A 55,359-nucleotide genomic window follows, 5' to 3' on the forward strand; every position below is an offset into this window, starting at 1 on the left:
CACTCGTCGCGTGTGCGGGAGGCGAACCTGTCCGCGAACCGGGACCGCAGCACCGGCCACCCGTCACGGTCGCCCTGCGCGGGCAGCTCGGCGGGGACCAGCCCGAGCCCGTCGAGCAGGGCTGAGAAGAACTGCGGTTCGAGTGCGGCCACGGCCAGGTACTTGCCGTCGCCGCACGCGTAGGTGTCGTAGAAGGGCGCGGCCCCGTCGAGAAGGTTCGAGCTCCGTTCGTCCGACCACTCCCCCATGCCGCGCAGCGCGTACGCCATCTGGCCCAGCAGTGCGGTCCCGTCGACCATGGCGGCGTCGACGACCTGCCCGGCGCCCGATCGGGTGCGCTCCCAGAGCGCGGCCAGGACGCCCACGACCAGCAGCATGGATCCGCCGCCGAAGTCCCCCACGAGGTTCAGCGGCGGGGCCGGCGGCCCGTCGCCCCGGCCCATCGCGTGCAGGACGCCGGTGAGCCCGATGTAGTTCAGGTCGTGCCCGGGATCCCGGGCGAGGGGGCCGTCCTGACCCCAGCCGGTGATCCGGGCGTAGACGAGCCGCGGGTTCGCTTCGCGGCAGTCGTCCGGGCCGATCCCGAGCCGCTCGGCGACACCCGGCCGCAGGCCCTCGATGAGCACGTCGGCCCGCGCCGCCAGACCTCGCACCAGCGCCCGTCCCGCGGGATCCTTGAGATCGGCGAAGACCGACCGGCGGCCACGCTGCACGGCGTCGGTCGCGCCGGCGGGGCCCAGGCTGAGCGCCCGGCCGGACGGCCGCTCGACCCGCACCACGTCGGCGCCCAGGTCGGCCAGCACCATGGCCGCGTGCGGAGCCGGCCCGAGTCCCGCGAGTTCCAGGACGCGCAGGCCCGCGAGCGGGCCGGCGGATCCATCTCTGGACTGCATGGCCATACGGTACCAAAAACGATACTGTTGTATCGATCGCCGTATCATTAATTCCCGAGCGACCGAGGAATCACCATGCCAGCCACCCGAACGCTGCCCGCCCAGGAAGCCGTCGATCTGATCGGCCTGACCCGCGAGCTCGCCGAGAAGGAGCTCGCCCCTCGCGTCGCCGAAGCCGAAGCCGAGGAGAAGTTCCCCCGCGAGGTCTTCCGCACCCTCGGCCGGGCCGGCCTGCTGAGCCTGCCGTACGCCGAGGAGTACGGCGGTGGCGGCCAGCCGTACGAGGTCTACCTCCAGGTCGTCGAGGAGATCGCCGCCGTGTGGGCCAGCGTCGCGGTCGGCGTCTCGGTGCACGCGCTGTCCTGCTTCGCCCTGGCCGCGTTCGGCACCGAGGAGCAGAAGCACAAGTGGCTGCCCGGCATGCTCGGCGGGGAACTGCTCGGCGCGTACTGCCTGTCCGAGGCCCATGCCGGATCCGACCCCGCGGCGATGCGCACGCGGGCCGTCAGGGACGGCGACCACTACGTGCTCGACGGTGCCAAGGCGTGGACCACGCACGGCGGGCACGCGGACTTCTACACGGTCATGGCGCGGACGTCCGACGCGGGCTCGCGGGCCATTTCCTGCTTCCTCGTCCCCGCCGACACCCCCGGCGTCATCGCCGATCCGCCCGAGCACAAGATGGGCCTGACCGGGTCGGCCACCGCCACCGTGCGCCTGGAGAACGCCCGCGTTCCCGTGGAGTACCGGATCGGCGAGGAGGGACAGGGCCTCGCGATCGCGTTCGCCGGGCTGGACTGCGGCCGGCTGGGCATCGCGGCGGTGGCCACGGGTCTGGCCCAGGGAGCGCTGGACCACGCGCTGCGCTACTCCCGCGAGCGGGAGACCTTCGGCCGCCCCATCATCGAACACCAGGGGCTGGCCTTCGTCCTCGCGGACATGGCCGCGGCCGTGCAGGCCTCCCGCGCCACCACGCTCGCCGCCGCGCGGCTCAAGGACCAGGGACTCCCGTTCAGCTGTGAGGCGTCCATCGCCAAGCTGATCGCCACCGACAACGCCATGAAGGTCACCACCGACGCCGTCCAGGTACTGGGTGGCGCCGGCTACACCCGCGACTTCCCGGTCGAGCGCTACATGCGCGAGGCCAAGGTCATGCAGATCTTCGAGGGCACCAACCAGATCCAGCGTCTGATCATCGGCCGGGCGCTGCGGGAGAGCGACCGGGGCACCCTCCGGGTCCACGACCAGGAGACGCACCGGCCCTGACACCACGCCCCGCGGGTCAGCGCACGGGGAAACCGAAGGAGTACCCCTGCTGCTCCAGCCACGGCAGGATCTCGCGCAGGCCGTCGACGGTCTGGGAGCGGTCACCGCCCGCGTCGTGGAAGAGGACGGTCGGGCCGTTGGGGATCTCCTGCTTGACAGTGGCGACCAGGACGTCGGTGCCGGGCCGCTCGAAGTCCTTGGAGTCGACGTTCCAGCCGAGCGGGCGCATCCCGCGCGAGGCGGCCAGCTTGCGGCTGTACGGCGTGAAGGCGCCGCCCGGGGCCCGGTAGTACTGCGGCCGCACGCCTCCTGACGCCTTGGTGATCATGCGTTCGGCGTCCAGGATCTGCCGCGACTGGTACGACTCGGACTTCTTGTCCATGGCGGTGTCGTGCGACACCGTGTGGTCGCACAGCCGGTGCCCGGCCGCCACCACCGCCCTGACGAGGTCCGGGTGCGCCCGGGCCTGGGTGCCCACCATGCAGAACGTGGCCTTCACGCCGTACTCCCGCAGCACCTCCAGCACCCGCGGTGTCCAGACCGGGTCCGGGCCGTCGTCGACGGTGATGTTGACGCCCCGGGCACCGCGGTCCGAGGCATGGGCGATGTCCACCGACACCGGCGCCCTCGCGGGCCCCTGGGCGCGCGGCCCGGCAGGGCGGGCCGGGGCCACCGCTCGCCCGGGCCTGCTCTCGACGGGGCCGGCCTGCGCGCTCCAGACGGAGGTGGTGACGGCTATCGCCGTCATGCCGACCGCCGCCGCGAGTACCCGGCCGTACCGTGCCCACCCGCCACGCCACACCATGTCCGTCCCGCCCCTTGCCGTCTCCGTCGTTCCCGTGCACCCGTCACGACGAGCGAAATCAACCGCGGATCCATCAGTTACCGCTCATGGACCGATCCGCGGGGGTTCGCCGACCCGACGGCGCCGCCCGCCGGCCGGTACACGACCCGAACCGACCCGAGCGTGTCGGTACACGTGACCATCGCCCTTCCAAGACCGATACTTCGCAGTGACGAGCCCTCAGCAGCGACGACCGCCGGAACCGAACGCCCTCCATGCCCAACGAACAGGCGCGAACGCAGGTCACGGGCTCCACTCTTACGCTCACCAGGAGGTACCCATGAAGATGCTGATCAACGTGGCGGAGACGGTGGTCGCGGACGCGCTGCGGGGAATGGCGGCCGCGCACCCGGACCTCACGGTGGATGTCGAGAACCGCGTGATCGTACGACGTGACGCCCCGGTGGCCGGAAAGGTGGGCCTGGTCTCCGGCGGCGGATCGGGCCACGAGCCCCTGCACGGCGGTTTCGTCGGTCCCGGCATGCTGTCGGCGGCCTGTCCGGGCGAGGTCTTCACCTCTCCTGTACCGGACCAGATGCTGCGGGCCGCCGCCGCCGTGAACAGCGGCGCGGGTGTGCTGTTCATCGTGAAGAACTACACCGGTGACGTGCTGAACTTCGACATGGCGGCCGAACTCGCCGAGGACGAGGGCATCCAGATCGCCAAGGTGCTGGTCAACGACGACGTCGCCGTCACCGACAGTCTCTTCACGGCCGGCCGGCGCGGCACGGGCGCGACGCTGTTCGTGGAGAAGATCGCGGGCGCCGCGGCCGAGGAGGGCGCCCCGCTGGAGCGGGTGGAGTCGCTCGCCCGGCAGGTCAACGAGAACTCCCGGAGTTTCGGTGTCGCGCTCAGCGCCTGCACCACTCCGGCCAAGGGCAGCCCCACCTTCGACCTGCCGCCCGGGGAACTGGAGTTGGGCGTCGGCATCCACGGCGAGCCCGGCCGCGAGCGGCGCGCGATGATGACCTCGCGCGAGATCGCCGACTTCTCGGTGCACGCGATCCTGGAGGACATGAACCCGCGCAATCCCGTTCTCGTCCTGGTCAACGGCATGGGCGCGACCCCGCTCCTGGAGCTGTACGGGTTCAACGCGGAGGTGCAGCGGGTGCTCGGCGAGCGCGGGATCCCCGTCGCGCGCACACTGGTCGGTAACTACGTCACCTCGCTGGACATGGCCGGTGCCTCGGTGACGCTGTGCCAGGTCGACGAGGAGCTGCTGCGCCTGTGGGACGCGCCGGTGAAGACACCGGGCCTGCGCTGGGGTGTGTGAAACGGCCCGCCGCCCGGCAGGCCACGATCACTGCCACAGCCACAGCCACAGCCACAGCCACAGCCACAGCCACGGTCGCCACCGCGACCCCGGTCAGGACCACGACTCATCTCATCGGCCCAACGTAGGTACCACGCAAGGAGATTCTGTGCTCGACGCCGATTTCTTCCGCCGTTGGATGACGGCGACCGCCGCGTCGGTGGACCGTGAGGCGCAGCGGCTCACGGCTCTGGACTCGCCGATCGGTGACGCCGACCACGGCAGCAATCTGCAGCGCGGGTTCACCGCCGTGGTGAACGTGCTGGAGAAGGACGCGCCGGACACCCCCGGCGCCGTCCTCACGCTCGCCGGACGCCAGCTGATCTCCACGGTCGGCGGCGCGTCGGGGCCCTTGTACGGCACCCTGCTGCGCCGTACGGGAAAGGCCCTCGGGGACGCCGCCGAGGTTTCCGAGGAACAGTTCACCGACGCGCTGCGGGCGGGCGTCGACGCGGTCATGGCCCTGGGCGGGGCCGCACCCGGCGACAAGACGATGATCGACGCGCTGGTCCCCGCGGTGGACGCGCTCTCCGACTCCTTCGCGGCCGCCGCCACGGCCGCTGAGGAGGGCGCCGTCGCCACGATCCCGTTGCAGGCCCGCAAGGGCAGGGCGAGTTATCTGGGCGAGCGCAGCATCGGGCACCAGGATCCCGGCGCCACCTCGTCGTCCTTGCTGATCGCGGCACTGGTGGAGGCGTCCGGTGAGTAGCTTGGACAACACCGCGGACAGGCTCGTCGGCATCGTGCTCGTCTCGCACAGCGCAGCCGTCGCCGCCTCGGTCGCCGAACTGGCGACGGGGCTCGCGGGCGGCGGCACGATCGCGCCCGTCGCCCCGGCCGGCGGCACGGCGGACGGCGGTCTGGGCACCAGCGCCGAACTGATCTCGGCGGCGGCCGCCTCCGTCGACCGTGGCGCCGGGGTGGCCGTCCTCATGGATCTCGGCAGCGCGGTGCTCACGGTGAAGGCCCTCCTCGCGGAGGGCGACGAACTGCCCGGCAACACCCGCCTGGTGGACGCGCCCTTCGTCGAAGGCGCGGTGGCCGCGGTCGTCACGGCCTCGGCGGGAGCCGACCTCGCGGCCGTCGAGGCGGCGGCCGCGGAGGCGTACACGTACCGGAAAGCGTGATCCGGACGACGCGTGAGGCGGACGCGGGCGAGGGGCCTACCGGCGGAGGGCCGAAGCCCGGCGTTCCGTGACCGGAGTCGGGGCATGGGCGGAGGCAGGGGTCGAGGTCCCTGGTCCGGAGCCCCCGGGTTCGCGCCCGGGGGCTCCCCGCCCGGCGCCCGCTCCGGGGGACCGGCCCGCACCCGCCGCGACGGCGACGGCGCCTTCGGGCAGCCCAAGTGGGCCGAGGAGAAGGCCGCCGCTCATCCGTCCTGCAGGAACAGCCTGGCCAGCCGCTCACCCTCCGCCAGGGCGGCCGCGTGGTCCTCGATGGGATTCACCCGGGAGTTCCTGAAGGCGATGTAGGTGACCCCCGAGTCCGCCCCGCCGTACCGCGGGTCGCCGCCGATGCCGAGCGCCTTGGCGGTGGCGTACGAGGCCTCGCCGATGATGCGGCGCGGGCCGATGTCTCCGACGACCGCGTACTGGACCCGGTCCCGGTAGATCACGGCGACCACCGACCCGCCACGGATCCCGTGGTCGCCGTGATTCCAGAGGGGGCTGGGGGCGGGCACGACGACGTACGGAAGGGTCTCGGCGCTCAGGTAACGCCCGTCCGTCTGCCGGTAGGCGGTGGCCGCGGAGAAGAGCGGGTCGGTCCGACGGTTGCACACGGCGCCGGGGCGCCCGTCGCAGTCGATGTCCATGTCGGCCTTCCAGAAGACGACGCCCCGCGCCCCGCAGACGGGGATCTCGGCGCGGGTGCCTTCGTCGGTGCGATAGCGCCCCTTCGACACGGGAACGCAGTCACGCACCTTCGCGAGGAGGTCGGCGGCCAGTACGGTCCCCTCCCCCGTCGCGGGCGCGGTGGGGTCCGGGTCGGCCGCGGCGCACATCGCGGGCACGAGCACGGTGGCGCCGACCGCGACCAGCGTGAGCGACCGAACACGTAAGGCACGCAGGGCACATAGGGCACGCACGATGAAGACCCTCTCCTGGGACAAACGTCGACGGGCTTTCACCCAATCTGGTGCGCGTCCGACGGAGCGGCCACCTGAGAGGGCCGGAAGGTGCACGGCGGGCCGGGCGGGCGCGGGCCGCGGCCGAGGGCCCGAGCCTCGGTCGGCTCGGGCCGCTCGACCGCCCTCACCGGCGCGGGAACAGCGACGACAGCGGTCCGCGCCGTGGGCGCGAACTCCCGTGAACGGTGGGTGAGTTCGCACCGCGTCAGGGATCAGCATACGGAGCCGACGGCGGTCCGACGAACGCCCGTCCGTCCTCTTGATGTGGCCGCGCCGGCCGTGTCTTATAGGTACAGACCAATCCCGTCGAGGGGAGGAAGGCCCGTGCGACGCGTATTCCCCGCGTTGGTGTGCGGCTCACTGCTCGTCATGACCTCGTGCGCCGGGGGTGCGGACAGCCCCGGCCGGCCACTGCCTCCGGCACCGATGGGGGTCACCGCGGCGGCGGGCAGTTCGTCCAGCGTGCACGTGATGTGGAACCGGGTCTCCGGAAAGCCGGAGGTCACCGCCTACGAGGTGTATCGCGGCACTACCAAGGTCGATCGGGTGCCCGGCGCGGAGCACATGGTGGACGTCACCAGGCTCGCTCCGTCCACGACCTACGTCTTCACCGTCCGGGCCCTGGACTCCGACGGGAACCCCGGACCGCCGAGCACCGAGGTCCGCGCCACCACACCGGCCGCGGTCGCCGCCGACCGCACTGCGCCGAGCCGCCCCGGGCAGCCGCGCGGCAGGACGGTCGGAAGCCGGGCGGCACAGTTGGAGTGGTCGCCGTCCACGGACGCCCGGGGCGTGGCCTCGTACGACATCTACCAGGGCGGTTCGAAGATCCACAGCGTCGGCGGCGCACAGACCGCGACGGTGGTCACCGGGCTGCGCCCCGGCACCGACTACTCCTTCACCGTCAGGGCACGCGACGCGGCCGACAACGTCTCCCCCGCGAGCGCCGCCGTTCGGCTGGCCACCGAACCGGGCGCGGGCGACGGCCGGGGCACCGCGCCGACCGACTTCCGCGTCGGCGCCCACCGGACGGACGGCGCCTACTACCTGGACCTGTCCTGGATCCCGCCCCGCACGGACGGCGTGATCACGGAGTACCGGATCGACCTGGACGGCCACCAGGCGACCTCGCTCGTCTGGGGCGGCACGCCTCCCCGCGGCAGGTCCACGTACAGCTTCTATGTCGGCCGGGACGCCGGGGTCGCGTACCGGGTGCGGCTGCGGGCGAAGCTGCCGGACGGGACCTGGGGCGGGTTCTCGACGGAACGGTCCGTGACGACGGGCGGGGGATGACGGGCGTCACCCCGTCGTACCGTAGGCCGGCCCGCGGGCGAGACGTCCGTCCGCCGGACGAAGGAATTCGTCACCTGCCCGGTCCCGTCCGCATGCGGGCCCGACCGGGGGCACGTTGGCTCGTCCCGAGGCCGCACGGGCCTTTCCGATCCTCGGCGGCGCACCGGACGTCCCGCCGACCGTGCCGCTGGAGGACAGTCCAATGCGCACTAATCGGGATTTCCGCCGCTCGGGCCCGGCCATGGCCTTCGCCGCGCTTCCGCTGACCCTGGTCACGGTGACCGCCGCCGCGGCCGCTTCGGGCATCTCCGTGAGCGCCAGTGGTTCCAGGGTCACGGTCACCACCAGTGCCTGCCGGAACGTGGACGGCGGTTTCGGCAGCGCCTCCCTGCTCTCCGGTGGACAGTCCAACTTCTCCCAGGGGCGACAGGTGTCGCTGTCCGGGACGAGCGCGGGTCAGTCGGCCGTGTGGTCGAACGTCGGCGCCGGCACGTACACGGTCATCGTGCTCTGCCAGGACGGGCGGACGGCGGGCACCCAGGCCGTGAAGGTCTCCGCGCCGTCGGCGCCGTCCGCCTCCTCGGCCTCCTCGGCGCCCTCGGAACCCTCGGCAACTTCGACGTTCTCGGCGTCCTCCGTGTCCTCCGCGCCCTCCGCGCCCTCGGAACCCGCCGTCTCGGCGACGGCCGCCGCGCCGACGCGCGGGGTGCTGGGCGGTCTCGGCGGGGCGGCCACGGACCGCGGCACGGCCACCACCATGGTCGGCGGGGCCCTGGTGACCACGGGTGTCGTGGCGACGGCCTGGTTCCTGCGCCGCAGGTCCAAGCCCCAACGGCTCTGACCCGCCGGCCCGTCGCTCCGACGGCCGCCCGTCCGACACGGACCGGTCCTCCGCACGTCAGCCCGGCAAGGACCGGTCCCCCGCACGTCAGCCCGACGCGGACCGGTCCTCCTCGGGGGCGTCCGATGCGGGCCCGGAGCTCGTACCCTCCCGCTCGGGCGGCCGGTCCCCCAGGTGCTCGAACTCCTCCAGCGCATGGCTCAGCCACTGGGTCCAGAAGGTCTCCAGGTCGATACCGGCCCGCAGCACGAGGTGCCGCAGTCGGTCCTGGGGGGCGTTCCTGACGGGTGGGAAGTCACGCTCCTCGATCTCCTCGTACTCCGCCAACTGGCGCTGGTGAAGGGCGAGATGACGCCGCAGATCGGTCTCGATGCCCGCGGTGCCGACGACGGCCGAGGCCCGCAGCCGCAGCAGCATCGTGTCGCGCAGGGGCTTGGGGTCCTGGCTCACGGCGGTCCAGCGGGCCAGTTCGTCGCGGCCCGCCGGCAGCACTTCGTAGCTCTTCTTCTGTCCCCGGGCCGGCTGCGCGGACCGCAGGGCGCGGATGTATCCCTCGGACTCCAGCCTTCCCAGCTCGCGATAGATCTGCTGATGCGTCGCCGACCAGAAGTAGCCGATCGACTTGTCGAACCGCCTGGTGAGTTCGAGTCCCGACGAGGGCCTTTCGAGCAGAGCGGTGAGGATCGCGTGCGGGAGTGACATGGGTTCATCCTAGGGAGGGCCGCCCCCGGGACGGCCCTCGCTGTCGTGTGTGCCCGGCGGCCTACAACGCCGCCGCGAGCTCCGTGCCCTGCTTGACGGCCCGCTTGGCGTCCAGCTCGGCGGCCACGTCGGCACCACCGATCAGGTGCACGCTGTGCCCCGCGGCGGACAGCTCGTCGTACAGGTCACGACGGGGCTCCTGCCCGGTGCACAGCACGATGGTGTCGACCTCCAGCACCTGGCCCGCGCCGTCGACGGTGACGTGCAGTCCGGCGTCGTCGATACGGTCGTACTGGACGCCCGGAACCATGGTGACGCCGCGGTGCTTGAGCTCGGTGCGGTGGATCCAGCCCGTGGTCTTGCCGAGTCCGGCGCCGACCTTTGAGGCCTTGCGCTGCAGGAGGTGGACGGTGCGCGGCGGTGCGGACCGCTCGGGCGTGCCGAGGCCGCCGGGGGCGCGGTAGTCCATGTCGACGCCCCAGTTGCGGAAGTACGTCGCCGGGTCCTCGCTCGCCTTGTCGCCGCCGTCGGTGAGGTACTCGGCGACGTCGAAGCCGATGCCGCCGGCGCCGAGGATCGCGACCCGGTCGCCGACAGGGGCCTCGTCCCGCAGGACGTCGAGGTAGCCGACGACACTGGGGTGGTCGACACCGGGTATCTCGGGGGTCCGCGGAAGCACGCCGGTGGCGATCACGACCTCGTCGTAGCCGGACACGTCACCGGCGGCGACTCGGGTGTTCAACCGCACGTCCACGCCGTGCCGTTCGAGCTGGGTCCGGAAGTACCGGATCGTCTCGTCGAACTCCTGCTTGCCGGGGACCTTGCGGGCCACGTTCAGCTGGCCGCCGATCTCGCCCGCGGCGTCGTAGAGCGTGACGTCGTGGCCGCGCTCGGCCGCGGAGACCGCGCAGGCCAGTCCGGCGGGGCCCGCGCCCACCACGGCCACGCGCTTGCGCAGCCGGGTCGGGGCGAGGACCAGCTCGGTCTCGTGGCAGGCCCGCGGGTTGACCAGGCACGAGGTGATCCGGCCGCTGAAGGTGTGGTCGAGGCAGGCCTGGTTGCAGCCGATGCAGGTGTTGATGGCCTCCGGCTGCCCGGCCGCCGCCTTGGCGACGAAGTCGGGGTCGGCGAGCATCGGCCGGGCGAGCGACACCATGTCGGCGTGGCCGTCCGCCAGCAACCGCTCCGCGATTTCGGGGGTGTTGATGCGGTTGGTGGTCACGAGGGGGACGGAGACGGCGCCCATCACCTTCTTGGTCACCCAGGCGTACGCGCCGCGCGGGACGGAGGTGGCGATGGTGGGGATACGGGCCTCGTGCCAGCCGATGCCGGTGTTGATGATCGTGGCTCCGGCGGCCTCCACGGCCCGGGCGAGTGTGATCACCTCGTCCAGCGAGGAGCCGCCGGGCACCAGGTCCAGCATTGAAAGGCGGTAGATGATGATGAAGTTCTCGCCGACGGCCTCGCGCACCCGGCGGACGATCTCGACGGGGAAGCGCATCCGGTTCTCGTAGGAGCCGCCCCAGCGGTCCTCGCGCCGGTTGGTCTGGAGGGCGATGAACTCGTTGATCAGGTAGCCCTCGGAGCCCATGATCTCGACGCCGTCGTAGCCGGCCCGCTGCGCGAGCCGGGCGGCACGCGCGTAGTCGTCGATCGTCTGCTCGACCTCGGCATCGGTGAGCGCGTGCGGGGTGAACGGGCTGATCGGTGCCTGCAGGGCGCTGGGCGCGACCAGGTCCTGGTGGTAGGCGTACCGCCCGAAGTGCAGGATCTGCATCGCGATCTTCCCGCCCTCGCGGTGCACCGCGGCGGTGATCTCGGCGTGCTGCTCGGCCTCGGCGTCGGTGGTCAGCTTCGCGCCACCCTCGTAGGGCCGTCCCGCCTCGTTGGGCGCGATGCCACCGGTGACCATGAGGCCGACACCGCCGCGGGCCCGGGTGGCGTAGAACTCCGCCATCCGCTCGAAGCCTCGCTCGGCCTCCTCCAGACCCACGTGCATGGAGCCCATGAGCACGCGGTTGGGGAGCGTGGTGAATCCCAGGTCGAGCGGGTTCAGCAGGTGCGGGTAACGGCTCATCGGGCCCTCCGTGCGCGGTGACGTACGTCTGTTGTAGACGACGGGACACGCCTTGTGCAACTAGTTGCACAATGAGGAGGGTCACTCCGGGCCGCTCCGGGCCGCTCAGCCGAGGGCCATCCCGGCGACGAGTTCGGCCACCGGGCGGACTGGCCGACCACGACCAGGTGCCCGGCGTCGGGGACGATGACGATCGCGACGTTCGGGCCGGTCTCGAACCCGGCCCGCTCCTCGGCGGTCAGCCCGATCTCGTCCCGGTCGCCGCGTACGACCCCGGCCGGGCCGCCCGACGCGCGGAGCCGCGCCACCAGGGAGCCATGGCGGTCGCGGTGGGCGACGCAGTGCCGGATCTCCCGGCGACAGAACGCCGGGGCGTTCTTCCCGAACTCCGCGACCAGCGCCGCGCGGCGCCCGGGGCAGGCCGCCCGCCATGGCGCGCGACGCCATCCGCACCAGGGCCCACCAGGTCAGAGCCCCGATGACCGGGAGCCTCCCGAGCCGGTCGGCGACGGCCGGCGACCTGGGTTCGTCCGGGCGCGAGAAGGCCGGGGACAACAGCACCACCGGGCCGGAGAAGTGGCCGCCCGCCACCATCACCGGCGCGCGCAGGAGCGCCGGCGCGCAGACCCTGTCGTCGTAGAACGCCCTGCTGCACATGCCTCCCGACAGGAGCAGCACACTCCTCGGCGCGTCGGCGGGAACGGACGCCTCGACGTCCCGCACGTGGAGCTCCTGGGCGCTGCTCACGGTCTGGCCTCCGTCTCCTGCGTCCGGTCAGCCACAGTGTGGCGGCGTGACCGGGGCGGGGTGACGATCCAGGGCCGGACGCGGCATGCCGGGCGGCCGGGCCCGGCCACCCACGGTCCGGACGCTCGGGGCCCGGTCACGCAGGGCCCGGCCGTTCAGGGTCTGGTGCCGATCACGACGTTGGCGTACAACTCGTCGGAGACGGCCAGGCCGGCGATCAGGCCGCTGCGCGCGAAGGCCTCCACGGCCAGGGGCGCCTGGGGTTCGCTCGTCTCGACCAGGAGGCTGCCGCCGGGGGCCAGCCAGCGGGGGGCCTCCGCGGCCACCCGGCGCAGGACGTCGAGGCCGTCCGCGCCACCGTCGAGGGCGGTGAGCGGCTCGTGGTCGCGGGCCTCCGGCGGCAGCAGACCGACCTCGTCCGTGGGGACGTACGGCACGTTGGCGGCGAGGACGTCCACGCGACCGCGCAGGGTGTCGGGCAGAGCCGCGTACAGGTCGCCCTGGTGGACCTGGCCCCCGAAGGGCGCGACGTTGCGGCGGGCACAGCGGACCGCCGCCGGGTCGATGTCGGCGGCGTGCAGTTCGGGTCCGTCGAGGGACGCCGCCAGCGCGGCGCCGACCGCGCCCGAGCCACAGCACAGATCCACGACGAGGGAGACGTTCCGGGCCAGGGCTACGGCCTGGTCGACGAGGAACTCGGTACGGCGGCGCGGCACGAACACACCCGGTTCCACGGAGATACGCAGACCGTGGAACCGGGCCCAGCCGACGACGTGTTCGAGGGGCAGGCCCGAGACGCGCCGGTCCACCATGGCGGTGACCTCGTCCGGGGTGCGGGCGGTGGTGAGTATCAACTCCGCCTCGTCCTCGGCGAAGACACAGCCTGCGGCACGGAGAGCGGCGACAACGGAATCGGATGGGGAAGGCATGGAAGCCGAGAGCCTTTCGGTGAACCGAAGGGCGCTCTCGCGGTCGCCTACCGGCGGTGAGCCACGTCGACCCGAGATGAGAGCACCCGACCTGAACTGGCGGTAATGGGTCCCACCTCCTCGGCAACTCCCGGGCTGGGACGTTCCGCAGCCGGAACGGTCACCTTACAGGAACGGTCAGACGACGACCGACTCCTCCAGTTCCTCCGCCGCCTCACGCTCCTGTGCCGCCGCCCGCTCCTGCGACCTGCCGCGCTGCCGCGACTCCGCCGGCGGCACGATCGTCGGATCCTCCCGTACGGCTCCCCGCGCACGCCCACGCTCGACGGCACCGGCGAGGGCCGTGACCAGCAGACCGACGACCAGCCAGACGACCAACGTCCCCACATCGCCCGTCAGTCCGTCGCGGTCGAAGTACAGGAGGCTGCGGATGCCCTCGACGAAGCCGGCGCCGTTCCAGAAGGAGTGCAGCGCACCGAAGAAGCCGTTCTGCAGTTCGGGCCGGAACAGACCTCCGGAACTGGTGAAGTTGAGCATCACGAAGAGCACCATCATGGCGAGCGTGGTCCACCGCTTGAGGAAGGTGTGGAGGCCGACGCCGACGAAGAGGATGCCCGCCGAGTAGAGCCAGGCCATGCCCCACACGCTCGCGAGGTCGTGGTGCGCGAGGTGGAACACGGGGCCGGCGAGCAGCGCGCCTATGGCGCTCACCACCGCCGAGACCCCGACGGCCAGCAGGCCCCGTATCCGTAGCGGCAGCTCGGCGCCGGCGGCGCCGAGCGCGGCGACGGACGCGTAGGAGCCGATGCTCAACGCGATCAGCAGGAAGAACAGCCCCTGGCCCGTGGGGTCGTCGGCGACCGGCGGGGCGACGTCGGTGACCTTCAGCACCGCGCCCTGCCGGGCGGCGACCGGCGTGAAGACCTTCTCGACAGCCGTGGCGCCCATGTCGGACGCGGCGGTGGCGACGACGAGTTCGGGTGACCGGCCACCCGGTACGTAGGCGCCCGTGATGTCCCGGGACCTGAGCAGGCCGACCGCCTCGGTGCGGGTCGCCACGGTCCGTACGTCGAGCTTGTTCCCCGCCGCGTCCTTGACGGTCTGGGCGAACACCTTCGTCTCGGCGCCGGAGCCCACGACGGCCACCGGGAGATGGTGCGGCTCGGGCGTGACGAACGCACCCATATAGGCCAGCCCCATACCGAGACACATCAGCAGCGGGGTGACCAGGTGCGTGAACACATGGCGCAGGGCCGGTGAGCGCAGTCCGGTGACCACGGAACCTCCTTTTGATTGGCATATACAACCATCGATCAAGTTGTACTATACAACCAGGAGAGTGAGGGGAGGCCCCATGAAGGCAGGCGAAGGGCCCGATGAGACCGTCGTCACCACCGGCGGGTCGGCCGGGGCGGCCGTGGAGACCATCCAGCGCGAGATGACGGCCTTCGCCCGGCGCGCCAGGGCCTCGGCGGGGCGCATGCACCCGGAGCTGTCGCTCGTCTCGTACACGCTGCTCGGCCACCTGGAGGAGAGCGGCGGCTGCCGTGCCACCGACCTGGCCGCGCACTACGCGCTGGACAAGTCCACGGTGAGCCGTCAGGTGGCGGTGCTGGAGCGGGCCGGGCTCATCGAGCGCCGGCTCGACCCGGACGACCACCGGGTACAGGTGCTGCATCTGACCGAGGCGGGCACCCGGATCCTGGCCCAGGTCACGGAGAGCCGCCGGATCGCCTTCCGCGAGCGGCTCGCGGACTGGCCGCCGGAGGATCTGGAGCGGTTCGCCACGTATCTGGTGCGGTACAACACGGCTTCCGGGGCGTCCAGGGCGTCCGACCGGAAGGTGCCGGAGAGCTGACGGATCCTCCTGCGTGAGCTCCCCGCACGGGGCACCTCACGCAGCCAGTCCCGGACGCCGGGCGACCCCCGAGCGCGCCGCCCGACACCCACGACCCCGGCCGTCAGCGGGCTCCCACGGTCTGCCCGTCCGCCAGGTGTTCGGGTACCCGCGCGGCCAGGAAGCGGGTCGTGCGGCGCAGCTCGAAGCCCAGGGACTCGTAGAGCCGGATCGCGCCGGTGTTCCCCGCGGCGGTGTGCAGGAACGGCGTCTCGCCCCGCTCCCGGATCCCGTGCGCGACAGCGAGGATCAGCCGGGACGCCAAGCCCTGGCCGCGGAAGTCCGGGTCGGTGCAGACCGCGCTGATCTCGGTCCAGCCCGGCGGATGCAACCGCTCCCCCGCCATGGCGATCAGCGCACCGCCCCGGCGGATCCCGAGGTAGGTGCCGAGTTCGACGGTGCGCGCCAGGAAGGGGCCGGGCCTGGTGCGCTCCACCAGGTCGAGCATCTCCGGTACGTCGGCGGAGCCGAGCCGGACCGCTTCGGCGTCCGGCGCCGCGGCGAGCCCGGCGTCGACGAGCTGGACGCCGTCGATGCTGAAGGTCAGCTCCCAGCCGTCCGGGGTCCGCCCGTTGAACCCGGCAAGCGGAGCCTCGCCGCCCGGACCCACGAGGGCCGCGAGGTCCGCCCAGTCGTCCGCGTCCGGCGCGTCGGGCAGGGCCAGCCACGGGGACACGTCGACGGGGTAGCGCAGGACGCGGCCGCGGCGTTCGGCGAAGTGGGCGTGCGGGCCGGTCAGCGAACCGAGGGCGGGGTTGTCCAGCGGGTGCGCGGCTGCGGTGCGGGCGTCGCTCATCGGGCGACCTCGATCACGATCTTGCCGCGCGCATGGCCGTCCTCGACCGCGCGCAGCGCTTCGGCGGCCCGGTCCAGCGGGAACGTCGCGGTCACGAAGGGCCGGAGCCGGCCGTCGACCACGAGCCGTGCCACCGCGTCGAGGACGGCGGACGTACGGGCCCGCTCGACGCCCGCTCCGCCGAGCCGCGCGACCGTCTCCCGGTCGGCTCCGGTGATCAGCTTCGTCCGGTCGGCCAGCAGGGTCGCCGCGGCCTCCAGCACCTCACCTCCGACGAGGTCGAGGACACCGTCCACCCCGTCCGGCGCCGCCGCCCGCACCCGCTCGGCCAGGCCGGGGCCGGCCGGGACGTGCACCGCGCCGAGCGACTCGACGAAGTCCTTCTTGCCATCGCTCGCGAGCCCCACCACGCGCAGCCCGAGAACCTGCGCGATCTGCGCGGCCGCGACGCCCACGCCGCCGCCCACGCCCGTGATCAGCACGGTCGCGCCGGAGGGCAGGCCGAGCTGCTGGATCGCGTCGTACGCCGTCGCCGCCGCGACGGGGAGTGTCGCCGCGTCCGTGAACGAGAGCGCGGCGGGCTTGTGGGCGGTCACCGTCGTGGGCAGCAGGGCGTAGTCGGCGTATCCGCCGGCCACCGGGTTGCCGAAGACCTCGTCCCCCACCGCGAACCCGGTCACGTCGGGGCCGGTCTCCTCGACCACTCCCGCGACCTCGTTCCCGAACACGGCCGGCAGCTCGGGGGCCGCGGCGCCGGGACGGCGGTAGCCCGTCCGCTGCTTCCAGTCGACGGGGTTCACACCCGCCGCACGGACGGCGACGAGCACCTGGCCGGCTCCCGGGCTCGGCCGGTCCCGGTCCACCAGGGCCTCGGCCTCGGGGCCGCCGTACCGGGTGAAGACGTACGCCTTGGGCATCCTGCTTCCTCGCTCTCCCTCGCTGTCACCGGTGGCAGGGGCGCACCGGGGTCGGCATGGGGGCAAGGACGATCACGCCGCGGCTATTCCCCGACGTCGGCAACGTTCATACGTCCGCAATGATCGGGGGCCCGCACGGGGACGGAGCACGGCCCCGGGCCACGTACGGTGGAACGCGCACGCGCCGAGAAGACGCGTGCGCACCGATCACGCTCGATCTGCGGGCCGCCGCACCCGACGGCCTGGAGGTACCAGTCCCATGAACGTCACCCGAGGTTTCACCGGACGCCCGCGCGTCCACCGCACCGGGCTGCCGCCCGGCCAGTACGACGCGGGCGACGACTGGCCCGTGCTGTCCGCCGAGGTCACGCCCGCTCTCGCGGCCGCCGACTGGACCTTCCGGATCGACGGTCTGGTGGCCGAGCCGCACACCTGGGACTGGGAGCGGGCACACGCGTTGCCCGCCTCGGCGTACGAGGGCGACATCCACTGTGTGACGAGCTGGTCGAAGTTCGGGGTGCGCTTCGGCGGTGTCTCGCTCGACGCGTTCCTGGCAGTGGTTCGCCCGCATGGAAGCGCCACCCATGTGGTCGCCTACTCGCACACCGGGTACACCACGAACCTCCCGCTCACCGACCTCACCGGCGGCCGTGCCTGGATCGCCTGGGAGTACGAGGGGAAGCCGCTGCCCGCCGAGCACGGTGGCCCGGCGCGCCTGATCGTGCCGCACCTGTACTTCTGGAAGAGCGCCAAGTGGATCGCGGGCCTGCGGCTCCTGGACCACGACGAGCCGGGCTTCTGGGAGCAGAACGGCTACCACGCGCGCGGCAATCCCTGGGAGGAGCAGCGGTACTCCGGTGACTGACACGACCGCGTCCCCGACGGGCTTCGTACCCGCGCCGCCCCTCGCGCCCCCGGCCACGGGCGCCTTCGTCCCCGTCACGAGCTTCGCCGTGCCGGGGCGGATCGCCGTGAGCGGCCAGACCGCCGCCACCTGGCGCGACGCCACCCTCACCGGCGTCCGCCGGGAGACACCGCGCGCCGCCACCTTCCGGTTCGCGGTACCGGGCTGGCCGGGGCACCTGCCCGGCCAGCACCTGATGCTGCGGCTGACCGCCGCGGACGGCTATGTGGCGCAGCGCCACTACTCCATCGCGTCACCGCCCGACGACACCGGGCACATCGAACTCACCCTCGACCACGTCGAGGGCGGTGAGGTCTCCGGCTGGTTCCACACGGTGGCCGCGCCCGGGGACACGGTCGAGGTCCGGGGGCCGCTCAGCGGGTTCTTCGCCTGGCCCGGCGACCGGCCGGCGCTGCTCGTCGGCGCCGGCTCGGGTGTCGTACCGCTGATGTCGATGCTGCGCCACCACCGGGTGCGGGGGCTGGACGTGCCGTTGCGCCTGCTCGTCTCCACGCGTAGCCCCGAGGAGCTGATCTACGCGCGGGAGTACGGCGTGGAGACCACGGCCGTCTTCACCCGTGACGCCCCGACGGGTGTGGCGGTCGGACGTCTGACGGCCGCACATGTGTCACCGCTCCTGGCAGAACGGCCTCCCGGTGGGTGGGAGGCCTATGTGTGCGGCTCCAACGGGTTCGCCGAACACGCGTCGCGGTTGCTGGTGGAGGCGGGGCAGCCCGTGGACCGCATCCGCATCGAGCGCTTCGGCTGATCCGGGCGCATCGCGCGTCGGGGTCCAGGGGTGTCGCGTGCCGCGGTCCGGGCGCCGGTCCGACGCCCGGGTCCCCGGTCAGCCGTGCGGAACCACCGCCACGGCGCACGGGGCGTGCCGGATCAGCGAGCGCACGGCCCGCCCCGGCCCGGTGCCCGTCGCGCGCCCCACGACCAGCAGGCCGGCCCGTGCGGACGCCCTCAGGAGGTGAGGTCCCGGGTGGCCCTGGACCGCGTGCTCGCGCACCGTCGTCCCAGGGAACCTGCGGCGCCACGGCTGGAGGGTGCCGGCCAGCGCCCGGCCCTCGCCGTCACCGCGCTCGGCCGAGTCCTCGGGCCGGGGCGCGCGGGCGCCCTGGGCGTACGCCTCGGCCCGGGTCCACGCGTGCACCACGTGCAGCGGCGCGGAACGGAGCGCGGCCGTGTCGAACGCGTAGCGGATCAGGTCGTCGGCCGGACGGTCCACGTCGAGTCCGAGGACCACGGGCAGGTAGGGGGCCGAGTCGGGCGGTGAGCCGCCGGTGACGGGCGTCCGTTCGTCCTCGGGGAGTTCACCCGCGCGTACCAGCACGACCGGGCGTTCGGCACGGGCCGTGACGGCCAGGGCGACCGCACCGACCTGGAAACCCGCGAAGCCGGTGGCGCCGCGTGAACCGACGACCAGGGTCTCCGTGTCCGCGGCGGCGGCCAGCAGGGCCTGCACCGCGGGTGTCCCGGTGCGGCGGGCGATGATGTCCAACCCCGGGTGCGCGTAGGAGAGTTGGATGGCCGCCCGGTCGAGTGCGGTGCGGGTGCGGCCCGCGGGGACGTCGACGTCGGGGACCCGGCCGGAGACGGCCGGCCCGGTCCCCGCGTGCAGCAGCCGCAGGGGCAGCCGGCGGCGCCTGGCCTCCCGGGCGGCCCAGTCGGCGGCGTCGAGGCTGGCCGGCGAGCCGTCGATGCCGACGGTGATGGAGCGTGTGCCGGTGCTCATCGCCTCCATCGCCTCCTCCCCTTCCGCGGGCCGGAGTTGGTCGCGTGCCAGTGGGCGTCGAGTGCTGCTGGACGGGAATGCGTCATGGTGGCTCCTGTTCCGCCGCGAAGTGGTTCGCGGGTTCCACAGGGGGCGCGGATCATTCGTACGGCGGCAGAATCTCCGTACGGGTTCCTCGTGGTCGCTCACGGCCGTACGCGGTACGCCGTGGGAGGGGATGGAGCGGGGCAGGGAGGTGACGATGCGTACCCGGGTACGCGGCTGGCGCTGGCGCCGCAGTCCGTTGCGCCGCCGTTGTGACGTCGTGGAGGCGTGGGCACTGCTGGCCGTCGTCGTGCTGCTGGTCGTCGGCGCGCCGCTGGCCGGGCTGGCCGTGGGGTGGCGGGTGTACGACGACGCGCGGGCGCGGGCCGCCGCGCAGCGGGCCGAGCGGCACCGGGTGGCCGCCGTGCTCGTCGAGGACGCGCCCGCCGCGGTTGCCTCGCCGACCGGAAGACAGCCCTCGTACCCGGTGAGGGTGCGCTGGACCGCGCAGGGCGGGGGGTCGCGCACCGGCATGGCCCAGGTCCCCACGGGCGCTCGGCGGGGTGAGCACACCCGCATCTGGCTGGACTCCGACGGCCGGCGGGTCCGTCCCCCTGAGAACGCGTCCGCCGTCTGGCAACACACGCTGATGGCGGGCCTGTTCACCGCCGGGGCCGCCGTGGCCGTCGTCGTCGGCGTCCACAACGCCGGGCGGCGGGTCTCGGTACGTCGCCGCCTCGCCGAGTGGGAGCGGGGCTGGGAGCGTACCGGGCCGGAGTGGCGGCGCCACACGCCCTGACCTGCGCGGCCTCTCCCGGGCATGCGCGGCCGGGCGCGGGGCAGAAGGCCCGGTGGCCGGCGCCACCAGGCGCGGGCGGACGCGGAACCAAGCATGGCGGCCCTCCGGCGGCCCACGTACGGTGTGATCATCCGCAGCCGTGACGTCTTCAAAGGTGGTCCTTCATGGCCCTGTTCGACCTCCCACTCGACGAGCTCCGCGCGTATCGCAGTGCCTCCGCCGAGCCCGAGGACTTCGACGCCTTCTGGGCCAAGACCCTCGAAGAGACACGTGAACACGGCCTGGACGCCCGCTTCGAACCCGTCGAAACTCACCTCAGGACCGTCGAGGTGTACGACGTCACGTACGCCGGGTTCGGCGGGCACCCCGTCAAGGGCTGGCTCACCCTGCCGGCCGGGGCCGACGCGCCGCTGCCCGCGGTCGTCGAGTTCGTCGGGTACGGCGGCGGCCGCGGCCTCCCGCACACGCATCTGCTGTGGGCCTCGGCGGGCTTCGCGCACTTCGTGATGGACACGCGTGGCCAGGGCAGCGCCTGGGGCGGTGGCGAGACCCCGGACCCGGTGGGCAGCGCGCCCGCGTACCCCGGCTACATGACCCGTGGCATCGACGCGCCCGAGAACTACTACTACCGCCGGGTGTTCACCGACGGGGTGCGCGCGGTGGAGGCGGTCCGCTCGCACCCGCTGGTCGACCCGGCGCGCACCGCGGCCGTCGGCGCGAGCCAGGGCGGCGGCATCACGATCGCGGTGGGCGGTCTCGTCCCCGACCTGGCCGCGATCGCTCCCGATGTGCCGTTCCTGTGCGACTTCCCGCGCGCGACGACGTTGACCGACCGGCATCCGTACCGGGAGATCGGCAGCTACCTCAAGACCCACCGCGGGCGCGCCGACGACGTCCGGCGCACCCTCTCCTACTTCGACGGGGTCCACTTCGCGGCACGCGGCACCGCGCCGGCGCTCTTCTCGGCCGGCCTGGAGGACCAGACCTGCCCGCCGTCCACGGTCTTCGCCGCGTTCAACGCCTGGGCGCACGAGGAGAAGACGATCGAGGTCTACGACTTCAACGACCACGAGGGCGGCGGCCCCTACCAGGAGGCGGCCCAGCTCCAGTGGCTCCCCTCGTACCTTTAGCCCCGGTTCAGCCCGCCGTTCCGCGCGGTACGACCGTCGCGAGTACGGCGGGCAGGGGGTACCAGTCCGCCGACACCACGCTGGCGTGCCGTGCGGCGAGGAGAGCGACGCGTTCCTGTGCCTGGGCCTGGGTGGGGTTGGTGCCGTCGATGGCGGGGGGCACGTTCTGTGCGTCGGTCATGACGACGAGGTAGTGGCGCTCGTCGTACCAGGCGGTGGCGATCGTGCCGCCCGCGTAGGCGGCGGCGTCGCCGTCGTACATCACGAACCAGGGGCGGATGGTCGTGTCGGTGTAGCGGGTGCGCGGGTCGCCCGCGGCCGCGCCGTGCACGGCGGGGAAGGCGGACGCCTCGCGCAGCCGGCCGGCGGCGGCGAGGTCGCGGAGGTGGGTGGCGTACTCGCGGTCCGTCCAGAGCGAGTCGAGGGGGTTGCTCTCCTCGACGGTGCCGGGAATGAGCTCGACGACGAACTTGCCGGCGAGCGCCGAACGGGCGGGCCAGCCGTCCGCCTGGACGGCCGAGTCCAGGTCGGGGTGGGACCCCACGACGTCGGCAGGACGCAGCAGCGCGTCGCCGAGTTTCGCCGTCAGCAGGGCGTCCAACTGGGTGGGTCCGCGGCCGATGTTGGCCGCGAAGCCGTCCTTCATCTCGATCTTCAGCTGGATCGGCCGGTGCCCCGGGTGCGCGTCGTGCCACGCCCGGATGTCGGAGAGGCAGCCGCCGAGATCGCGGTTGACGGACTTGGCGCGCAGCTCGGAGGCGTTCGCCGCGTTCTCGCAGTTGTTGTCGTTGCCGATCGGGTTGCTGTGCGAGACGCGCCAGGAGGCCCCGAACGCGTTGGTCCACACGTCCAGTTCCAGCATCCCGGCGCCGGAGTCCAACGCGTCGGCGAAGTAGGGGTACTTCGCCTTGTCGTAGGAGTTGTGGACACCCACGGAGGTGCTGGAGGAGTACGAGAGGTCCGTGGCACTCGCCCCGGGCGAGGTGGTCAGGGCGACGGCTCCCGCCGTCGCCACCGCGATCCCCGTACGTGCCAGGACCCTCACATGTCTGCGCATGTTCCCCCTGCCTCTCCTGCATCGGTGGTCAACCGGCGTGCAGCGTAGGGGTGTTGGGTGACATCCGGAAGAGCCCGTGATGACGGGAGGGCGGACACCGCACCACGTGGCGGGAGGTGCGCCACCGCCCCGCGAAGAACGGATGCCGCGTGGCCACTTCCACCCGGTCCGACCAGTCGGTATGTTCGGATCCGCTGTCCCTACGGATGACGGAGGTCTCCATGTCCCAGCCCGCGCCCGATGTCCGGGGCCACTGCGACGCACGCTTCACGGCGGTGCGTACGGCGTTCGAGGAGAACTTCCGGGACCGTGACGAACTGGGCGCGGCGGTGACCGTCGTCCTCGACGGCGAGACGGTGGTGGACCTGTGGGGCGGCTGGGCCGACGCGGGACGCACCCGCCTCTGGGAGCGCGAGACGCTCGTCAACGTGTGGTCGACGTCGAAGGGCCCGACCGCGCTGTGCGCGCACATCCTGGCCGACCGCGGGCTGCTCGACCTCGACGCGCCGGTGGCCGCGTACTGGCCGGAGTTCGCGGCGGCGGGCAAGGAGTCCGTCCTCGTACGGCATCTGCTGTCGCATCGCGCGGGGCTGGCGGGGTTGCGCGAACCGCACACGTTCGAGCAGCTCTGCGACTGGGAGCTGACCGTCGGGCGGCTCGCGGCCCAGGAGCCCTGGTGGGAGCCGGGGACGCGGTCCGGCTATCACGCGCTCACCTTCGGCCATCTGGTCGGCGAGGTGGTGCGGCGGGTGTCCGGGCTGATGCCGGGCGCGTTCCTGGAGCGGGAGGTGACCGGCCCGCTCGGGATCGACTTCACCATCGGACTGCCCGAGAAGGAGGTCGGGCGTGTGGCCGAGCTGGTGCATCCGCCGGCCGCGTCGAGCAGCGAATAGGCCGCGGTCTTCGCACAGTTGGCGCCCGCGGCGGTGGCAGCGCTGACCAATCCGCTGGTCGGCGCCACCGAGGCGGGCACAGCGCGCTGGCGGGCGGCCGAGATCCCGGCCGCGAACGGCCACGGCACGGCTCGGGCGATCGCCGCGCTGTACGGGATCTTCGCCGGGCGCGGGTCGCACGGCTCCCGGCAGGTGCTGTCGCCGGAGGCCGCGGAGCGGGTGCGTGAGGGGCAGGGCAGCTGCCGGGACCTGGTCCTGGGTGCCGGGTTCGAGCACGAGACGGAGGCCGGGCTCGGACTGTGGCTGAGCGGGCCCAACACCTCGTACGGACCCAACCCGAGGGCTTTCGGACATGACGGCTTCGGCGGGTCCTGCGGTCTCGCCGACCCCGAGGCGGCCGTCTCCCTGGGGTACGTCATGAACCGGATGGGGCCGCACATCGCCGACGACCCAAGGAAGATGGCGCTCGTGGACGCTCTCTACAGCGCCCTGTGAGCACGCCGGAACCGCCGGGAGCGCGCGGTCTGAAATCGGCCGAACCTCCCGGCCGCCCTTCCCTCGTGGTTTAGACCAATGCTAGATCTGGTCGCGCAATGAGCCCGCACGGCTACGTCTAGTCACCACGCAGGAGGCGCGGACATGGCCCGCACCAGCCACCCGTCCGACATCCGTCCGTCCGACCCGCCCGCGCAGGACGTCCACCCCTCCGCCCAGGAACCCCGGTACTCGCGGATCGCCACCCAGCTCCTCGGCGAACTCCGCGACGGCACCGTTCCGCCCGGCGAACGACTGCCGGGAGAGCGGGAGTTGGCGACCAGGTTCGGGGTCAGCCGGGAGACCGTACGCCAGGCACTGCAGCAGCTGCGACTGGCCGGGCTGGTCTCCACCGACCGGCGCGGCAGCCACGCGACACTCCCCGGCACCCACGCCGAGCACATCCCGTCGCTGGACTTCCCGGTCGGCGCGCACAGCCGGGAACCGTGCGGTGTCCGGCACGCGAGTGTGACCTGGGAGGCACCCCCGCCCGAGCACGCCCTGGCACTCGGGCTCGCGCCGCGCCGCCCGACCCTCGTGCACCGCTACGAGTCGGCCGCGGCGGACGGCAGCGGACTGCGTACGGCCGTCACCTCCTTCTCCGCGGTCGCCGTGACGGAGGTGGAGGAACTCGCCCGCTACCGCGACCGCGCGGACGGCACCGCCTCGGCGCAGCTGCGGCGGGCCTACGACTGGATGCGCAGGGCCGGGCTGACCCTGCACCACCGGGACGCGATCACCCGGCTCCCCCAGTCCGTGCTGGTCACCCGGCGCGTGCACGACCAGTACGACCGGCCCCTGGAGATCACCGACCTGGTCGTGGAGGCCCAACAGGATGCACTCGTCTATGAGTTCACCCTTCCGGCGGCCGGCTGAACCAGCCGCCGGCGACAGTCCCGCGCCGGGGTGCCCCTCCCGAGGCGGGAGGCGACGGCGATGCGTCGGCGAGGCGAGTGGCACGCGGGGCGCCAGCAGCCGCACGACCGTGTCCCGGGTCGTCCGGGGTGACCGCCCCGGCGTGCCGGCCGGCCACCCTGAAGGGGGCGTTGTGCCGGTCGGCCACCCCGAACGGGGGCGTTGTGCCGGTCGGCCACCCCGTACGGGGCCGGGTTCGCGGTGGCTCAGCCGGCGCGGCTCGGTGTGGCGGGCCCGTCCGACCTGAGGCGGACGTGGATGCCGTCCTCCTCGACCCGCGCCGAGGTGGCGCGCAGCCCCAGCGGATAGGCCTCGGGGGCGGCCCGCTGTGCGACGGCCTCGCGGATCCGTCGCGCCACGGCGTCGGGGGCGGCCCTGCCCATGATCTCGACCGACGTCACCGTCATCCTGACGCGTCCGGCCGCGGTTCCGGGCCGGACTGTCACACTGCCGAGGCCGCCCTGCCCGAACAGCAGCGTCAGGGTGTCCTGGTAGGGGTCGGTACGCACTTCGGTGACCGGCAGGCCGCCGGGGTCCCCGGTCAGGCCGGCCACGGCGCCCGGCGGGATCAGTACCGTCACCCGCGCCGAAGCCACCTCGGCACGTCTGTCACCGCCGCCGGTCAGCCGTACGTCCTCCAGCCGGGCGTGGAACGAGGCGTCGGGAATCCGGCCGAGCCGCGCGTGCGCTCCGTCCACCTCGACGAACGGCAGCCGCTTGTCGGCGAGTTGGAGGAACGCCGGGCGGGACGAGAGCCCTATCCGGAGGTCTCCGTCCGGCACCCGGGACGCGATCGCGGTACGGACGCGGTGCTGCAGCTCGGCGCGGGCGAGCGGTTCGCCGCCCACCGGAAGGGCGACCAGTACGCCCACGCAGGCCAGGACGGTCACGGTGCGGCGCCTCACGCGGTCGCCTCCGGCTCACGGGCCGCGGCGGGTTCCGGCTGCCGGGACACGGCCGTCCCCTCGGCGTCCAGGCGCGGCAGGATCCGGTCGAGCCTGCGCGGGAGCCACCAATTGGCCCTGCCGAACAGGTACATGGTGGCCGGGACCAGCAGCAGACGCACGATCGTGGCGTCGATGACCACACTCACACCGAGCCCGAGCGCCATCATCTTGATCACCACGTTGGTGGAGAGCAGGAAGGCGAGGAACACACTGGTCATGACGATCGCCGCACAGCTGATGACCCGCGCGGTGGCGGCCAGTCCGCCGGCCACACTCGCGTCGTTGTCGCCGGTCTCCAGCCACACCTCACGGATGCGTGAGAGCAGGAAGATCTCGTAGTCCATCGAGAGTCCGAAGACGATGGCGAACATCATCATCGGGACGAACGACTCGACGGGCACGGACTCGGTCACACCGAACAGGGCGCCGCCCCAGCCCCATTGGAAGACGGCGACCACGACACCGTAGGCAGCGCCGATCGACAACAGGTTGAGCACGGCCGCCTTGAGGGCCACGAGGAGACTGCGGAAGACGCAGAGCAGCAGGACGAAGGCCGCGCCGACCACCACCCCCACGACCCACGGCAGCCGCTCCCCCAGGGTGTCGCGGAAGGCGATCTGGACGGCGGTGGTACCCGTGACGTGGGCGTGCGCCCCGGTGCCGTCGAGCGCCCGCGGGAGTACCCGGTCCTCCAGCCGGTGCACCAGCGCGGTGGTGGACGCGTCCTCCGGCCCCCGGCGGGGCACGACCGTGGCGGTGAGCAGGCCGCCGTCCGGCGTGGCGACCGGTCCGGTGACGGTGACGACGTCGGGGGTGCCGGAGAGCGCGGTGCGCACTCCGGCGGTGACGGCGTCCCGGTCCGCGCCGGTCCCGTCCAGCGCGACGACCACCGTGAGCGGGCCGTTGGTGCCCGCGCCGAACCCGTCCGAGATCAGGTCGTACGCCCGGCGCTCGGTGTAGTCCGTCGAGCTGGCGCCCGCGTCGATGTGACCGAGCCGCAGGGAGGCGACGGGAAGGGCGAGGACTCCGAGAACCAGCAGGCCCGCGACGAGGAAGAGCCAGGGCCTGCGTCCGACGGTCGCGGCCCAGCGATGCCAGGTGTCGTCGTCGTCCGCGGACTCGGCCACCGGCCGGCGCACGCTCCAGCGGTCGACGCGCCCACCCGTCAGCCCGAGCAGCGCCGGTGTCAGGGTGAGCGAGGCGAGCGCGGCGACCAGCACGGTGATCCCGGCGGCGGCGCCCAGGCTTCCGATGAACGACACCCCGGAGGCATACAGGCCGGCCAGCGCCATGGCGACCGTCGCCGCCGCGACCAGGACGGCGCGTCCGCTGGTGGCGAGGGCGCGCCCCGCCGCCTCCTCCGGGCCGGCCCCGGACGCGAGCAGTCCCCGGTGGCGTGTGGTGAGGAACAGCGCGTAGTCGAGACCGACGCCCAGCCCCATCATCGTGGCGAGGGTGGGCGCGGTGGCGCCGAAGGTGACGGCCGCGGCCACGAGTCCGAGGACGGCCACCCCGCCGGCGAGTCCGGCGACCGCCGTGACCAGGGGCAGGCCGGCCGCCGCGACACTGCCGAAGCCGAACAGCAGCACGACCACGGCCGTCACCAGGCCGATCGCCTCCGACAGCCCGTCGGCGGCCTTGGGCCGGGCCAGCTGACCGAGCGGGCCGCCGTAGTCCACGCTCACGTGGTCGGCACGCAGACCGGCGACGGCCCGGTCGACCCCGTCCAGGTACGAACGGTCGAAGGTCACCGGGTTGTCGGCGAAGCGGAGCGTGGCGTAGCCGGTCGTGCCGTCCACGGAGACCGTGCCCGGCGTGGTCAGCGGATCGGCGACCGTCAACACCTCGGGCAACCGGCCGATCCCCGCCATCGCGGCGTCGAGGGAGGTCCGGTGGGCGGCGAGTCCGTCGTCCGCCTTCAGGACGATCTGCGCGCCGACGCCCTTCAGATCGCTGCCGTGCTCCTCCAGCAGGTCGGCGCCCCGCTGCGCGCTGGTGCCCGGCAGCGAGAACTCGTCCTGATAGGTGCCGCCCCAGGCCCGGTCGGCGGCGAAGGCGGCGACCAGGACGAGCAGCCAGGCGGCGACCACCCGGCGGGCGTTGCGGGCGCACCACCGGCCCAGGCGGTGCAGCGCGCCGGACGGCGTGGCCGTGGGCGGGCCGGGGGGTGCGGTGTCGGGAGGTGCGGAGGCAGTCATGACGGGATCGTGGACGCCGCGGGTGAGCGCGGGATCAGCGGAATGTTCGAGGAATGTCAGGGCACACGGCCGCGGGCCTTCGTACCGGCGCCGCCGGGCTAGCATCGAATTCCCGTACGCCACCTCGTACGTCGAGTCCCGAACGACCCCACGGTCGTACAGCCAGTCCCGTACGCCCCCGCGTACGGCCCCCGTACGCATTCCCCCGCACGCGTCCCCCACGGATCCCGGTGCGCGGGGGACGAGGAGCACCGCATGCCGGACAGCAAGGGCCTCGTGCTGGTCGTCGAGGACGAGCGGCACATCGCCGACCTCCAGCGGCTCTATCTGACCCGCGAGGGCTTCGGCGTGCACGTCGAGACGGACGGCCGGGCGGGGCTGGCGGCGGCGCGGCGGCTGCGGCCCGTGGCGATCGTCCTGGACATCGCGCTGCCGGGACTGGACGGCGTCGAGGTGTGCCGCAGGCTGCGCGAGGACGGCGACTGGACGCCGGTGCTGCTGGTCACGGCACGCGACGACGAAGCCGACCGGGTGCTCGGTCTGGAACTCGGCGCGGACGACTACGTCACCAAACCCTTCTCGCCCCGGGAACTGGTCGCCCGGGTCAAGACGGTGCTGCGCCGCGCGGCCGGACCGCCCGAAGCCGCGGCCCGGCGCGTAGGACGGGTCGCGGTCGACCCGGTGCGCCGTACGGCCGAGGCCGACGGGCGGCCCGTGGAACTGACGGCCACCGAGTTCGACCTGCTCGCCCATCTGCTGCGCCATCCCGGCCGGGTCTTCCTCCGGGAGCAGCTGCTCGCGCAGGTGTGGGGGCAGGCCGACTACCGGGGCAGCCGGACCGTGGACGTCCATGTCGCGCAACTGCGCGCCAAGCTCGGTGACGCCAGCCCGATCCGGACCGTGCGGGGCGTCGGCTACAGCGCGGCGGACCCGGCGCGGTGAGGGTCCCCCGGTACGGCGGCGGGCGGCCGTGGCGGCGGCCCGGTCCGATCACCCGTGGCATCACCCTGGTCACGACGGCGGTAGCGCTGGTCGCCGTGGTGCTCACGGGCGTCACCGCCTGGTATCTCGTCCGCACCGGCGCGGAGGCCCAGCAGCGCGACCAACTGGGCCGCCAGGCGGAGGTGCTGAGCCGGACGCCTGTCCTCTCGGAGCTCCTGCTCGACCGTGAACAGCGGCTCGCGGGCTCCAACGGACAGCAGGTCGCGGTCGTCACCCCCGGCGGAGAGACGGTGGGTCCGGCGACCGCGGCCGTGGACGGCCGGACACGGACGAGGCTGCTCAGCGGGGAGGCGGTGTCCACGGAGGCGTCCCTGAACGGCACGGACGTCCTGGTCGAGGGCCGCCCCACGCCCGGAGGCGGTGCCGTCGTACTGACCCAGCCGTACGTCGTCGTCCACGACAGTGTGGCCCGGATGCGCCGGGCGCTCCCGCTCCCGCTCGTGGTCGGTCTGGTGGGCGGCGGCCTCGCCGGGCTGCTGCTGGCCCGGCGCCTGTCCCGCCCGCTCACCGCGGCCGCGACCACGGCCCGGCGGCTGGCCGAGGGCGAACGCGGGCTGCGTGCCGCGCCGGGCGGGCCCCGTGAACTGACTGACCTCACCCGCGCGTTGAACGTCCTCGACGCGGCACTGGCGCACAGCGAGAACCGGCAGCGGGAGTTCCTGCTCTCCGTCTCGCACGAGCTGCGCACCCCGCTCACCGCGACCCTGGGCTACGCGGAGGCCCTCGCCGACGGCGTGGTCGGGCCCGAGGAACTCCCCATGGTGGGCGAGACGTTGCTCAGCGAGACCCGGCGGCTCGAGCGCTTCGTGCAGGACCTGCTGGACCTCGCCCATCTGGAGACCGACGACTTCCGGGTCGAGACCCGGCCGGTGGACCTGGACGCGCTGGCCGGGAAGGCGGGCACGGTCTGGGCGGGTCGCTGCGCGCGGCACGGTGTGGTCTTCCGGGTCGAGCGGCCGGGCCGTCCCCTGACCGTCGAAACGGACGGCGTACGGGTGCGCCAGATGATCGACGGCCTCGCGGAGAACGCGCTGCGGGTGACCCCGGCGGGCGCGCCCCTGGTCCTGGCCCTCGCCCCGGACGGCGACGGTGCCCGGATCCAGGTCCGCGACGGCGGTCCCGGGCTGACACCCGAGGACGCCGCGGTCGCCTTCGAACGCGGCACCCTGCACGCCCGCTACCAGGGCGTCCGCCCGGTCGGCACCGGCCTCGGCCTGGCCATCGTGCACCGGCTCGCCCAGCGCCTGGGCGGTTCGGTGACGGCGCGGGGGCACGGGCCGGAGGGCGGCGCGTGTTTCACCGTACGGGTGCCGGGACGGCCGGGGGCGAGTGGCTGACCCGTGAACCGAGCTCAGCGCCTGCAGTCGGTCAGTACTGTCGAGACAACTGCCGCCCACCAAACGCCCCTTCGGAATGTCCTGATCCCTGGTCAACCCACAGACGCGGTGGTCGACGGACTCGGTAGGCTCCCCGCATGGTCGAGGACACGGGGCTGCCGCACGTCACTTCCGATTCGGACGATCAAGGCTGGGCGGCCACGCGTGCGTGGGTCGAGAAGCAGTTGCACGAAGGGGAGCGGGTCGAGGCTGCTGAGAGACTGCGCGGTGGCTGGACTTCGGAGATGCGTCGCCTCCACATCTCCGGGACTGGCGGCAGACGGCAGCTGGTGCTCCGGTCCTTCGTCAAACCCTTCTACCTGCGAGCCGCGCACGGCCTCCTCACACGCGAAGCGCAGGTCCTCACGCTGCTGCGGACCACCGATGTGCCCGCGGCCACCGTCCGGGCCGTCGACGCGACCGGAGAGCACTGCGACCACCCGTCGCTGCTGATGTCGATGCTGCCCGGCGGTGTCCGGCTGGAACAGGACCGGGCCGAGACGCGTGCCGCGCTCCTTGCCCGGCAATTGGTGACGATCCACCGGACACAGATCACCGAGCGGACGCGCCCCCGTTCCTACCAGGCATGGACCTCTCCCGAACGCGTCCGTCCGCCGGCTGCCCCCGACCGTCCGGAGCTGTGGGAACGCGCGGTCGACGTCATTCGGCAAGACCCGCCGGACTACGAGGGGTGCTTCCTGCACCGGGACTTTCACCCCGGTAACGTGCTGTTCAGCGGGCACGGTGAGGACCTTCGCATCAGCGGCGTCGTGGACTGGGTCGAGACGTCCTGGGGCCCGGCCGATCTGGATGTCGCCCACTGCTCCACCGCGCTCGCCCTCCTTCACGGCCCCGACATCGGCATGACGTTCGCCGACCTCTACGTCGCCGCAGGCGGCAAGTTGAGCAACGAGCCGGCCGCTCACCTGTACTGGAGACTGCTGGACGCCCTGGCCTTCGCGCCGGACGCCGAGAAGGTCGCCGGTCCCTGGAACGAGTTGGGGCGCACCGACCTCACTCCCCCGGCTCTCACCGGACGTCTGGAGGGTTACCTCGAGGCGCTGCTCCGACGCTACGGCTGATTACCTCGTGATGGAGAGGGGTCACCGACGAGAGGGGGGTGAACGGCGTCGACGGCGAGTGTTGTGGAGGTGTCACGGTCCGTCCGCCGTTTTCGCGGCGGACGGGTGACCGGTCCTCGTCGTCCTCAGTCCTCGGCGACCCGGATGATGCTCCGGCCCGGGACGTGCCTCCCGGGGGCGAAGGTGGCGGCTGCCTCGGTCAGTGGGCGCACCTCACCGATCCGCACGTCGAGTCTTCCGTCGCGGAGCCGCTGCGCGAGGTCCGTGAGGCGTGTGCGGTCGGGTTCCACGACGAAGAAGATCGCCCGCCCGTTCTCGGGCCGGACGGAAGGAGGCTGGGCGATCGTGACGAGGGTGCCGCCGTCGCGTACGAGTGCGGCCGAGCGGTCGAGGATGTCACCGCCGATCACGTCGAACACCACGTCGACCTGGCCGGCGTCCCGCAGCGTGTCGGTCTCGAGGTCCAGGAACGCATGCGCGCCCAGCGCGAGGACGGTCTCCCGGGCGGCGGACCGGCCGGTGCCGATGACACGGGCGCCCGCCTCGTGTGCGAGCTGCACCGCGATGGAACCGACACCGCCCGCGGCACCGTGGATCAGGACGGTCTGGCCGGTCGTGAGGCGCGCGTGGTCGAACAGACCCTGCCAGGCGGTCAGTCCGGAGATCGGCAGCGCGGCCGCCGCCGTGTGCTCGATGTCGGCGGGCAGGGGGGCGAGGTTGCGGGCCTCGACGGCCACGTACTCGGCCAGCGAGCCGTTGCGGGTCCAGTCGGTCAGTCCGAAGACCCGCTGGCCGACGGTGAGGCCGGTGGTTCCGTATCCGAGCTCTGCCACGACACCCGAGACCTCGTGTCCGGGCACGCTCGGAGTGCGGTCGCGGCCGGCGCGATCGGACCAGGTCGCGGGCCAGTCGAGCTCTCCGCGGGTGAATCCCGCGGCATGCACCCGCAGGATGACATCGTTCTCGGCGGCATGGGGATAGGGCAGGTCCGTCAGGGCCAGCCCACTGGCGGCGGCGTCGCGGTCTCGAACGGCGATGGCTTTCATCAATGTTCCCTTCTGGCTTCAGCGCTGGTTTCGGCGCCGGCTGCTGTGCCGGTTTCGACCCTGGTGTCGGTGAGCAGGCGTGTGTCGATCACGTCAGCGGATCTTTCCCCGTAGGCCGTCGCCCTTTGCTCGTGACCGAGGCGTGGTGGACGCCCGTACCGGCGGGTGCGACGACGGGTGCGGCCGGTCGATCCCTGGTCGTGCGGCCGGCCGCTCGCGGTCGCCGTCTTCTCGACGGTGGCGAGCGTCAGCACCGTGAAGGCGGTACCGCGTCCGGGACGATGTCGGTCGCGGCCTGGGCGCATCGGTGTCATCGGTCTGCTCCCGGCTTCTTCGAATTCACTTCGGCCAGGGCGCATCCATGATCCGCTCGACCATGGTCGTGCGGTGGAAACCGGGGACGAAGTGTTCCAGCACGTCCGCATTGATGGTCCCGTATGTGGTGTCGGGACGATTCCTGAGTCCGTCGACGAATGCCTGCAGGAATTCCTTCTTGAATTCTCCGCGCGGATGGGCGGCGACGATCTCCTCCACCTGGCCGCCGTCCAGTCCGTCCAGCCCCCAGCCCACCGCGTCGGTGAGGACGCCGTAGGTCATGGCAGCCGTCTCCGGGCCCATGCGGCCGGGAATTCCCGGCGTCGTGTGCAGCGCGATCGTCGTCCAGACGACCTCGGCCGCGCCGGCCGGGAACCCGCGGTCGAGCAGGAACTTGCGCGCGTGGTCGGCGCCGTCGAGTTCGAAACGCTGCTCCTCGTCCGAGAACGGGGTCAACAGGCCCGTGTCGTGAAACATCGCGGAGATGTACAGCAGTTCCGGATCAGGATTGAGGCCGAGCTTCCGCGCGTGAAGGGAACCGAAGAGGAAGACACGCCGGGAGTGATGAAAGATGAGCGGCCCTGTCGTTTCCCGGAGGAAATCGGTGGCCTCCGCCACTGCCGCGGTCTCGGGAATTTCCACCTCTGCGATGATGTCGTTCATGATGTCCACGCTTTCCGATGTGGCGGGTGACGAGTAGACGGTGCTTCCGCCATCCACCATGCCGACCACATGACCGCGGCCGCCGCATCGGGACGGCCATGAACCACTCGAACCCAGACACCTGAGGAACGGGACCGTGAGCCTCGCCCCGCACCGAGTCGTGATCCTCGTCTACGACGGGGTCAAACTGCTGGACGTCGCCGGCCCCGCAGAAGTGTTCGCGGAAGCGAATCGACTGGGTACCGACTACCGCATCGCCCTGCTGTCGACGACCGGTGCCGACGTCGCCTCGTCGATCGGCATCCGCATCGCGGTCGACGGCAGCCCCACCTCCGAGCCTGCCCCCGACACGTTCGTGATGCCAGGCGGGGACATCTATCCGAGAACACCCGTCACCCGCGATCTGGTCGAGGCCGCGGCGGATCTGGCGGTCCGGTCCGGGCGGGTGGCGTCCGTCTGCTCGGGGGCGTTCGTCCTCGGTGCCGCCGGCCTCCTGGACGGCAAACGTGCGACCACCCACTGGAAGGTCGCGGGGGAACTCGCCGCCCGGTACCCGAAGACCCGCGTCGAACCCGACTCCATCTACGTCCGCGACGGCACCACGTACACCTCCGCGGGTGTCAGCGCCGGAATCGACCTGGCGCTGGCACTCGTCGAGGAGGACCACGGGCCGGACCTGAGCCGGGACGTCGCTCGCGCCCTGGTGGTCTATCTGCAACGAGCCGGTGGCCAGTCACAGTTCTCCGCTCCCCTTCAGGGCCCGCCGCCCCGGTCACCGGCCCTTCGCAGCGTCGTCGACCTGGTGATGGGGGATCCCGGCGGGAACCACTCCCTCGACGAACTCGCCAAGCACCTCAACCTCAGCTCCCGCCACCTGACACGGCTGTTCCGGGAGGAGATGTCCACGACACCGGCCCGGTACGTCGAGTCGATCCGGTTCGACATCGCGAAGGCCCTGCTCGACCAGGGGCACACCGCGACACAGGCGGCGGCGCTGGCCGGATTTCCCAGTTACGAGAGTCTCCGGCGGGTCTTCGCCCGGGAGTTGTCCATCAGCCCGGCGGCCTACCAGCGCCGCTTCGGCACCGCCCGCCGCGCATAGATCTCCCCCACGAAACGGTCCCTCCGAGCCGGCCGGATCCGGGCAGCACCCGGTGGGCCCGGATCCGGAGTGTGTGTCCCGGGTGTTCCGGCACCTCGGTGGGTTCGGGGGAGGGCGAGGAGACGACGGCCGGACAGCCGGCGGCTCAGGGGGCAGCGCGCGCCCGGTGCGCTGACCTAAGGTCCCCTTCATGACTTCGTTCCGTCCCGCCCCCGGCTGGCTGGCCGACGCCGTCTTCTACCAGATCTACCCGCAGTCCTTCGCCGACTCGAACGGCGACGGCATCGGTGACTTCGACGGGATCACCGAGCGCCTCGACCACCTCGCGTGGCTGGGCGTCAACACCGTGTGGCTCAACCCCTGCTTCGTGTCGCCGTTCCGCGACGCCGGTTACGACGTCTCCGACTACCTGGCCGTGGCCCCCCGTTACGGCTCCGCCGACGACCTCGCCGCGCTGGTGGACGAGGCGGGCCGGCGCGGCATCCGGGTCCTGCTGGACCTGGTGGCCGGTCACACCTCCGACGAGCACCCGTGGTTCACGGCCGCCGCCGACGACCCGGCCGACGACCGCTACATCTGGGCGCCCGAGGGCCGCCCGGACGGTTTCGTCCCCTCCCCCGGCACCCGCCCCGGCGCGTATCTCCCCAACTTCTTCGCCTTCCAGCCCGCCCTCAACTTCGGGTACGCGCGCGGGAATCCGGCGGAGCCGTGGCGCGGCCCGGTGGACGCCGAGGGCCCGCGCGCCAACCGGGCGGCCCTGCGCACGGTCATGGATCACTGGCTGGGCCTCGGCCTGTCCGGCTTCCGTGTCGACATGGCCGCGTCACTCGTCAAGGACGACCCCGGAAGGCGCGAGACCGCCGCCGTCTGGAGGGAGTTGCGCCACTGGATGGACGGCGCGCATCCGGACGCGGTGCTGCTCTCGGAGTGGGGCGAGCCGGAGGTCTCCGTTCCCGCGGGCTTCCACGCCGACTTCTTCCTGCAGTTCGGCGGCGACACCGACGGTCTCGCACTGCGGTCGCTGTGGAGCAACGGCGCGGGGACGGTCAACGAGGCATGGGACCCGCTCGACTGCTTCTTCGACCCGAGCGGCCTGGGCTCGCCCGAGCCCTTCGTCGAAGCCTGGCGCCGGGCGTCCGGTGCGCTCGGCGCGAGCGGCTTCATCTCCCTGCCCACCGCCAACCACGACTTCTCCCGCCTCAACTGCGGTCCCCGCACGGCCGAACAGCTCCCGGTCGCCTTCGCCTTCCAGCTGACCTGGCCGACGCTCCCGGCGATCTACTACGGCGACGAGATCGGCATGCGCTACGTCCCCGATCTGCCCGACAAGGAGGGCAGTGTGCTCGGCCCGCGCTACAACCGCGCGGGCTCGCGCACCCCGATGCAGTGGGACGACGGCCCGAACGCCGGCTTCTCCACCGCTCCGGCGGACCGCCTCTACCTCCCCCTCGACCCGTCGCCGACCCGTCCCACCGTCGCCGCGCAGCGCGCCGACGAGACCTCGCTCCTGCACCTCGTACGCCGCCTCGTCGCCTTGCGCTCGGCCTCACCGGAGCTCGGCCCGGACGGCTCGGTGGAGGTGCTGCACGCCGGATACCCGTTCGTCTACCTGCGCGGCGGCCGCTATCTCGTGATCGTCAACCCGGCCCGCAGCGGCGGGAGTTGCACGATCGACGGCATCCGTGACGCCCGCCCGCTGGAGACCGCTGGTGTCCGCCTGAACGGCTCCTCCGTCACCGCCGACGGTTTCGCGTACGGGGTCTTCGAACTCGACGGGTGAGCCGTGGGCGGCCCGACCGGGCCCCGGTCACAAGGGGACCCGGTCGGGGGCGGAGCGCCTGCGCAGCGTGTCTACGCCGCTCGGCACTCCGCGAGGCGGCGTTCCAGGAAGCGCCGCTCGGCCGCGTTCTCGACCAGCTCCAGTGCCCTGGTGTACGCCTCGGCCGCCTCCGCCGTACGCCCCGTCCTGCGCAGCAGGTCCGCCCGGGTGGCGGCCAGCAGGTGGTATCCGTCCAGCTCACCCGTCCGCTCCAGCTCCGCCACCAGCTCCAGCCCCGCCGCCGGGCCGTCGGCCATGCCCACCGCCACCGCACGGTTGAGCCGCACCACCGCGGAGGGCACCAGACGCGCCAACTCCCCGTACAGCGCGGCGATGTCGGCCCAGTCCGTCTCCTCGGCCGTCGCGGCGGTGGTGTGGCAGGCGGCGATGGCGGCCTGGACCTGGTAGGGCCCCGGGCGCCCGCGGCGCAGGGCGGTCTCCAGCAGGGCGGCGCCCTCGTCGATCGCGGCCCGGTCCCACGCCGTACGGTCCTGGTCCTCCAGTGTCACCAGTTCACCGGCCGCGTCCACCCGGGTGGCCCGGCGGGAGTCGTGCAGCAGCAACAGGGCCAGCAGGCCGAGCACTTCGGGTTCGTCGGGCATGAGCCGGGCCAGCACACGGGCGAGACGGATCGCCTCCGCGCAAAGGCTCGTGCGCACCAGATCCACGCCGGACGTGGCGGCGTACCCCTCGTTGAAGAGCAGATAGACCACGCCGAGGACGCCGGTGGTGCGCTCGGGCAGCAGGTGCGCGGCCGGAACACGGTACGGGATCCCGGCGTTGAGGATCTTCCGCTTGGCCCGCACCAGCCGCTGCGCCATCGTCGCCTCGGGGACGAGGAAGGCCCGGGCGATCTCGGGCGTGGTCAGCCCCGCCAGCGTCCGCAGGGTGAGGGCCACCCGGGCCTCGATGGGCAGCGCGGGATGGCAGCAGGTGAAGAGCAGCCGCAGCCGGTCGTCCGCCACCCCGGCGTCCTCTTCGTGTTCCGGGTCGTACGGTCCGTCGTGCCGCGCCAGCACAGCCACCTCCCGCAGTTTCTCCGCGCCCACCGCCTGCCGGCGCAGCACGTCCAGGGCGCGATGGCGCGCGGTCGTGGTCAGCCAGGCGCCGGGGCGGCGCGGGACTCCGTCGCGCCGCCACCGGTCCAGGGCCTGGGCGAAGGCGTCCTGCGCGCACTCCTCGGCGAGGTCCCAGTCGCCGGTCACCCTGATCAGGGTGGCGACGACCTGGCCCCATTCCTCGCGGAAGGCCGAGGCGACCGCTCTCTCGACGTCCCCCGCTGCCGGATTCTCGTTCACTCCCAGACCGGCCGTACCTCCACCGATCCGCCGGCCAGTGCCGCCGGATGCCGGGACGCGAGCGCGATGGCCTCGTCGAGGTCGGCCACCTCGATGATGTCGATGCCCGCCACGTACTCCTTCGACTCCACGAACGGCCCGTCGCTGAGCAGGACCTCGTCGCCCTGGACGCGGACGGTGGTGGCGTCGGTGGACGGCCGCAGCCGGGCGCCGCCCTTGACCAGGTCGCGGCCGCGCACCTCCTCGATGTAGGAGGTGAAGCGGGGGTCGTCGGCGATCTCCTCGGGGCTCAGTTCCTCGCCGCCGACGGGGGTGCAGATGAACAGGACGTACTTCATGACCGGCCCTCCTCGTTCCTGGTGACGGCGGATGCGTCGCACGGGAGCGACGTGTGCTGGTGGACGATCCGCCAGCGGTCGCCGGCCAGGCGGTAGCCGGTGGTCACCCGCTCCGTGGTGTCCAGTTTCCCGCCGTCGGCGAGTGCGGCGCGCGTCCGTACGAGCGCGTGGCCGAACGCGATGCTCTCGTCGACCCGGATCCGGAGGTCGAGCACCTCGCGCCCGACCGGTCCGGCCACCGTCGTGAACCAGAGCTCCACCGCCTTGCGCAGGGCCCCGACCCCGCGCTCCTCCATGCCGCTGACGGGATGGAAGACCTCGACGTCCGGCGCGTAGCAGGCCATCGCCCGGTCGACGTCGTGGTCGCGGACGGCGGCGGTCAGTTCCGCGTCGAGCCGGCGGATCTCCCCCTCGGCGTCCTCGTCCTCCCAGAACGCGCGGACCTCCATGGCCCCGACGGACGCGACGGGGTGCTTCGCGGCCGCCTCGACGGCTTCCTCCAGGGTGGCGCACTCCAGGATGTCGTATCCGGCGACGTACTCCTTCGTCTCCGCGAACGGTCCGTCGGTGCGCAGCACCTCTCCGTCACGGACCCGTACGGTGACCGCGTCGGCGGGCAGGCGCAGGCGGTGGCCGTGCAGCCGTACGCCGCGTTCGGCGCTCAGCTCCTCCACCCAGGGTTCTACGGGGGCCATGCCGGAGGCGTCGGCGGTGTCGTCACCGCAGACCAGCAGCATGTACTTCATGGTTCCTCCCGGTGCTCAAGAGCTTCCTACACCCCACCGACGAACGGGAGCGCGCCGAATCGACACGCCTCGCACATCTTTCGTGGACGGCGGGCGGGACACGTCGTCCGGCGGGGAGGCTCCCGATCAGCCGTGGCAGGAACGCGCGGTCAGCCGCGAGGGGTTCCGAGCCGCACCGGAAGCGCCCGGACGCTGTTGCCGACGAAGCTGGAGTGGCGGACGAGCGCGGCCTCGGGCAGGGCCGGTTCGAGATCGGGGAAGCGGGCGAACAGCCGCTCCAGCGCGATCGTCGCCTCCATGCGCGCGAGCGGGGCGCCGAGGCAGTAGTGGGCGCCGTGCCCGAGGGAGAGATGGCGGACGGCGTCGGGCCGGGCCGGCCGGGTGACGTCGAAGAGGTCGGCGTCCGGACCGTGCGCCGCGGGGTCCCGTCCCGCCGCCGAGTACCCGGCGAGCACCGGAGTGCCCCGGGGGATCACCGTCCCGTCGACCGTGAGGTCCCGGACCGGATAGCGGAAGGGGAAGTAGCTGACGGGCGCGTCCCAGCGCAGTGTCTCCTCGACCACGTCCGCCCAGCTCACCTCGCCCTCGAGGACCATCCGCAGCTGATCCCGGTGACCGCACAGCGCCCGTACGGCATTGGTGAGGAGATTGAGCGTGGTCTCGTGCCCGGCGATGATCATCAGCACCAGGGTGCCGATGAGTTCCTCCTGGCTGAGCCGGTCGCCGTCCTCGTCGCGGGCCGCGATCAGCGCGCTGGTGAGGTCGTCGCCCGGCCGCTCGCCCCGGGCGGCGGCCACGGCCGTCAGCACGGCCACCAGGTCACGGTTGGCCGCGAGTGCCTTCTCGGGACCGATGTCCGTGGCGACGACCTGGTTCGACAGATGGTGCAGTCGTTCGCGGTGCTCGGCGTCGACCCCGAGCAGTTCGCCGATGACCCCCATCGGCAGTGGCATCGCGTAGTGCCGCCGTAGATCGGCCACACCGCCGTCCCGACCGGCCGCCCGGTCCAGGCCGTCCAGCAGCTCCGCCGTCAACTGCTCGACCCGGGGCCGGAGTTCCTCCACCCGGCGTGCGGTGAACGCCTTGCTCACCAGTGACCGCAGCCGCCGGTGGTCGTCGCCGTCCGCGGTCGTCATCCCCCGCACGGTGGCGAAGGTCGCCAGCGGCCAGCCCGGCGCGATCCGGCCCTCCCACAGCGCGGTGAAGTGCGCGGCTCCCTTGGCGACTTCGGAGTGCGAGAGGAAGTCCCTCAAGGCCTCGTGGCCGAGCACCGCCATGCCTTCCACTCCGCCGGGCAGCACGACCGCCGCGACGGTGCCCCGCTCCAGGAGCCGCGCGTTGTCGGCGTGCGGGCAGCCGCCGGCCGGGTCCATACGGTGCGGCGTGCGGGGCGAGGTGTCCACCGGTTCTCCTGACCACGACGGGGGGACGGATGCCACACGAGGTGCGGTTCCGCGCAGATCGTACGGTCAACGGGGGTCATTCGAAGGCCCGTTGGGCCGTTTCTTCCGGCCATCGTGCCGCGCCTCGCCCCGGGTGCCGGACCGTTCCCGCCGAACAGCCGGCGTCCGGCCGAGGCCCGCGCCTTCGCCCACGGACGGTTCCGCCGTCGCGGCGTTCCTCCCACCGTCCGCCGTCCGCGCGCGGTTGGATGGGTCCATGACCGACGAGCCCATGCCCGACGCGCACACCCGGATGATGCGGGCCAACCAGGCCAACTGGGACGCGCGGACCCCCGTCCACGTCGCCAGCCGCTTCTACGGACTGCACGAGAGGCTCGACCCCGCCCGCTGGTTCGCCGCCTTCGAATGGGAGGACCTCGGCGAGCTGTCCGGCAGCGATCTGCTCCATCTCCAGTGCCACCTGGGCACCGAGACGATCGCCTTCGCCGCGCGGGGCGCACGCGCCGTGGGGCTCGACATCTCCGAGGCCTCCGTGACGGCCGCGGCCGGCATCGCCGCCCGGGCGGGCGCGGACGTCGCATACGTACGGGCCAACGTGTACGACGCCGTCGAGGCCCTGGAGGGGCGGCGGTTCGACGTGATCTACACCGGCAAGGGCGCCCTGTGCTACCTGCCCGACCTGGACCGCTGGGCAGCGGTGATCTCCCGACTGCTGCGCCCGGAGGGGCGGTTGTACATCGCCGAGTTCCACCCGCTGCTCAACTCGCTGGGCCCCAAGCCGGCCCCGGGCGACGACGGCCGACTGCTGCTGCGCCACGACTACCTGAGCGGCCGCGACGCCGTGCACCGGGACGCCACGTACACCTACACCGATGGACCCGCCGTGCAGGGTTCGACCGACAGCTACGAGTGGATGCACGGCCTGGGCGACGTCGTCAACGCGCTGATCGGGGCTGGGTTCGGTATCCGGCGGCTGCGGGAGAGCGACGAACTGCCCTGGCCGCGCTGGCCGCAGATGACCCGTACGCCGTCCGGCTGGTGGCGGCTGCCGGAGAGCGAGCCGCGCATCCCGCTGCTCTACGGCCTGCTCGCCGGACACCGGAACGCGGGCTGATGTGCGCCTAGGCGCACTGAGGCGGAGCTCACAGCGACATCCGGCCGTCAGGTGATATAGTGCGTACAGCACTTGTGTACGCCCCCTCCCGGGCGCCGGTGCCGATCTTCCTTCTTCTCGCTGACCCGCCCGTCGCGTCCGACCGGCCGTCAGCTTCCTCGTATCACCTTCCGAGTACGCACTGGCGTGGCTCCTCAGGTGATCTCCCCCGCCGTACGGAGGCGTGACCACGCCGCCTCCCCCGGCACCCCCTCTCTCCCTTCCTCATGACCTCATGAACCCGAACCTCATGAACCCGTCCTCGAAAGGACCCCCTCTCATGACCACCACACTCGAACACCCTCCCGTACGGCAGCAACTCCCGGCCCGCACCGCCGGTGTCCTCGACATCGCCCCCAACGGCCAGGGATACCTGCGCGGCGCCGGCACCTGCCTGCCCACGTCGGCCGACGTCCAGGTGTCCGCCGCGCTGATCCGGCGTCACGGCCTGCGCAAGGGCGACACCGTCGAAGGCGTACGCGGCGGCCCCCGCGCCCTCACCGAGATCGAACGGATCAACGGCCGGGCACCCGAGGAGCTGCGCCGCCGCCCCCACTTCCGCGACCTCACCCCGCTGCACCCCCGCGACCGGCTCCGGCTGGAACACCCGGCGAGCGGTATGGCCGGACGCGTCATGGACCTCGTCTCGCCCGTCGGCAAGGGCCAGCGCGGACTGATCGTCGCCCCGCCCAAGACCGGCAAGACGGTACTGCTCCAGCAGATCGCCGCCGCCGTCGCGGGCAACCATCCCGAATGCCGTCTGATGGTCGTCCTGCTCGACGAACGACCCGAAGAGGTGACCGACATGCGGCGCTCCGTCCGGGGCGAGGTCTACGCCTCGACCTTCGACCAGACGCCGAAGCAGCACATCGCCCTTGCGGAACTCGTCGTCGAACGGGCCAAGCGGCTCGTCGAACAGGGCGAGGACGTCGTCATCCTGATGGACTCCCTCACCCGGCTGTGCCGGGCCCACAACAACGCGGCCGCCGCCGGCGGCCGCACCCTCAGCGGCGGCGTCGACGCGGCCGCGCTGCACGGCCCCAAGAAGCTCTTCGGCGCCGCGCGCCTCGCCGAGGAGGGCGGCTCGCTCACCATCTTGGCCACCGCCCTCGTCGAGACCGGTTCCCGCGCCGACGACTTCTTCTTCGAGGAGCTCAAGGGCACCGGCAACATGGAGCTCCGCCTCGACCGCCTCACGGCCTCCCGGCGGATCTTCCCGGCCGTCGACGTCACCCCGTCCGGCACCCGCCGCGAGGAACTCCTGCTGGCCTCGAACGAGTTGTCGGCCGTACGAGGGCTGCGACGCGCTCTGCAGACCCGGGACCCCCAGGCCGCCCTGGAGACCCTCCTGGAGCGGATGCGCGCCACCCCGGACAACGCGGCCTTCCTGCGTCAGGTCCAGCCCACCCTTCCCACGGCCTGACCCCCTCCCGGCCCCGTCCGCGTGCGGCATCCGGGTGCTCGATCCGCGCGCTCGGGCCCGGCGTCCCCGCGTAGAGCGACTCCGTTCCTACGTTTGCGGTATGACTATCGGATTCGCACCCTGGGCTGCCGTCTCTCGCGCCGCCGTCTCCTGCTCCGTCGTCTGCGTGGTCGGCGCGCTGGCCCTCGCCCCGAGCCCGGCCCTGGCACGCTCGGGCTCCGGCCAGAGCCCCGCTCCGGGCCTGTCCAGCCCCAAACCCTCGGTAGCGCCGTCACTCCAGGGATCCGGAACCCGGGTACTGCCACGGGCCGGGGCGCCCGCGGTCCCCGACGTCTCCGCGCTTTCGTGGCTGGTGGCCGACGCCCGGACCGGTGACGTGCTCGCGGCGCACAACGCGCATCGCGAACTCGCGCCCGCCAGCACTCTCAAGACCCTGTTCGCGCTCACCGTGCTGCCGACGCTGCCCGGCAACACCCGGCACACCGTCAAAGGCGCGGAGCTGGAGGGCATCGGTGAAGGCAGCAGCCTGGTGGGCGTCACCGCCGGGCACACCTATCGGGTCGCCGACCTGTGGCGCGGTGTCTTCCTCCACTCCGGCAACGACGCCGTGCACGTGCTGGCGGCGATGAACGGCGGCTGGACGAAGACCGCCGAACAGATGCAGGCCAAGGCCCGCGAACTGGGCGCCCGCGACACGTACGTCGTCTCGCCCGACGGCTACGACACGCCCGGTCAGGTCTCGTCGGCGTACGACCTCGCGGTCTTCGGACGGGCCGGGCTGCTCAACCCGGAGTTCGCGCAGTACTGCTCGACCGCCGAGGCCACCTTCCCCGGCACCGACTTCCCGTACCGGATCGAGAACACCAACCGGCTGCTGACCGGTGCCGACGGGGTGGAGCCGTACCCGGGGCTGCTCGGGGTCAAGAACGGCTACACCACCAAGGCGGGCAACACGCTCGTCGCCGCCGCGCGACACGGCGGCCGCACCCTCGTGGTCACGGTCATGAACCCTCAGGCGGGCGGCGGCTTGACGGTGTACGAGGAGGCGCGTGCGCTGCTGGACTGGGGCTTCGCGTCCGCCGGGCACGTCGATCCCGTCGGGTCGATCCTCGCGGCCCGGACCCCTGCGCTGCCGAGGCCGGCCGCACCCAACCCACCCACACTCCCGGACAACGACGGCGCCGACGTCGGCTGGCCGGAGACGGCCGGGATCATGGGCGCCGCCGGCCTCGGCGCCGGCGGAGTGGCCTTCGCCCTGCGGCTCAGGAACGGGCGGACCGGCCGCGGCTGACCCACCGGCAGCCACAGCAGGAGGCCCAGCGTGATCCACGTATAGGCGTTGCTGCCGAGGAATCCGTCGAGTCCGGAGGCGTCGTCGAACCACAACCACACCACGCTGCTGCACAGGACCGCGTACAGGACGGCCGCGACCCGCGTACGGTGCCGGTGCAGCAGCACCGCGAAGGACGGCAGCAGCCAGACGAGGTGGTGCACCCAGGTGATCGGACTGACCAGGCAGGCGGCGAGTCCGGTGAGGGCGAACGCGCCCGCCCAGTCCTCGGCCGCCACCGCCCGCGACGCCCGCCACGCCCACACGCTCAGGGCCAGCAGGACCGCCGTCGCCCAGGCGGCCCTGCTCGGTTCACCCGGCACCGCGAGCCGGGCCAGGACGCCCTGGAGCGACTGGTTGGAGACGTAGTCGAGACGTCCGATGCGGCCTGTGTCCCACAGCGCCTCGGTCCAGTAGACACGCGACGGGCCCGGCGCCGCCCACGCCGCCAGAGCGGTGGCGCCCGCGGTGACGGCCGTCGCGACCCCCGCCGCCCGCCAGCGCCGCGCGAGCAGCAGCAGACCGATGAAGATCGCGGGGGTGAGCTTGACGGCCGCGGCCAGACCGATGCCGACGCCCGCCCGGCGGCCCCGTCCGGTGGACAGCAGCCACGCGTCGCTCAGTACGAGGGCCAGCAGCAGCAGGTTCACCTGCCCGAAGCTGAAGGTGTCACGGACGGGTTCGAACAGGGCGAGAACGCAGCCGACGAGGGCGAAGCCGAACCACCCGTAGCGGCGCAGCGCCGGCCCGACGAGGATCCACACCACGGCGGCCAGCGCCACGAGGTTGAGCAGCAGCGCGAGCGCGATCGCCGTGCGCTCCCCCACCAGTGCCATCGGAAGCATGGTGAGGGCCGCGAACGGTGGATAGGTGAAACCGTACGTCGTCCCGGGCAGCAGGTAGTCGTAGATGCCGCCGCCGTGATGGGTCCAGGCGTCGACGGTGCCGTAGTACACACGCAGGTCGAACCAGTCGCGCAGCAGCGGCACGGTGGCGGTGAACACAGCGACGGCGGTGGCGAGTACGCACACGAGCAGCAGTCGCCGGCCGCCGCTCTCCGGCAGCCTCACGCGGTCCCTCCCAGCATCGGGGGCCGTGACTCCGACAGAGCCGCCTGACGGGCCTGCCAGAGGACGACGAGGGCGAGCGCTCCGCCGGAGACGGCCAGCACCACCTGGCCCACGTCCGCGGGCGCGCCGCTCGGCAGCACGGCGAGCGCGAGCACTCCGCTGACTGCCGCGACGCGGTGGCGTACCGAACCGTTCGGTGCCGCGGCGGCGATCAGGAACAGGCCCCACAGGGCGTACCAGGGGCGGATCGCCGGGCCGAACACGGCGACCGCGCCCAGGCTGAGCCCGAGCGCGTAGATGGGGCCCGGCCGCAGGCGCAGCCAGATGAACAGCACGACGAGCACGGTCACGACCAGTCCGGTCGCGTGCCAGACGGGCATGGCGAGCGGTGCGAGGCCGCTGCCGAGGTCCCCCAGCACGGCGGCGGTGCCCCGGCCGAGCAGGCTGGTGAGCGACCAGTTGTGCGGGGAGACCGGGGTCTTCAGGGCCGCTATCCAGCCGTATCCGGTGCCCGCCGCCGCGGTGGCCGCGACAGTGGTGGCGAGCGCGACGACCGCGGTGGTCAGGACGGTCCGCGCCGCGCCGCGCCGCCCGCGAATTGCCACGACCGCCAGCAGGCCGAGCGCGGCGGGCGCCTTGACCAGGGCGGCGAGGGTGATGAGGACGATGCCCACGACGTGCCATCGGCCGCGTGCGGCGACCAGGCCGACCCCGAGCAGCCCGAGCATGATGGCGTCGTTGTGCGCGCCGGCCACCAGGTGCAGCAGGACGAGCGGGTTGAGCGCGCCGAGCCACAGCGCCGCGGCCGGATCGGCACCGCTGTGCCGGGCCAGCCGGGGCAGCGCCGCCGCCATCAGCGCGACACCGAGCAGGGCGACCAGGCGCATGCCGAGCAGTCCGGCCGGTATCTCGCCGCGGGTCAGGCCGGACAGCGCGGAGGCGACGGCGAGGAAGACCGGGCCGTACGGGGTGGTGGTCTGCTGCCACACGGGTGCCACCTCGTCGGCGAGCGGGCCGCCGAGTTGTGCGGGCCCGTGCGCGTAGACGTCGATGTGCGCGTCGACCATGGCGCCTTGCGCGAGGTAGCTGTACACGTCCCTGCTGAACAGCGGCGGGGCGAGCAGCAGCGGAGCCGCCCACGCGGCCAGCACCAGCAACAGGGCGCGCGGGGTGGGCGGTTCGGGGCCGCGTACGACGGTGCCGAGCAGTGCCCACGCGGCTATCAGCAGGACGACGCCGAAATACACGCCGACCAGCCCGAGCACCGCACGGCTGGAGCCGGGGGCGAGGAGATCGTGCGCGGGCAGGGCGCCGGCCGTCTCACCGCCCAGCGCGAGGAAGGCGGTGCCGGCCAGGCCCAGAGCCTGGCAGCGGCGGAGATCGACGGGGTAAGCCTTGGCCAACACTTGGAAAGCGTGTCAAGGGCGGGTGGCCGGAAAGCGACGTGGTGACCTCCGGGCGGGGGCAGTCGAGTTACCTCCGTGTGGCGTGCCGGGGCGGCGCGGCTCGTCGCGGGGATTCCCGTGCCTTCCGGAGGGACGGGCACGTCGCTCCTCGCGGGCCGGCCCACGAACTCAGAACACCGACAGTCCGGTCAGCGTGGTGAAGCGGTCCAGGGCCGCCACCCCGGCGACCGAGTTGCCCCGCTCGTCCAGGCCCGGGCTCCAGACGCACAGGGTGCAGCGTCCCGGGACCACCGCGATGATGCCGCCGCCGACGCCGCTCTTGCCGGGCAGGCCGACCCGGTAGGCGAATTCGCCGGCCGCGTCGTACGTGCCGCAGGTGAGCATCACCGCGTTGACCTGCTTGGCCTGACTGCGGGTGAGCAGCCGGGAGCCGTCGGCCCTGATGCCGTGCCGGGCCAGGAAGCCGGTGGCGAGCGCCAGGTCGGCGCAGGACGCCTCGATCGAGCACTGCCGGAAGTACTGGTCGAGGAGGACCGGCACCGGGTTGTCGATGTTGCCGTACGACGCCATGAAGTGGCCGAGGGCCGCGTTGCGGTCGCCGTGCCTGGCCTCCGAGGCGGCCACCTCCTTGTCGAAGGTGAGGGCGGCGTTGCCGCTCTCGGCGCGCAGGAATCCGAGCAGGGTGCCCGCCGCGTCGCCGGTCCGGGTCTGCAGCCGGTCGGTGACGACGAGGGCACCGGCGTTGATGAACGGATTGCGCGGGATGCCGTTCTCGTATTCGAGCTGCACGAGCGAGTTGAAGGGGTTGCCCGAGGGTTCGCGGCCCACGTGCTCCCACAGCTCGTCGCCCTCGCGGGCCAGGTCGAGGGCGAGGGTGAAGACCTTGGTGATGGACTGGGTGGAGAACGGCCGGCGCCAGTCCCGGACCCCGTACACCGTGCCGTCGAGCTCCGCCACGGCCATGCCGAAGCGCCGGGGGTCGCAGGCGGCCAGCGCCGGGATGTAGTCGGCGGACCGTCCGTGGCCGGGTGTCTGTTCGATCTCGGTGGCGATGCGTTCCAGGACCGGCAGGAACGTCGGGGAGGACAGCGACGCGGACATGATCACCATTGTGCCGCCCGTGCGGTCCGGTTGCCCATCGGCTCGGGCCGGGCGTGGGGTGCCGCCGTCCGCGGCCGCTTCGGGCCGGTGCGCAGCGACCGGCCGACCGGCGGCCGACGGCGCCTCCTGCGGGCCGAGTTCGGCGACGCCGTGCTCTGCGACGCCGTGGTGGGCAACGCCGTGGTCTGCGACGCCGTGGTCTGCAGCGAGGCCTCCTCGGCGGCACCTTCGCGGGGTATGAGGTCACGGACAGGACGGCGTGACCTCACGCCCCGCTGTGGTCAGCTGCTGAGGGTGCCCGTCGCGAGCAGTCCGAGCAGCGCCACCCCGATCACGATCCGGTAGATCACGAAGGCGTTGAAGGAGTGCTTGGCCACGAACTTCAGCAGCCAGGCGATCGAGCCGTAGGCGACCACGAACGACACGATCGTGCCGACGGCCAGCGGCGCGGCACCCACGCCGGTGCCCAGGGCGTCCTTCAGCTCGTAGAGACCGGCACCGGTCAGGGCCGGGATGCCGAGGAAGAAGGAGAGCCGGGTCGCGGCCACCCGGTCCAGGTCGAGAATGAGCGCGGTCGACATCGTGGCGCCGGAGCGCGAGAAGCCCGGGAAGAGCAGCGCGAGGATCTGCGAACTGCCCACCAGCATCGCGTCCTTGAACGAGGTGTCGTCCTCGCCGCGCTTGTGCCGGCCCATCTGGTCGGCCACCCACATCACGCCGCTGCCGACGATCAGTGAGGCCGCGACCACCCACAGCGAGGCCAGCGGCCCCTCGATGAGCGGCTTCGCCGCCAGGCCGACCACGACGATCGGGATCGTCGCGTAGATCACCCACCAGGCGAACTTGTAGTCGTGGTGCTGACGCTCCTCCTTGTCGCGCAGTCCGCGGCCCCAGGCGGAGACGATCCGCACGATGTCCTTGAAGAAGTACACGAGCACGGCGGCGATGGCGCCGACCTGGATGACCGCCGAGAACCCGACGACGGCGTCGTCGTCGACGGGGATGTTCATCAGCCCCTCGGTGATCTTGAGATGGCCGGTGGAGGAGACGGGGAGGAATTCGGTCACTCCCTCGACGACTCCGAGGACGACGGCCTGACCGACGTTGATGACGCTCATGGAATCCAGTTCTGAGGAGTTGGTCGACAGTGCTGTAGACAGTCTTACTATGCCCGGGTCGCACGCAAGGCCTAGGCCCACACGGCTTGCGCGAGCGAAACCCCCGCGAATGCCGCGCCGAGCCCGGCCGCCACGCTCACGATCACGTTCGCCGCAGCGTAGAACCCCGCTCCGGTCTCGGTCAGCCGTAGTGTCTCGTACGAGAACGTGGAGTACGTGGTCAGTGCCCCGCACAGACCGGTACCGAGGAACAGCTGAAGGTGTTGGCCCGCCGCCCCCGCGGCGACCGCGCCGGTCAGCAGGCCGAGCACCAGACAGCCGGCCACGTTGACCGCGAAGGTGCCCCAGGGGAAGACGGTGTCGTGCCGGGTCTGCACCGCACGGTCGGTCAGGTAGCGCAGGGGCGCGCCGAGCATCCCGCCGACGATCACCAGCAGCCAGTTCACAACTACTTCTTACCTTCCCTGCCCGTTTTGCCGGACTCGGCGTCGCGGCCCACGTACCGGACGACCTCGCAGTCGTCGAGGATCACCAGCCCTTCCACGACGAGTTCGTCGAGCTGGGGGAGGAAGGCGCGGACGCGTTCCTCGTCGTCCACGAGCACGATCGCCACCGGGAGGTCCTCGCTCAGCGACAGCAGCCGTGAGGTGTGGATCAGCGAGGAGGCGCCGAAGCCCTCGATACCACGGAAGACACTGGCGCCGGCCAGGCCCGCCGCGCGGGCGCGGTGCACGATCTCCGCGTAGAGCGGCTTGTGGTGCCAGGTGTCGTTCTCGCCGATGAAGATCGTCACGCGCAGGGCACTGCCTGTCAGCCGGGTCATCGCCGCCTCCCCGCCAGCGCACGGCGGGTCACCGTGACCGCGGCCCATACCGCCGCCAGGGCCGCGAACAGGGTCGCCGCGAGGTAGCCGAACGCGGTCGCGGGGTGCCCCCCGTCCAGAAGTCTCTGGACGTCGACGGCGTAGGTCGAGAAGGTGGTGAACCCGCCGAGCACCCCGGTGCCGAAGAAGGGCCGCACCAGCCGGTGGGCCGCCCACACGTCGGTGATGACGACCATGAAGACGCCGATCACGGCGCAGCCGACGACGTTCACCCAGAACGTGGTCCAGGGGAAGCCGCCGGTCTCCACGGGCCACAGCCGGGCCGCCCCGTACCGGGCGGTGGCGCCGAGGGCGCCGCCGAGCGCGACCATCGCCACCACCGGCCCCTGGCCGTCCCAGGAGGACGCGCGGCGGGCGGACGGGCGTACGGGAGCGTCGGGTGTGCCGACTCGCTCGGGGTGCGGGACTGTCATGGACGTACTTCTCCTACTCGCCGGGCCCCAGGGGGCACACGTCATCGCAAGTAGGGACCGTTGGCGGCAGCCGCGCCGCGGTTCGGGTACGGCGGGCCCCACCGCCGCGCCGCGACACAAGATCGCGGCCGGTGAACAGCCTACCGCCGGTGACGGTGGCCCCGCACACCCGGACCGGTCACGTGCGGCCGGTGCCGGGCGGCAGGTCGCACACCGCGATCCCCCGTTCCCAGATGCTTCCCAGCACCAGGCGGCCATCCGCCACGCACACGCTGGTGACCATGCGGAACCGTGCGTGGCGGCGTTCCAGACGGTGGACGACGCGGCCCTCGTCGTCGACCGCGACAACCCCGGTGGTGCCCGGCGGCCGGAACGGCGCGCGCACCGCGACGCCGGCTGCCGCGTGGCGCAGAGCGGGGCCGCGGCGGTGCAGGAGCTCCAGGGCGGGGACGCGGGGACCGGCCAGCGCCACCCAGATCGGGCCGCCGGGTTCGCGCCAGAGGTTGTCCGGCTGTCCCGGCAGGTCCTCGGCGAAGATGTCGGCGCGACCCGCGGCCGGACCGGTGAGCCGGACCCGGGTGAGACGCCGGGCGCCGGTCTCCGCGACGACCAGGAAGGACTCGTCGGCGGCCGACGCGAGACCGTTGGCGAACTGCAGCCCCTCCACCACCACGTCGGGTTCCGTGGCGCCGGGAGCCAGGCGCAGCAGCATGCCCGTACCGGTGTGTTCGACCAGGTCTCCGATCCACTGGTCCAGCGGATAGCGGCGGCTGGAGACGGTGAAGTAGACGGTGCCGTCCGTGAGCGCGATCGCGTTGCTGCAGAAACGCAGCGGTGCGCCGGCCACGGTGTCCGCCAGGACACGTACGGTGCCGTCGCGGACGCCGACCCCGAGCAGTCCGCGTCGGGCGTCGCAGACCAGCAGGTCGCCGTCCGGGAGGAGTTCGAGCCCGAGGGGCCGGCCGCCGGTCCGCGCGATCACCCGGACCCGGACGCGGGCGGGGTCCGCGAGTCCCTCGACGCGCAGGACACGGCCGTCCTCGACGCCGGTCAGGATCCCGCCGTGCGGGTCGGCCACCACGTCCTCGGGGCCGTGACCGCCGAGGGACACGCAGTGGCGTGGCACGAGTGCCGTGGGGCGGCCGGAGTTCCGGGTGTGCGTCATAGGGGCCTCCGTACCCCTGTCGGCCTTTCTCGAACAGGAGCCGGACCTCGGCCGGACCTCGGCGGTGCGGTGGTCGTCGCGCGGCGGAGGTCCGTGAGGGGTCTCGGGGACCTTCACGGGGCGAGGCCACGCCGGTTGGGGCCGGCGCACGAGTTCACGGCCGGCCGGCCGGTCCACCGACGCACGGTGCGTTCGTCGCCTTCGACCTGATGGCACAGGGGGTGCCGGTGCGCTGCACGGAGCCGGCCGCCGGGTCCCGCAGGACGAGCGGTGGGCGGCTTCGACGACTCCCCGCCGCCACACGTCCCTCCGGCAGTCTTCGGACCGGCTCGGCAGCGGGACGGAGGTGCTGCTCGCGAGGACCGGTGGCGAGGATCCGGCCGCGGTGATCCTGCCGACCGAGCCGGTGCGGCGCGGCTCGACCTGAGCCACCGCCCGCGTCGGAACTCCCCGGCACGGGCGTGGCGCCCGCGGGTGTCGGCGCGCCCGCCCTCTCCGTGGCGACCGGTCAGGATTCGAGAAGCCATCGGGCACTCCCCCGTCCTAGCGTGGAGGAGCCGGCGCAGCCCGTCGGCCGACAGCCAACGACACGCATCACCAGGGAGTCGCCATGACCGCCGGTCTGAAAACCATCATCTACCCCGTCAAGGACCTCGCACGGGCGAAGGCCATGTTCGCCGGACTGCTGGGGGCGGAACCGTACGCGGACACCGCCTACTACGTCGGGTTCAAGGACGCCGGGCAGGACGTGGGCCTCGATCCCAACGGGCACGCCAAGGGAATGACCGGGCCGGTTCCGTTCTGGCACGTCGACGACATCAGGGCCGCGCTCGCCGGGCTGCTGGAGGCCGGGGCCGAGACGCTGCAGGAGGTCCAGGACGTGGGCGGCGGCAGGCTGATCGCCTCGGTCAAGGACCCGGACGGCAACCTCGTCGGGCTCCTCCAGGACGCGCCCGGCGCATAGTCACGGACACGCCCTTGCCGTATTGATGCAACTGCACTGGTTGCACACTCAACGAACGGCGGCGCCTCTGTTACCGTGCAGACATGGCAGCGAACACGGTGGATGAGGTCCGGCTCGAGGACCGGTGGCGGGACATCCTGTCCGTGCACGCGCGCACCATGTGCGAGATCGACCGCGCGCTGCATCCGCACGGTCTGGGAGCCAGCGACTTCGAGGTGCTGGACATCCTCGCCTCCGGCGAGCTCTCGCACGCGGGTGAGCACTGCCGGGTGCAGAACATCGCCGACCGCGTCCATCTCAGCCAGAGCGCCCTGTCCCGCCTGATCGGGCGGCTGGAGAAGGACGGTCTGGTGCAACGCACGGTGTGTGCGGAGGACCGGCGCGGAGTGTGGGTCGCGCTCACCGGCAAGGGCCGCGACCTGCACGCCGAGGTGCGCCCGCTGCAGCGCGCCGTCCTCGCCCGCACCCTGGCCGGCTGAGGCTGTCCTTCGCGGACTCCTCCGGCACGGCTACGGGGCGGCCGGGGGCAGCGCCGCATCGCCGTCGCCCGGGCGGCGGTCGACCGGCCGGGCCGGCGGGATGGGCGTGGTGGCGAAGTCCCGTGTCCCGGTCCACAGCGCGGGGACCGCGTCGCCGCGGCGGCACAACTCGTAGGCGATCGCCTCGTAGTTGACCCGCCAGCCGCGGAAGTGCGGCCATGCCTCCCGCGCCGTCCGCTCGGCGGGGAAGCCCGCTGCCCGCACCATGGACACCGCCGCGTCGAACTCCGCGAAGGACAGCTGGATCGGAGTGTCCGGGGCGGGGTCGGCGTCGTAGGCGAAACGCAGCGAGCGCGCGATGTCGCGCAGTGCGGTGAAACCCGCGCGCAGGACCAGGCGGGCTTCGGGCGGGGCGCTGCCCGGGGTGAGGGAGAGGTGCAGGGCGGCCGCGTCCATGACGGAGACGAGACCGACGATCCAGCTGCGGTACGGCCGCGGGGAGCGGAACGCCAGCAGGACCGGATACGTGGAGTGGCTCTCGCCGATGTCGGAGGCGAGCCGCTCCCAGGAGCGGTACAGCTCGGGCAGCGCGGTCTCGGTGTCCACCAGCCACTGCCGGGCCAGGATCTCCGGACCCCAGGCGGGTTCGCCCGCGCGCGACTGGAGCAGGGTCACCTCCAGTTCGCGGCGGTTGTAGGCCGCGTACAGGGTGGGCAGGTACGCGATCTGGAGGGCGATCACGACCGGTCCGGTAGCCGCCGCGAGGAAGTCCACGACGGACAGGTGCAGACGGTCACCGCTGGCGAAACCGAGCGTGAACAGGCTCGATCCGGCCTCCCGTACGGACTGGGTCCAGGTGAGCGCGGAGAGGGCGTGCAGCAGCAGTCCGAAGCCGAGCAGGGCGCCGCCGAGCCAGCTCGCGAGCATGCCGACCAGCATGAGCGGGGCCAGCCAGGTCTGTGCGCGGTCGATGGCGTCGTAGCCGCCGGGGGCCGCCAGGCGCAGCAGCAGACGCAGCCCGCGCCACCAGCGGATCACCAGCGAGGAGTAGAGCCCTCGCGGCACCACGAGGGTGCGCAGGATGCTGGCGAGCACCAGGACGAGAAGCAGTCCGCCGGCGACGCCCGAGATCCAGTTCATGCGGCCATTGTCACGCCCGGTACGGGCCGGCCGGCGCTACGGACCCGGTGTCCACGGACGTCCGAGACGTCCGCGCGGGCCGGCGCCGCTCATGGCGACGGCGCGGGCAGGCCCTCCACCCGTGTCTCGTCGAGGGCCCGTCGCCGCGTCGCTCCGGGTCAGGCGCCCGGGCGGGCCAGGAGGGTGCGGACGCCCTCGGAGGTGAGGGTCAGACCGTGCGGCGAGCTCGCGTCGATGGTGAGCGCCAGATCGCCGGACGGCCACTGGGAGGCCAGCGCGCCCAGGGGAACCATCCGGTAGCGGGAGACGAAGGGCAGCAGACCGGCCATCTCCAGTTCCGAGGTGAAGACCGGTACCACCTGCTCCCCGTCCGGCTGGTCGAGGACAGGCAGCGCCACGGCCGCGGGATCGGTGGCGTCCTGCTCGCTCACGTCGTCCGGCACGGGAACCAGCACCTCGCTGCCGGCCAGCGTGTCCAGTGCCACCGTGTCGCGGGTGTTCTCCGCGAGGGTGTCCAGGGCCCGCTGGGCCGGGGTCGCGGGCGTGGGCCGGTGGTGGTCGTTCGAGGGTGTGTCCATGGCAGATCCCCATGAGTAGCGGACGGACCGCCCGGAATGTGATCCGTTCCGGGCGCGGTTCCCGTCGCGCGTACCCGTCCACGGCCGGGACATGCCTCCGCGACCGGTCGTTCGTGGTGCTCAGGGGATCAGCGGGACGTCGTACGAGGGCAGGCCGAGGTGGTCGCGGCCGACGCGCCGGGCGAGCGGTTCCGCCATGGTGGGTCCGACACCACGTCACCCACGTCACCGGCGGGCTCGCCACCGTGGCGGGCGTGACCTGGTGCGACGTACCCGCTGCGGCCGATCTCGGCCGTTCGCCACCGTGCTCGCCCGTCGGGCCGGACGGCGGCCCGGACCTGTGTCAGCGCGCCGTGCGCGACTGACGCGAGGCGTCCGAGGACGGAATCATGATCGCCCGACTGGCCAGGAACGTGAACGGCACGGCCACGGCCGAGGCGAGCAGCGCCGCGGTCCGGGACCCGCAGTGGCCCACCTCGACCAGGAAGTGCAGGGCGAGCGTGGAGACGACGAGGTTGGTGACGGTGGCCAGCGGGAAGCGCACGAACTTCCGCAGCGTGGGACGCGTCCGGTAGGTGAACCGCGCGTTGAGGAAGAACGAGACGACCGTGGCCCCGGCGAACGCCACGAGGTGGGCGGCCAGGTAGGGAAGGACCGTCAGCAGTGTGAGGTAGAAGCCGTAGTACGCCGCGGTGTTGGCCACGCCGACCATGGCGAACCTGAGGAACTGGCCGCCCATCAGCCGCTGCCGGTGGCGCGCCGGGGCGGCGCGGACGGCGGCCGTCGGTCGAGACGTCGAGAGAAAAGTCCGATCATGTCCTCATCATTGAAGCAGAGCCGGGGAGCGTCCCCGCGCACTCCCCTCCCCCGCCGCGACGGCGCGGCCCGGAAAACCGCGGGCCGTCGCCGCCCCGGGCGATTACAGTCGGCGTTCTCATTTCCGGACCCGTGCCGTGACCGGGCCGCGCCGTTTTCCACCGGGGGACAGAGCACCATGGGGTCCGAAAATTCAGGCCTGCCCGTCAGGGGTGCGCGCGTGCACTATCCGCGCACCCCGCATCTGGCCTGGTCACCGGGGGCGACCTCGGACGACGTACGGGTGACGGACCTGGCGGGCCTGCGGGACCTGGAGGTGGTGGTCACCGAGAAGCTCGACGGGGAG

General features: G+C 72.6%; 54 protein-coding genes and 2 pseudogenes (2 of these 56 running past the window's edge). 25 read left to right on the top strand and 31 right to left on the bottom strand.

Annotation, left to right across the window (positions count from 1 at the left end; all coding sequences use genetic code 11):
- Positions 1-893, bottom strand: partial view of a CaiB/BaiF CoA transferase family protein gene (locus OHB41_RS04720; protein ID WP_266696682.1) — the 5' portion only. It extends 256 nt beyond the left edge of the window; only the first 893 of its 1,149 coding nucleotides appear in the window; it begins with the start codon at positions 891-893; its stop codon lies off the left edge, out of view.
- Between the two features lie 75 nt (positions 894-968).
- On the opposite strand from OHB41_RS04720, the gene OHB41_RS04725 reads away from it, so the two are divergent.
- Complete coding sequence (locus OHB41_RS04725) at positions 969-2,159, top strand: acyl-CoA dehydrogenase family protein (RefSeq protein ID WP_266696683.1); 1,191 nt, start codon at positions 969-971, stop codon at positions 2,157-2,159.
- A 16-nt stretch (positions 2,160-2,175) separates the two neighbouring features.
- Here OHB41_RS04725 and OHB41_RS04730 read toward each other — a convergent pair whose 3' ends face one another.
- Positions 2,176-2,964 (bottom strand): polysaccharide deacetylase family protein, encoded by a 789-nt coding sequence (locus OHB41_RS04730; protein ID WP_266696684.1) that lies wholly within the window; start codon positions 2,962-2,964, stop codon positions 2,176-2,178.
- Positions 2,965-3,283: 319 nt separating this feature from the next.
- Here OHB41_RS04730 and dhaK point away from each other — a divergent pair, with 319 nt between their 5' ends.
- From dhaK to OHB41_RS04745, 3 genes are all read left to right on the top strand, one after another.
- Positions 3,284-4,276, top strand: a complete 993-nt coding sequence (gene dhaK, locus OHB41_RS04735) for a dihydroxyacetone kinase subunit DhaK (RefSeq protein WP_266696685.1) — start codon at positions 3,284-3,286, stop codon at positions 4,274-4,276.
- Positions 4,277-4,424: 148 nt separating this feature from the next.
- Entirely contained in the window at positions 4,425-5,024 is a 600-nt protein-coding gene (gene dhaL / locus OHB41_RS04740; RefSeq protein WP_266696686.1) for a dihydroxyacetone kinase subunit DhaL, read from the top strand.
- A gap of 1 nt (position 5,025) precedes the next feature.
- Complete coding sequence (locus tag OHB41_RS04745) at positions 5,026-5,442, top strand: PTS-dependent dihydroxyacetone kinase phosphotransferase subunit DhaM (RefSeq protein WP_266705658.1); 417 nt, start codon at positions 5,026-5,028, stop codon at positions 5,440-5,442.
- Positions 5,443-5,684: 242 nt separating this feature from the next.
- Here OHB41_RS04745 and OHB41_RS04750 read toward each other — a convergent pair whose 3' ends face one another.
- Entirely contained in the window at positions 5,685-6,317 is a 633-nt protein-coding gene (locus tag OHB41_RS04750; RefSeq protein ID WP_266705660.1) for a glycoside hydrolase family 75 protein, read from the bottom strand.
- A gap of 495 nt (positions 6,318-6,812) precedes the next feature.
- Between OHB41_RS04750 and OHB41_RS04755 the strand changes: the two genes are divergently transcribed.
- Both OHB41_RS04755 and OHB41_RS04760 read left to right on the top strand, forming a co-directional pair.
- Entirely contained in the window at positions 6,813-7,736 is a 924-nt protein-coding gene (locus tag OHB41_RS04755; RefSeq protein WP_266705662.1) for a fibronectin type III domain-containing protein, read from the top strand.
- 202 nt (positions 7,737-7,938) lie between these two features.
- Positions 7,939-8,577 (top strand): hypothetical protein, encoded by a 639-nt coding sequence (locus OHB41_RS04760; protein ID WP_266696687.1) that lies wholly within the window; start codon positions 7,939-7,941, stop codon positions 8,575-8,577.
- Between the two features lie 87 nt (positions 8,578-8,664).
- On the opposite strand, the gene OHB41_RS04765 is transcribed toward OHB41_RS04760, so the two are convergent.
- Positions 8,665-9,279 (bottom strand): PadR family transcriptional regulator, encoded by a 615-nt coding sequence (locus OHB41_RS04765; RefSeq protein WP_266696688.1) that lies wholly within the window; start codon positions 9,277-9,279, stop codon positions 8,665-8,667.
- 61 nt (positions 9,280-9,340) lie between these two features.
- Complete coding sequence (locus OHB41_RS04770) at positions 9,341-11,356, bottom strand: NADPH-dependent 2,4-dienoyl-CoA reductase (RefSeq protein ID WP_266696689.1); 2,016 nt, start codon at positions 11,354-11,356, stop codon at positions 9,341-9,343.
- A gap of 430 nt (positions 11,357-11,786) precedes the next feature.
- On the opposite strand from OHB41_RS04770, the gene OHB41_RS04775 reads away from it, so the two are divergent.
- Entirely contained in the window at positions 11,787-11,996 is a 210-nt protein-coding gene (locus tag OHB41_RS04775; protein WP_266696690.1) for a hypothetical protein, read from the top strand.
- A gap of 262 nt (positions 11,997-12,258) precedes the next feature.
- On the opposite strand, the gene OHB41_RS04780 is transcribed toward OHB41_RS04775, so the two are convergent.
- Positions 12,259-13,032, bottom strand: a complete 774-nt coding sequence (locus tag OHB41_RS04780) for a putative protein N(5)-glutamine methyltransferase (protein WP_266696691.1) — start codon at positions 13,030-13,032, stop codon at positions 12,259-12,261.
- Between the two features lie 177 nt (positions 13,033-13,209).
- Positions 13,210-14,298 (bottom strand): ABC-2 transporter permease, encoded by a 1,089-nt coding sequence (locus OHB41_RS04785; protein ID WP_266705664.1) that lies wholly within the window; start codon positions 14,296-14,298, stop codon positions 13,210-13,212.
- A gap of 88 nt (positions 14,299-14,386) precedes the next feature.
- On the opposite strand from OHB41_RS04785, the gene OHB41_RS04790 reads away from it, so the two are divergent.
- Positions 14,387-14,890 (top strand): MarR family winged helix-turn-helix transcriptional regulator, encoded by a 504-nt coding sequence (locus tag OHB41_RS04790; protein WP_266696692.1) that lies wholly within the window; start codon positions 14,387-14,389, stop codon positions 14,888-14,890.
- A gap of 103 nt (positions 14,891-14,993) precedes the next feature.
- On the opposite strand, the gene OHB41_RS04795 is transcribed toward OHB41_RS04790, so the two are convergent.
- Complete coding sequence (locus OHB41_RS04795) at positions 14,994-15,725, bottom strand: GNAT family N-acetyltransferase (RefSeq protein WP_266696693.1); 732 nt, start codon at positions 15,723-15,725, stop codon at positions 14,994-14,996.
- Complete coding sequence (locus tag OHB41_RS04800) at positions 15,722-16,642, bottom strand: NADP-dependent oxidoreductase (RefSeq protein WP_266696694.1); 921 nt, start codon at positions 16,640-16,642, stop codon at positions 15,722-15,724. The genes OHB41_RS04795 and OHB41_RS04800 overlap by 4 nt, the downstream gene beginning before the upstream one ends.
- Positions 16,643-16,901: 259 nt before the next feature.
- Here OHB41_RS04800 and OHB41_RS04805 point away from each other — a divergent pair, with 259 nt between their 5' ends.
- Both OHB41_RS04805 and OHB41_RS04810 read left to right on the top strand, forming a co-directional pair.
- Positions 16,902-17,507, top strand: coding sequence for a sulfite oxidase-like oxidoreductase (locus OHB41_RS04805; RefSeq protein WP_266696695.1), 606 nt, complete (start codon positions 16,902-16,904; stop codon positions 17,505-17,507).
- An 88-nt stretch (positions 17,508-17,595) separates the two neighbouring features.
- A complete protein-coding gene (locus OHB41_RS04810; protein WP_266705666.1) occupies positions 17,596-18,315 on the top strand; it encodes a ferredoxin reductase in 720 nt (239 codons plus the stop codon).
- 78 nt (positions 18,316-18,393) lie between these two features.
- Here OHB41_RS04810 and OHB41_RS04815 read toward each other — a convergent pair whose 3' ends face one another.
- Positions 18,394-19,287 (bottom strand): universal stress protein, encoded by an 894-nt coding sequence (locus OHB41_RS04815; RefSeq protein ID WP_266696696.1) that lies wholly within the window; start codon positions 19,285-19,287, stop codon positions 18,394-18,396.
- 241 nt (positions 19,288-19,528) lie between these two features.
- Here OHB41_RS04815 and OHB41_RS04820 point away from each other — a divergent pair, with 241 nt between their 5' ends.
- Together OHB41_RS04820 and OHB41_RS04825 are read left to right on the top strand one after the other, a co-directional pair.
- Complete coding sequence (locus OHB41_RS04820; protein ID WP_266705668.1) at positions 19,529-20,110, top strand: Rv1733c family protein; 582 nt, start codon at positions 19,529-19,531, stop codon at positions 20,108-20,110.
- A gap of 164 nt (positions 20,111-20,274) precedes the next feature.
- Positions 20,275-21,240: an acetylxylan esterase gene (locus tag OHB41_RS04825; RefSeq protein ID WP_266696697.1), complete on the top strand. Its 966-nt coding sequence runs from the start codon at positions 20,275-20,277 to the stop codon at positions 21,238-21,240.
- Between the two features lie 7 nt (positions 21,241-21,247).
- Here the strand turns inward: OHB41_RS04825 and OHB41_RS04830 are convergent, their stop codons facing one another.
- Positions 21,248-22,297 (bottom strand): phosphatidylinositol-specific phospholipase C domain-containing protein, encoded by a 1,050-nt coding sequence (locus tag OHB41_RS04830; protein ID WP_266696698.1) that lies wholly within the window; start codon positions 22,295-22,297, stop codon positions 21,248-21,250.
- A 221-nt stretch (positions 22,298-22,518) separates the two neighbouring features.
- Here OHB41_RS04830 and OHB41_RS04835 point away from each other — a divergent pair.
- A pseudogene (locus OHB41_RS04835) lies at positions 22,519-23,685 on the top strand (serine hydrolase domain-containing protein).
- 144 nt (positions 23,686-23,829) lie between these two features.
- Entirely contained in the window at positions 23,830-24,600 is a 771-nt protein-coding gene (locus tag OHB41_RS04840; RefSeq protein ID WP_266696699.1) for a GntR family transcriptional regulator, read from the top strand.
- 245 nt (positions 24,601-24,845) lie between these two features.
- Here OHB41_RS04840 and OHB41_RS04845 read toward each other — a convergent pair whose 3' ends face one another.
- Complete coding sequence (locus OHB41_RS04845) at positions 24,846-25,544, bottom strand: LmeA family phospholipid-binding protein (RefSeq protein WP_266696700.1); 699 nt, start codon at positions 25,542-25,544, stop codon at positions 24,846-24,848.
- Positions 25,541-27,784 carry an MMPL family transporter gene (locus OHB41_RS04850; RefSeq protein ID WP_266696701.1) on the bottom strand — a complete coding sequence of 748 codons (2,244 nt, stop codon included), beginning with the start codon at positions 27,782-27,784 and terminating at the stop codon, positions 25,541-25,543. The genes OHB41_RS04845 and OHB41_RS04850 overlap by 4 nt, the downstream gene beginning before the upstream one ends.
- A 255-nt stretch (positions 27,785-28,039) precedes the next feature.
- Here OHB41_RS04850 and OHB41_RS04855 point away from each other — a divergent pair, with 255 nt between their 5' ends.
- The 3 genes from OHB41_RS04855 (at position 28,040) to OHB41_RS04865 (ending at position 31,244) form a co-directional block, all read left to right on the top strand.
- Positions 28,040-28,726 (top strand): response regulator transcription factor, encoded by a 687-nt coding sequence (locus tag OHB41_RS04855; RefSeq protein ID WP_266696702.1) that lies wholly within the window; start codon positions 28,040-28,042, stop codon positions 28,724-28,726.
- On the top strand, positions 28,723-30,123 hold the full coding sequence (locus OHB41_RS04860; RefSeq protein ID WP_266696703.1) for a sensor histidine kinase: 1,401 nt from the start codon (positions 28,723-28,725) through the stop codon (positions 30,121-30,123). Before OHB41_RS04855 ends, OHB41_RS04860 begins: the two co-directional genes overlap by 4 nt.
- 137 nt (positions 30,124-30,260) lie before the next feature.
- Entirely contained in the window at positions 30,261-31,244 is a 984-nt protein-coding gene (locus OHB41_RS04865; RefSeq protein WP_266696704.1) for a phosphotransferase family protein, read from the top strand.
- A 125-nt stretch (positions 31,245-31,369) separates the two neighbouring features.
- Here OHB41_RS04865 and OHB41_RS04870 read toward each other — a convergent pair whose 3' ends face one another.
- From OHB41_RS04870 to OHB41_RS04880, 3 genes are all read right to left on the bottom strand, one after another.
- Positions 31,370-32,290, bottom strand: a complete 921-nt coding sequence (locus OHB41_RS04870) for an NADP-dependent oxidoreductase (RefSeq protein ID WP_266696705.1) — start codon at positions 32,288-32,290, stop codon at positions 31,370-31,372.
- On the bottom strand, positions 32,290-32,544 hold the full coding sequence (locus OHB41_RS04875) for a hypothetical protein (protein ID WP_266696706.1): 255 nt from the start codon (positions 32,542-32,544) through the stop codon (positions 32,290-32,292). Before OHB41_RS04875 ends, OHB41_RS04870 begins: the two co-directional genes overlap by 1 nt.
- A gap of 85 nt (positions 32,545-32,629) precedes the next feature.
- Positions 32,630-33,268: an HD domain-containing protein gene (locus tag OHB41_RS04880; protein ID WP_266696707.1), complete on the bottom strand. Its 639-nt coding sequence runs from the start codon at positions 33,266-33,268 to the stop codon at positions 32,630-32,632.
- A gap of 136 nt (positions 33,269-33,404) precedes the next feature.
- Between OHB41_RS04880 and OHB41_RS04885 the strand changes: the two genes are divergently transcribed.
- Together OHB41_RS04885 and OHB41_RS04890 are read left to right on the top strand one after the other, a co-directional pair.
- The gene (locus OHB41_RS04885) at positions 33,405-34,370 is read left to right on the top strand and encodes a GlxA family transcriptional regulator (RefSeq protein ID WP_266696708.1); all 966 of its coding nucleotides are present in this window, start codon (positions 33,405-33,407) and stop codon (positions 34,368-34,370) included.
- Between the two features lie 190 nt (positions 34,371-34,560).
- Positions 34,561-36,150, top strand: a complete 1,590-nt coding sequence (locus tag OHB41_RS04890; protein ID WP_266696709.1) for an alpha-amylase family glycosyl hydrolase — start codon at positions 34,561-34,563, stop codon at positions 36,148-36,150.
- 71 nt (positions 36,151-36,221) lie between these two features.
- Here OHB41_RS04890 and OHB41_RS04895 read toward each other — a convergent pair whose 3' ends face one another.
- The 4 genes from OHB41_RS04895 to OHB41_RS04910 form a co-directional block, all read right to left on the bottom strand.
- Positions 36,222-37,487, bottom strand: a complete 1,266-nt coding sequence (locus OHB41_RS04895) for an RNA polymerase sigma factor (protein WP_266696710.1) — start codon at positions 37,485-37,487, stop codon at positions 36,222-36,224.
- Positions 37,484-37,825: a YciI family protein gene (locus tag OHB41_RS04900; protein ID WP_266696711.1), complete on the bottom strand. Its 342-nt coding sequence runs from the start codon at positions 37,823-37,825 to the stop codon at positions 37,484-37,486. The genes OHB41_RS04895 and OHB41_RS04900 overlap by 4 nt, the downstream gene beginning before the upstream one ends.
- On the bottom strand, positions 37,822-38,571 hold the full coding sequence (locus tag OHB41_RS04905) for a nuclear transport factor 2 family protein (protein WP_266696712.1): 750 nt from the start codon (positions 38,569-38,571) through the stop codon (positions 37,822-37,824). Before OHB41_RS04905 ends, OHB41_RS04900 begins: the two co-directional genes overlap by 4 nt.
- Positions 38,572-38,720: 149 nt before the next feature.
- A complete protein-coding gene (locus OHB41_RS04910; protein ID WP_266696713.1) occupies positions 38,721-39,974 on the bottom strand; it encodes a cytochrome P450 family protein in 1,254 nt (417 codons plus the stop codon).
- Between the two features lie 271 nt (positions 39,975-40,245).
- Between OHB41_RS04910 and OHB41_RS04915 the strand changes: the two genes are divergently transcribed.
- The 3 genes and pseudogenes from OHB41_RS04915 to OHB41_RS04925 form a co-directional block, all read left to right on the top strand.
- Complete coding sequence (locus OHB41_RS04915; protein ID WP_266705670.1) at positions 40,246-41,088, top strand: class I SAM-dependent methyltransferase; 843 nt, start codon at positions 40,246-40,248, stop codon at positions 41,086-41,088.
- A gap of 319 nt (positions 41,089-41,407) precedes the next feature.
- On the top strand, positions 41,408-42,550 hold the full coding sequence (gene rho / locus OHB41_RS04920; protein ID WP_266696714.1) for a transcription termination factor Rho: 1,143 nt from the start codon (positions 41,408-41,410) through the stop codon (positions 42,548-42,550).
- A gap of 100 nt (positions 42,551-42,650) precedes the next feature.
- Positions 42,651-43,502: pseudogene (locus OHB41_RS04925) on the top strand (D-alanyl-D-alanine carboxypeptidase family protein); the annotation flags it as partial.
- A gap of 59 nt (positions 43,503-43,561) precedes the next feature.
- Here the strand turns inward: OHB41_RS04925 and OHB41_RS04930 are convergent.
- The 8 genes from OHB41_RS04930 to OHB41_RS04965 form a co-directional block, all read right to left on the bottom strand.
- Positions 43,562-44,950 (bottom strand): glycosyltransferase 87 family protein, encoded by a 1,389-nt coding sequence (locus OHB41_RS04930; RefSeq protein WP_266696715.1) that lies wholly within the window; start codon positions 44,948-44,950, stop codon positions 43,562-43,564.
- Complete coding sequence (mptB, locus tag OHB41_RS04935; RefSeq protein ID WP_266696716.1) at positions 44,947-46,356, bottom strand: polyprenol phosphomannose-dependent alpha 1,6 mannosyltransferase MptB; 1,410 nt, start codon at positions 46,354-46,356, stop codon at positions 44,947-44,949. The genes OHB41_RS04930 and mptB overlap by 4 nt, the downstream gene beginning before the upstream one ends.
- A gap of 168 nt (positions 46,357-46,524) precedes the next feature.
- Entirely contained in the window at positions 46,525-47,466 is a 942-nt protein-coding gene (locus tag OHB41_RS04940; protein WP_266696717.1) for a glutaminase, read from the bottom strand.
- 272 nt (positions 47,467-47,738) lie between these two features.
- Positions 47,739-48,575 carry an undecaprenyl-diphosphate phosphatase gene (locus OHB41_RS04945; RefSeq protein WP_266696718.1) on the bottom strand — a complete coding sequence of 279 codons (837 nt, stop codon included), beginning with the start codon at positions 48,573-48,575 and terminating at the stop codon, positions 47,739-47,741.
- Positions 48,576-48,646: 71 nt separating this feature from the next.
- Complete coding sequence (gene crcB, locus OHB41_RS04950; RefSeq protein WP_266696719.1) at positions 48,647-49,021, bottom strand: fluoride efflux transporter CrcB; 375 nt, start codon at positions 49,019-49,021, stop codon at positions 48,647-48,649.
- A gap of 2 nt (positions 49,022-49,023) precedes the next feature.
- Positions 49,024-49,398, bottom strand: a complete 375-nt coding sequence (locus OHB41_RS04955) for a putative PII-like signaling protein (RefSeq protein ID WP_266696720.1) — start codon at positions 49,396-49,398, stop codon at positions 49,024-49,026.
- The gene (gene crcB, locus OHB41_RS04960; RefSeq protein WP_266696721.1) at positions 49,395-49,871 is read right to left on the bottom strand and encodes a fluoride efflux transporter CrcB; all 477 of its coding nucleotides are present in this window, start codon (positions 49,869-49,871) and stop codon (positions 49,395-49,397) included. The genes OHB41_RS04955 and crcB (OHB41_RS04960) overlap by 4 nt, the downstream gene beginning before the upstream one ends.
- Positions 49,872-50,049: 178 nt before the next feature.
- On the bottom strand, positions 50,050-51,036 hold the full coding sequence (locus OHB41_RS04965) for an SMP-30/gluconolactonase/LRE family protein (RefSeq protein ID WP_266696722.1): 987 nt from the start codon (positions 51,034-51,036) through the stop codon (positions 50,050-50,052).
- 610 nt (positions 51,037-51,646) lie between these two features.
- Here OHB41_RS04965 and OHB41_RS04970 point away from each other — a divergent pair.
- Together OHB41_RS04970 and OHB41_RS04975 are read left to right on the top strand one after the other, a co-directional pair.
- Positions 51,647-52,000: a VOC family protein gene (locus tag OHB41_RS04970; protein ID WP_266696723.1), complete on the top strand. Its 354-nt coding sequence runs from the start codon at positions 51,647-51,649 to the stop codon at positions 51,998-52,000.
- 83 nt (positions 52,001-52,083) lie between these two features.
- Positions 52,084-52,479 carry a MarR family winged helix-turn-helix transcriptional regulator gene (locus OHB41_RS04975; protein WP_266696724.1) on the top strand — a complete coding sequence of 132 codons (396 nt, stop codon included), beginning with the start codon at positions 52,084-52,086 and terminating at the stop codon, positions 52,477-52,479.
- 30 nt (positions 52,480-52,509) lie between these two features.
- On the opposite strand, the gene OHB41_RS04980 is transcribed toward OHB41_RS04975, so the two are convergent.
- The 3 genes from OHB41_RS04980 to OHB41_RS04990 all read right to left on the bottom strand — a co-directional run bounded on the left by OHB41_RS04980 (position 52,510) and on the right by OHB41_RS04990 (position 54,936).
- Positions 52,510-53,619, bottom strand: coding sequence for a hypothetical protein (locus OHB41_RS04980; protein ID WP_266696725.1), 1,110 nt, complete (start codon positions 53,617-53,619; stop codon positions 52,510-52,512).
- Positions 53,620-53,777: 158 nt separating this feature from the next.
- Positions 53,778-54,197: an SseB family protein gene (locus OHB41_RS04985; RefSeq protein ID WP_266696726.1), complete on the bottom strand. Its 420-nt coding sequence runs from the start codon at positions 54,195-54,197 to the stop codon at positions 53,778-53,780.
- 343 nt (positions 54,198-54,540) lie between these two features.
- Positions 54,541-54,936 carry a GtrA family protein gene (locus OHB41_RS04990; protein ID WP_266696727.1) on the bottom strand — a complete coding sequence of 132 codons (396 nt, stop codon included), beginning with the start codon at positions 54,934-54,936 and terminating at the stop codon, positions 54,541-54,543.
- A gap of 255 nt (positions 54,937-55,191) precedes the next feature.
- Here OHB41_RS04990 and OHB41_RS04995 point away from each other — a divergent pair, with 255 nt between their 5' ends.
- A protein-coding gene (locus tag OHB41_RS04995) for an RNA ligase family protein (protein WP_266696728.1) crosses the window boundary here: on the top strand, positions 55,192-55,359 show its 5' end (the start). It continues 1,740 nt past the right edge of the window; the window shows 168 of its 1,908 coding nt (coding positions 1-168); the start codon lies at positions 55,192-55,194; the stop codon falls past the right edge of the window.

It is taken from the genome of Streptomyces sp. NBC_01571 (genome assembly GCF_026339875.1).
GTDB lineage: Bacteria > Actinomycetota > Actinomycetes > Streptomycetales > Streptomycetaceae > Streptomyces.

What these genes read in the sequence shown, in the direction of transcription:
- OHB41_RS04965 (WP_266696722.1), bottom strand. Translation starts at nt 51,036, where the DNA reads ATGACGCACACCCGGAACTCCGGCCGCCCCACGGCACTCGTGCCACGC.
- OHB41_RS04765 (WP_266696688.1), bottom strand. Translation starts at nt 9,279, where the DNA reads ATGTCACTCCCGCACGCGATCCTCACCGCTCTGCTCGAAAGGCCCTCG.
- OHB41_RS04990 (WP_266696727.1), bottom strand. Translation starts at nt 54,936, where the DNA reads ATGGGCGGCCAGTTCCTCAGGTTCGCCATGGTCGGCGTGGCCAACACC.
- OHB41_RS04790 (WP_266696692.1), top strand. Translation starts at nt 14,387, where the DNA reads ATGAAGGCAGGCGAAGGGCCCGATGAGACCGTCGTCACCACCGGCGGG.
- OHB41_RS04940 (WP_266696717.1), bottom strand. Translation starts at nt 47,466, where the DNA reads ATGGTGATCATGTCCGCGTCGCTGTCCTCCCCGACGTTCCTGCCGGTC.
- OHB41_RS04750 (WP_266705660.1), bottom strand. Translation starts at nt 6,317, where the DNA reads ATGTGCGCCGCGGCCGACCCGGACCCCACCGCGCCCGCGACGGGGGAG.
- OHB41_RS04870 (WP_266696705.1), bottom strand. Translation starts at nt 32,290, where the DNA reads ATGAAAGCCATCGCCGTTCGAGACCGCGACGCCGCCGCCAGTGGGCTG.
- OHB41_RS04970 (WP_266696723.1), top strand. Translation starts at nt 51,647, where the DNA reads ATGACCGCCGGTCTGAAAACCATCATCTACCCCGTCAAGGACCTCGCA.
- OHB41_RS04830 (WP_266696698.1), bottom strand. Translation starts at nt 22,297, where the DNA reads ATGCGCAGACATGTGAGGGTCCTGGCACGTACGGGGATCGCGGTGGCG.
- crcB (WP_266696721.1), bottom strand. Translation starts at nt 49,871, where the DNA reads ATGACAGTCCCGCACCCCGAGCGAGTCGGCACACCCGACGCTCCCGTA.
- OHB41_RS04775 (WP_266696690.1), top strand. Translation starts at nt 11,787, where the DNA reads ATGGCGCGCGACGCCATCCGCACCAGGGCCCACCAGGTCAGAGCCCCG.
- OHB41_RS04770 (WP_266696689.1), bottom strand. Translation starts at nt 11,356, where the DNA reads ATGAGCCGTTACCCGCACCTGCTGAACCCGCTCGACCTGGGATTCACC.
- OHB41_RS04850 (WP_266696701.1), bottom strand. Translation starts at nt 27,784, where the DNA reads ATGACTGCCTCCGCACCTCCCGACACCGCACCCCCCGGCCCGCCCACG.
- OHB41_RS04815 (WP_266696696.1), bottom strand. Translation starts at nt 19,287, where the DNA reads ATGAGCACCGGCACACGCTCCATCACCGTCGGCATCGACGGCTCGCCG.
- OHB41_RS04985 (WP_266696726.1), bottom strand. Translation starts at nt 54,197, where the DNA reads ATGGACACACCCTCGAACGACCACCACCGGCCCACGCCCGCGACCCCG.
- rho (WP_266696714.1), top strand. Translation starts at nt 41,408, where the DNA reads ATGACCACCACACTCGAACACCCTCCCGTACGGCAGCAACTCCCGGCC.
- OHB41_RS04975 (WP_266696724.1), top strand. Translation starts at nt 52,084, where the DNA reads ATGGCAGCGAACACGGTGGATGAGGTCCGGCTCGAGGACCGGTGGCGG.
- OHB41_RS04880 (WP_266696707.1), bottom strand. Translation starts at nt 33,268, where the DNA reads ATGAACGACATCATCGCAGAGGTGGAAATTCCCGAGACCGCGGCAGTG.
- OHB41_RS04805 (WP_266696695.1), top strand. Translation starts at nt 16,902, where the DNA reads ATGAACGTCACCCGAGGTTTCACCGGACGCCCGCGCGTCCACCGCACC.
- OHB41_RS04825 (WP_266696697.1), top strand. Translation starts at nt 20,275, where the DNA reads ATGGCCCTGTTCGACCTCCCACTCGACGAGCTCCGCGCGTATCGCAGT.
- OHB41_RS04945 (WP_266696718.1), bottom strand. Translation starts at nt 48,575, where the DNA reads ATGAGCGTCATCAACGTCGGTCAGGCCGTCGTCCTCGGAGTCGTCGAG.
- OHB41_RS04900 (WP_266696711.1), bottom strand. Translation starts at nt 37,825, where the DNA reads ATGAAGTACGTCCTGTTCATCTGCACCCCCGTCGGCGGCGAGGAACTG.
- OHB41_RS04725 (WP_266696683.1), top strand. Translation starts at nt 969, where the DNA reads ATGCCAGCCACCCGAACGCTGCCCGCCCAGGAAGCCGTCGATCTGATC.
- OHB41_RS04780 (WP_266696691.1), bottom strand. Translation starts at nt 13,032, where the DNA reads ATGCCTTCCCCATCCGATTCCGTTGTCGCCGCTCTCCGTGCCGCAGGC.
- OHB41_RS04755 (WP_266705662.1), top strand. Translation starts at nt 6,813, where the DNA reads ATGACCTCGTGCGCCGGGGGTGCGGACAGCCCCGGCCGGCCACTGCCT.
- OHB41_RS04730 (WP_266696684.1), bottom strand. Translation starts at nt 2,964, where the DNA reads ATGGTGTGGCGTGGCGGGTGGGCACGGTACGGCCGGGTACTCGCGGCG.
- OHB41_RS04855 (WP_266696702.1), top strand. Translation starts at nt 28,040, where the DNA reads ATGCCGGACAGCAAGGGCCTCGTGCTGGTCGTCGAGGACGAGCGGCAC.
- OHB41_RS04865 (WP_266696704.1), top strand. Translation starts at nt 30,261, where the DNA reads ATGGTCGAGGACACGGGGCTGCCGCACGTCACTTCCGATTCGGACGAT.
- OHB41_RS04905 (WP_266696712.1), bottom strand. Translation starts at nt 38,571, where the DNA reads ATGAAGTACATGCTGCTGGTCTGCGGTGACGACACCGCCGACGCCTCC.
- dhaK (WP_266696685.1), top strand. Translation starts at nt 3,284, where the DNA reads ATGAAGATGCTGATCAACGTGGCGGAGACGGTGGTCGCGGACGCGCTG.
- OHB41_RS04800 (WP_266696694.1), bottom strand. Translation starts at nt 16,642, where the DNA reads ATGCCCAAGGCGTACGTCTTCACCCGGTACGGCGGCCCCGAGGCCGAG.
- OHB41_RS04980 (WP_266696725.1), bottom strand. Translation starts at nt 53,619, where the DNA reads ATGAACTGGATCTCGGGCGTCGCCGGCGGACTGCTTCTCGTCCTGGTG.
- OHB41_RS04955 (WP_266696720.1), bottom strand. Translation starts at nt 49,398, where the DNA reads ATGACCCGGCTGACAGGCAGTGCCCTGCGCGTGACGATCTTCATCGGC.
- OHB41_RS04795 (WP_266696693.1), bottom strand. Translation starts at nt 15,725, where the DNA reads ATGAGCGACGCCCGCACCGCAGCCGCGCACCCGCTGGACAACCCCGCC.
- OHB41_RS04890 (WP_266696709.1), top strand. Translation starts at nt 34,561, where the DNA reads ATGACTTCGTTCCGTCCCGCCCCCGGCTGGCTGGCCGACGCCGTCTTC.
- OHB41_RS04915 (WP_266705670.1), top strand. Translation starts at nt 40,246, where the DNA reads ATGCCCGACGCGCACACCCGGATGATGCGGGCCAACCAGGCCAACTGG.
- OHB41_RS04820 (WP_266705668.1), top strand. Translation starts at nt 19,529, where the DNA reads ATGCGTACCCGGGTACGCGGCTGGCGCTGGCGCCGCAGTCCGTTGCGC.
- OHB41_RS04760 (WP_266696687.1), top strand. Translation starts at nt 7,939, where the DNA reads ATGCGCACTAATCGGGATTTCCGCCGCTCGGGCCCGGCCATGGCCTTC.
- OHB41_RS04840 (WP_266696699.1), top strand. Translation starts at nt 23,830, where the DNA reads ATGGCCCGCACCAGCCACCCGTCCGACATCCGTCCGTCCGACCCGCCC.